General features: G+C 69.6%; 57 protein-coding genes and 1 pseudogene (1 of these 58 running past the window's edge). 47 read left to right on the top strand and 11 right to left on the bottom strand.

Annotated elements, in window-relative coordinates; all coding sequences use genetic code 11:
• The 13 genes from KBX00_RS00280 to KBX00_RS00225 all read left to right on the top strand — a co-directional run.
• Positions 1-90 carry the 3' end of a helicase HerA domain-containing protein gene (locus tag KBX00_RS00280; RefSeq protein ID WP_307867964.1) on the top strand. 2,451 nt of this gene lie to the left of the window's left edge, so only the last 90 of its 2,541 coding nucleotides appear in the window; its start codon lies off the left edge, out of view; the stop codon is at positions 88-90.
• Between the two features lie 110 nt (positions 91-200).
• Positions 201-1,139: a replication-relaxation family protein gene (locus tag KBX00_RS00275; RefSeq protein WP_210821987.1), complete on the top strand. Its 939-nt coding sequence runs from the start codon at positions 201-203 to the stop codon at positions 1,137-1,139.
• A gap of 408 nt (positions 1,140-1,547) precedes the next feature.
• Complete coding sequence (locus KBX00_RS00270; RefSeq protein ID WP_210821985.1) at positions 1,548-2,279, top strand: hypothetical protein; 732 nt, start codon at positions 1,548-1,550, stop codon at positions 2,277-2,279.
• A gap of 460 nt (positions 2,280-2,739) precedes the next feature.
• Complete coding sequence (locus tag KBX00_RS00265) at positions 2,740-3,234, top strand: hypothetical protein (protein WP_210821983.1); 495 nt, start codon at positions 2,740-2,742, stop codon at positions 3,232-3,234.
• 31 nt (positions 3,235-3,265) lie between these two features.
• Entirely contained in the window at positions 3,266-3,487 is a 222-nt protein-coding gene (locus tag KBX00_RS00260; protein WP_210821981.1) for a hypothetical protein, read from the top strand.
• A gap of 49 nt (positions 3,488-3,536) precedes the next feature.
• Positions 3,537-3,668, top strand: coding sequence for a hypothetical protein (locus KBX00_RS28995; RefSeq protein ID WP_301547103.1), 132 nt, complete (start codon positions 3,537-3,539; stop codon positions 3,666-3,668).
• Between the two features lie 148 nt (positions 3,669-3,816).
• Positions 3,817-4,659, top strand: a complete 843-nt coding sequence (locus tag KBX00_RS00255; protein WP_210821979.1) for a hypothetical protein — start codon at positions 3,817-3,819, stop codon at positions 4,657-4,659.
• A complete protein-coding gene (locus KBX00_RS00250; RefSeq protein ID WP_210821977.1) occupies positions 4,656-5,099 on the top strand; it encodes a hypothetical protein in 444 nt (147 codons plus the stop codon). The genes KBX00_RS00255 and KBX00_RS00250 overlap by 4 nt, the downstream gene beginning before the upstream one ends.
• A 140-nt stretch (positions 5,100-5,239) precedes the next feature.
• Positions 5,240-6,394 carry an FAD-dependent monooxygenase gene (locus tag KBX00_RS00245; protein WP_210821975.1) on the top strand — a complete coding sequence of 385 codons (1,155 nt, stop codon included), beginning with the start codon at positions 5,240-5,242 and terminating at the stop codon, positions 6,392-6,394.
• 32 nt (positions 6,395-6,426) lie between these two features.
• Positions 6,427-6,777: an Lsr2 family protein gene (locus KBX00_RS00240; RefSeq protein WP_210821973.1), complete on the top strand. Its 351-nt coding sequence runs from the start codon at positions 6,427-6,429 to the stop codon at positions 6,775-6,777.
• A gap of 14 nt (positions 6,778-6,791) precedes the next feature.
• Positions 6,792-7,928 carry a MarR family transcriptional regulator gene (locus KBX00_RS00235; RefSeq protein WP_307867905.1) on the top strand — a complete coding sequence of 379 codons (1,137 nt, stop codon included), beginning with the start codon at positions 6,792-6,794 and terminating at the stop codon, positions 7,926-7,928.
• Between the two features lie 95 nt (positions 7,929-8,023).
• Positions 8,024-8,671: a GGDEF domain-containing protein gene (locus KBX00_RS00230; protein WP_210821971.1), complete on the top strand. Its 648-nt coding sequence runs from the start codon at positions 8,024-8,026 to the stop codon at positions 8,669-8,671.
• Positions 8,672-9,571: 900 nt separating this feature from the next.
• The gene (locus KBX00_RS00225) at positions 9,572-11,530 is read left to right on the top strand and encodes a hypothetical protein (protein ID WP_210821969.1); all 1,959 of its coding nucleotides are present in this window, start codon (positions 9,572-9,574) and stop codon (positions 11,528-11,530) included.
• Between the two features lie 209 nt (positions 11,531-11,739).
• On the opposite strand, the gene KBX00_RS00220 is transcribed toward KBX00_RS00225, so the two are convergent.
• Positions 11,740-12,438, bottom strand: coding sequence for a GIY-YIG nuclease family protein (locus KBX00_RS00220; RefSeq protein ID WP_210821967.1), 699 nt, complete (start codon positions 12,436-12,438; stop codon positions 11,740-11,742).
• A gap of 69 nt (positions 12,439-12,507) precedes the next feature.
• On the opposite strand from KBX00_RS00220, the gene KBX00_RS29575 reads away from it, so the two are divergent.
• The 18 genes from KBX00_RS29575 (at position 12,508) to KBX00_RS00130 (ending at position 28,612) form a co-directional block, all read left to right on the top strand.
• Complete coding sequence (locus tag KBX00_RS29575; protein ID WP_210821965.1) at positions 12,508-12,744, top strand: hypothetical protein; 237 nt, start codon at positions 12,508-12,510, stop codon at positions 12,742-12,744.
• A gap of 131 nt (positions 12,745-12,875) precedes the next feature.
• Positions 12,876-13,658, top strand: a complete 783-nt coding sequence (locus KBX00_RS00210; protein WP_210821963.1) for a transposase family protein — start codon at positions 12,876-12,878, stop codon at positions 13,656-13,658.
• A gap of 454 nt (positions 13,659-14,112) precedes the next feature.
• Positions 14,113-14,667, top strand: coding sequence for a hypothetical protein (locus KBX00_RS00205; protein ID WP_307867903.1), 555 nt, complete (start codon positions 14,113-14,115; stop codon positions 14,665-14,667).
• 22 nt (positions 14,668-14,689) lie between these two features.
• A complete protein-coding gene (locus KBX00_RS00200; RefSeq protein WP_210821961.1) occupies positions 14,690-15,727 on the top strand; it encodes a hypothetical protein in 1,038 nt (345 codons plus the stop codon).
• 120 nt (positions 15,728-15,847) lie between these two features.
• A complete protein-coding gene (locus KBX00_RS00195) occupies positions 15,848-16,303 on the top strand; it encodes a DUF4262 domain-containing protein (protein WP_210821959.1) in 456 nt (151 codons plus the stop codon).
• A 2-nt stretch (positions 16,304-16,305) separates the two neighbouring features.
• Positions 16,306-16,665, top strand: coding sequence for a hypothetical protein (locus KBX00_RS00190; RefSeq protein WP_210821958.1), 360 nt, complete (start codon positions 16,306-16,308; stop codon positions 16,663-16,665).
• A gap of 402 nt (positions 16,666-17,067) precedes the next feature.
• Complete coding sequence (locus KBX00_RS00185) at positions 17,068-18,150, top strand: M23 family metallopeptidase (RefSeq protein WP_210821957.1); 1,083 nt, start codon at positions 17,068-17,070, stop codon at positions 18,148-18,150.
• A gap of 101 nt (positions 18,151-18,251) precedes the next feature.
• Complete coding sequence (locus KBX00_RS00180; RefSeq protein WP_210821956.1) at positions 18,252-18,923, top strand: hypothetical protein; 672 nt, start codon at positions 18,252-18,254, stop codon at positions 18,921-18,923.
• Positions 18,920-20,095 (top strand): DUF4314 domain-containing protein, encoded by a 1,176-nt coding sequence (locus KBX00_RS00175; protein ID WP_307867902.1) that lies wholly within the window; start codon positions 18,920-18,922, stop codon positions 20,093-20,095. The genes KBX00_RS00180 and KBX00_RS00175 overlap by 4 nt, the downstream gene beginning before the upstream one ends.
• Positions 20,096-20,312: 217 nt before the next feature.
• Complete coding sequence (locus tag KBX00_RS00170) at positions 20,313-20,627, top strand: hypothetical protein (RefSeq protein WP_301547102.1); 315 nt, start codon at positions 20,313-20,315, stop codon at positions 20,625-20,627.
• A 297-nt stretch (positions 20,628-20,924) separates the two neighbouring features.
• The gene (locus KBX00_RS00165; protein WP_210821955.1) at positions 20,925-22,088 is read left to right on the top strand and encodes an AAA family ATPase; all 1,164 of its coding nucleotides are present in this window, start codon (positions 20,925-20,927) and stop codon (positions 22,086-22,088) included.
• 37 nt (positions 22,089-22,125) lie between these two features.
• Positions 22,126-23,763 carry a VWA domain-containing protein gene (locus tag KBX00_RS00160; protein ID WP_210821954.1) on the top strand — a complete coding sequence of 546 codons (1,638 nt, stop codon included), beginning with the start codon at positions 22,126-22,128 and terminating at the stop codon, positions 23,761-23,763.
• A gap of 291 nt (positions 23,764-24,054) precedes the next feature.
• On the top strand, positions 24,055-24,666 hold the full coding sequence (locus KBX00_RS00155; protein ID WP_210821953.1) for a hypothetical protein: 612 nt from the start codon (positions 24,055-24,057) through the stop codon (positions 24,664-24,666).
• Positions 24,663-25,205 (top strand): hypothetical protein, encoded by a 543-nt coding sequence (locus tag KBX00_RS00150; RefSeq protein ID WP_210821951.1) that lies wholly within the window; start codon positions 24,663-24,665, stop codon positions 25,203-25,205. Before KBX00_RS00155 ends, KBX00_RS00150 begins: the two co-directional genes overlap by 4 nt.
• A gap of 97 nt (positions 25,206-25,302) precedes the next feature.
• Positions 25,303-25,695 carry a hypothetical protein gene (locus KBX00_RS00145; protein ID WP_210821949.1) on the top strand — a complete coding sequence of 131 codons (393 nt, stop codon included), beginning with the start codon at positions 25,303-25,305 and terminating at the stop codon, positions 25,693-25,695.
• Positions 25,688-26,149 carry a DUF4262 domain-containing protein gene (locus tag KBX00_RS00140; protein ID WP_210821947.1) on the top strand — a complete coding sequence of 154 codons (462 nt, stop codon included), beginning with the start codon at positions 25,688-25,690 and terminating at the stop codon, positions 26,147-26,149. The genes KBX00_RS00145 and KBX00_RS00140 overlap by 8 nt, the downstream gene beginning before the upstream one ends.
• A gap of 121 nt (positions 26,150-26,270) precedes the next feature.
• Positions 26,271-27,509 carry a hypothetical protein gene (locus KBX00_RS00135; protein WP_210821945.1) on the top strand — a complete coding sequence of 413 codons (1,239 nt, stop codon included), beginning with the start codon at positions 26,271-26,273 and terminating at the stop codon, positions 27,507-27,509.
• Positions 27,506-28,612, top strand: a complete 1,107-nt coding sequence (locus KBX00_RS00130; RefSeq protein ID WP_210821943.1) for a hypothetical protein — start codon at positions 27,506-27,508, stop codon at positions 28,610-28,612. The genes KBX00_RS00135 and KBX00_RS00130 overlap by 4 nt, the downstream gene beginning before the upstream one ends.
• A gap of 53 nt (positions 28,613-28,665) precedes the next feature.
• Here KBX00_RS00130 and KBX00_RS00125 read toward each other — a convergent pair whose 3' ends face one another.
• From KBX00_RS00125 to KBX00_RS00115, 3 genes are all read right to left on the bottom strand, one after another.
• Positions 28,666-29,952 carry an IS256 family transposase gene (locus KBX00_RS00125; protein ID WP_301547101.1) on the bottom strand — a complete coding sequence of 429 codons (1,287 nt, stop codon included), beginning with the start codon at positions 29,950-29,952 and terminating at the stop codon, positions 28,666-28,668.
• A 107-nt stretch (positions 29,953-30,059) separates the two neighbouring features.
• Entirely contained in the window at positions 30,060-31,037 is a 978-nt protein-coding gene (locus KBX00_RS00120) for a DUF2637 domain-containing protein (protein WP_210821941.1), read from the bottom strand.
• Positions 31,034-34,126 carry a BTAD domain-containing putative transcriptional regulator gene (locus tag KBX00_RS00115; RefSeq protein WP_210821939.1) on the bottom strand — a complete coding sequence of 1,031 codons (3,093 nt, stop codon included), beginning with the start codon at positions 34,124-34,126 and terminating at the stop codon, positions 31,034-31,036. Before KBX00_RS00115 ends, KBX00_RS00120 begins: the two co-directional genes overlap by 4 nt.
• A gap of 576 nt (positions 34,127-34,702) precedes the next feature.
• On the opposite strand from KBX00_RS00115, the gene KBX00_RS00110 reads away from it, so the two are divergent.
• On the top strand, positions 34,703-35,695 hold the full coding sequence (locus KBX00_RS00110; RefSeq protein ID WP_374225232.1) for a hypothetical protein: 993 nt from the start codon (positions 34,703-34,705) through the stop codon (positions 35,693-35,695).
• Positions 35,696-35,729: 34 nt separating this feature from the next.
• On the top strand, positions 35,730-36,410 hold the full coding sequence (locus KBX00_RS00105; protein WP_210821937.1) for a restriction endonuclease: 681 nt from the start codon (positions 35,730-35,732) through the stop codon (positions 36,408-36,410).
• A gap of 215 nt (positions 36,411-36,625) precedes the next feature.
• Here KBX00_RS00105 and KBX00_RS00100 read toward each other — a convergent pair whose 3' ends face one another.
• On the bottom strand, positions 36,626-38,119 hold the full coding sequence (locus KBX00_RS00100; RefSeq protein WP_210822775.1) for an IS1634 family transposase: 1,494 nt from the start codon (positions 38,117-38,119) through the stop codon (positions 36,626-36,628).
• 272 nt (positions 38,120-38,391) lie between these two features.
• Between KBX00_RS00100 and KBX00_RS00095 the strand changes: the two are divergent.
• Positions 38,392-39,170: pseudogene (locus tag KBX00_RS00095) on the top strand (transposase family protein).
• A gap of 100 nt (positions 39,171-39,270) precedes the next feature.
• Here KBX00_RS00095 and KBX00_RS00090 read toward each other — a convergent pair.
• Both KBX00_RS00090 and KBX00_RS00085 read right to left on the bottom strand, forming a co-directional pair.
• A complete protein-coding gene (locus tag KBX00_RS00090; protein ID WP_210821935.1) occupies positions 39,271-40,557 on the bottom strand; it encodes an IS256 family transposase in 1,287 nt (428 codons plus the stop codon).
• Positions 40,557-42,068, bottom strand: a complete 1,512-nt coding sequence (locus tag KBX00_RS00085) for a tyrosine-type recombinase/integrase (RefSeq protein ID WP_210822773.1) — start codon at positions 42,066-42,068, stop codon at positions 40,557-40,559. The genes KBX00_RS00090 and KBX00_RS00085 overlap by 1 nt, the downstream gene beginning before the upstream one ends.
• Before the next feature lie 575 nt (positions 42,069-42,643).
• On the opposite strand from KBX00_RS00085, the gene KBX00_RS29760 reads away from it, so the two are divergent.
• The 7 genes from KBX00_RS29760 (at position 42,644) to KBX00_RS00055 (ending at position 48,325) form a co-directional block, all read left to right on the top strand.
• On the top strand, positions 42,644-42,721 hold the full coding sequence (locus KBX00_RS29760; protein WP_349881247.1) for a putative leader peptide: 78 nt from the start codon (positions 42,644-42,646) through the stop codon (positions 42,719-42,721).
• A gap of 212 nt (positions 42,722-42,933) precedes the next feature.
• Positions 42,934-43,968 (top strand): ABC transporter substrate-binding protein, encoded by a 1,035-nt coding sequence (locus KBX00_RS00080; RefSeq protein ID WP_210821933.1) that lies wholly within the window; start codon positions 42,934-42,936, stop codon positions 43,966-43,968.
• Positions 43,965-44,948: an ABC transporter ATP-binding protein gene (locus tag KBX00_RS00075; protein WP_210821931.1), complete on the top strand. Its 984-nt coding sequence runs from the start codon at positions 43,965-43,967 to the stop codon at positions 44,946-44,948. The genes KBX00_RS00080 and KBX00_RS00075 overlap by 4 nt, the downstream gene beginning before the upstream one ends.
• Positions 44,941-45,798 carry an ABC transporter permease gene (locus KBX00_RS00070; protein WP_210821928.1) on the top strand — a complete coding sequence of 286 codons (858 nt, stop codon included), beginning with the start codon at positions 44,941-44,943 and terminating at the stop codon, positions 45,796-45,798. The genes KBX00_RS00075 and KBX00_RS00070 overlap by 8 nt, the downstream gene beginning before the upstream one ends.
• A gap of 15 nt (positions 45,799-45,813) precedes the next feature.
• Positions 45,814-47,148 carry an LLM class flavin-dependent oxidoreductase gene (locus KBX00_RS00065; RefSeq protein ID WP_210821926.1) on the top strand — a complete coding sequence of 445 codons (1,335 nt, stop codon included), beginning with the start codon at positions 45,814-45,816 and terminating at the stop codon, positions 47,146-47,148.
• Positions 47,145-47,720 carry a flavin reductase family protein gene (locus tag KBX00_RS00060; RefSeq protein WP_210821924.1) on the top strand — a complete coding sequence of 192 codons (576 nt, stop codon included), beginning with the start codon at positions 47,145-47,147 and terminating at the stop codon, positions 47,718-47,720. Before KBX00_RS00065 ends, KBX00_RS00060 begins: the two co-directional genes overlap by 4 nt.
• A complete protein-coding gene (locus KBX00_RS00055; RefSeq protein ID WP_210821922.1) occupies positions 47,717-48,325 on the top strand; it encodes a malonic semialdehyde reductase in 609 nt (202 codons plus the stop codon). Before KBX00_RS00060 ends, KBX00_RS00055 begins: the two co-directional genes overlap by 4 nt.
• Positions 48,326-48,384: 59 nt before the next feature.
• Here the strand turns inward: KBX00_RS00055 and KBX00_RS00050 are convergent, their stop codons facing one another.
• Entirely contained in the window at positions 48,385-49,539 is a 1,155-nt protein-coding gene (locus KBX00_RS00050; protein ID WP_210821920.1) for a glutamate-cysteine ligase family protein, read from the bottom strand.
• 168 nt (positions 49,540-49,707) lie between these two features.
• Here KBX00_RS00050 and KBX00_RS00045 point away from each other — a divergent pair, with 168 nt between their 5' ends.
• The 5 genes from KBX00_RS00045 to KBX00_RS00025 are packed head-to-tail and all read left to right on the top strand — an operon-like array spanning position 49,708 to position 53,851.
• Positions 49,708-50,151: an Rrf2 family transcriptional regulator gene (locus tag KBX00_RS00045; RefSeq protein ID WP_210822771.1), complete on the top strand. Its 444-nt coding sequence runs from the start codon at positions 49,708-49,710 to the stop codon at positions 50,149-50,151.
• On the top strand, positions 50,148-51,167 hold the full coding sequence (locus KBX00_RS00040; RefSeq protein WP_210821919.1) for a sulfate ABC transporter substrate-binding protein: 1,020 nt from the start codon (positions 50,148-50,150) through the stop codon (positions 51,165-51,167). Before KBX00_RS00045 ends, KBX00_RS00040 begins: the two co-directional genes overlap by 4 nt.
• Entirely contained in the window at positions 51,164-52,012 is an 849-nt protein-coding gene (gene cysT, locus KBX00_RS00035) for a sulfate ABC transporter permease subunit CysT (RefSeq protein WP_210821918.1), read from the top strand. The genes KBX00_RS00040 and cysT overlap by 4 nt, the downstream gene beginning before the upstream one ends.
• On the top strand, positions 52,005-52,844 hold the full coding sequence (locus KBX00_RS00030) for a sulfate ABC transporter permease (protein WP_210821917.1): 840 nt from the start codon (positions 52,005-52,007) through the stop codon (positions 52,842-52,844). The genes cysT and KBX00_RS00030 overlap by 8 nt, the downstream gene beginning before the upstream one ends.
• Entirely contained in the window at positions 52,841-53,851 is a 1,011-nt protein-coding gene (locus tag KBX00_RS00025) for a sulfate/molybdate ABC transporter ATP-binding protein (protein ID WP_210821916.1), read from the top strand. The genes KBX00_RS00030 and KBX00_RS00025 overlap by 4 nt, the downstream gene beginning before the upstream one ends.
• Positions 53,852-53,939: 88 nt before the next feature.
• On the opposite strand, the gene KBX00_RS00020 is transcribed toward KBX00_RS00025, so the two are convergent.
• From KBX00_RS00020 to KBX00_RS00010, 3 genes are read right to left on the bottom strand one after another with little or no spacing between them, the layout of a single operon-like run.
• A complete protein-coding gene (locus KBX00_RS00020; RefSeq protein ID WP_307867898.1) occupies positions 53,940-54,386 on the bottom strand; it encodes a rhodanese-like domain-containing protein in 447 nt (148 codons plus the stop codon).
• Positions 54,383-54,925, bottom strand: a complete 543-nt coding sequence (locus KBX00_RS00015) for a cysteine dioxygenase family protein (RefSeq protein ID WP_210821915.1) — start codon at positions 54,923-54,925, stop codon at positions 54,383-54,385. Before KBX00_RS00015 ends, KBX00_RS00020 begins: the two co-directional genes overlap by 4 nt.
• Complete coding sequence (locus KBX00_RS00010) at positions 54,922-55,512, bottom strand: winged helix-turn-helix domain-containing protein (protein WP_307867897.1); 591 nt, start codon at positions 55,510-55,512, stop codon at positions 54,922-54,924. The genes KBX00_RS00015 and KBX00_RS00010 overlap by 4 nt, the downstream gene beginning before the upstream one ends.
• 741 nt (positions 55,513-56,253) lie before the next feature.
• Here KBX00_RS00010 and KBX00_RS00005 point away from each other — a divergent pair.
• Positions 56,254-56,475 carry a hypothetical protein gene (locus tag KBX00_RS00005; protein WP_210821911.1) on the top strand — a complete coding sequence of 74 codons (222 nt, stop codon included), beginning with the start codon at positions 56,254-56,256 and terminating at the stop codon, positions 56,473-56,475.
• Positions 56,476-57,671: the final 1,196 nt, after the last annotated feature.

The raw sequence follows: 57,671 nt of genomic DNA, 5'->3' as shown, positions 1-57,671 counted from the left end.
GGTTCCGGCCGATCGCGGCCCGGGGCAGGCGACCCGTCGCGTGACCCGTCGCGTCGCCACCGCGCCCCAGGGTCTGACAGACAGCCCTGACCTGCTCTGTCAGTGCCGCACACGGCCCACTTCCGCCCTGCCGGGCACCCCTTCCCGTCTCAGACACCCTCCGACAGGAGGGCACCGTTCTCCGCCTAGGAGCATCACTGATGTACCGCCGTGTCCCACTCCCGTCGACCAAACCTGATCCGCTGTCGGTCTACCGACGTCTCACCCCCCGCGATCGGCTGCTGATGTCCTGGCTGGCCGAGCACTACCTGCTCTCCACCAACCAGATCGGCCGGGCCCTGTTCACCGCGCGGCGCACCGCACAGCAGCGGCTGACGATCCTGCACCGGCTGGGCGTGCTGCACCGCTTCGCCTGGGCCGCCGCCGACGGCACCCCGGAAACCTCCTACCTGTACACCCTCGGCCCCATCGGACTACGCCGACACCCCACCGCGTACGCCGACCCCGACAACCTCGGGCTCAAAGCACCCCGATCCAGCATCGACCGCGCCGAGCGGATCGTGCACAGCCGACGCCTTCACCACCTGCTCGGCGTCAACCAGTTCTTCGTCGACCTGCACGCCCACACCCGCACCCAGCCCGACAGCCGGCTGCTGCGCTGGTGGTCCGAGCAACACGCGACCGCCGCCTACAGCGGCACCAAACGAACCACCGAAGGGCAGCGCAGGATCGACGTGTACCCCGACGGGCACGGCATCTGGCACGCCGAAGGCCACACCGTCGGGTTCTTCCTCGAACACGACCGCGACACCGAGGACCTCGCCCGCGTGGTGGCCAAACTACGCGGCTACGAGCACCTCGCCCGCTACGCGGACACCCGCTTCCCGGTGCTGCTCTGGGTACCCCACCAGCGCCGGGAAACCAGCCTATTGCGGATCCTGCACGACGTGCCCACCCGAATGCCCGTCGCCGTCGCCGTGCACGGCGACAACCCCGCCGGACCGGTCTGGGCGCTCACCTCGGACCCGGTACGCCGCCGGCACCTGCACGAGCTGCCCAGCGACCCCGGACCCGACGGCTACCCCGACCCGCCCGGCGAGCACCGGCCCGACGACGTCGACGAGCTCACCGACACCTGACGCGACACACCGTCGGTGCCGCACCAGCACCGTCAGGCACCGTTGACAGAGTCCCCGAATCTGACAACACAACGACCATCACGCGTGAATGTCTGACAGTGCAGGTCAGAGCGCCGCGCGGCTGATCGCGCAGACGCGGCCCTGACAGATCAGGCCGCTACCGTTTCGGCACCACAGCACCCTCATATATCTCCACCCGGTTCGGTCCCACCTGACCGCCCACCGCCGCACCCCGCGGCGCGCTACGCCCACCCGCCCTCGGGCCGGTCGGCACCCGCGCCGCGCGGCGACCGGCAGGTCGCACCGACCACCAGCACCACCTCTCCCTTCCTGAACCGACCCATGCACCCAGTGGGCCGGTCATGCCCGCGTGCCTTCGCACGCCCCGAGATCCGAGGAGGACCGGTTATGGCCGCTATCCCCAACCCCAGCAACGGCAACGGCAACGCCGCCAACGGTGCCGCCACCGCGGTAGCCGCGACCATCCGCACGATGCTCGTCTGCGTTCCCGACGAACTGCCCGGCGAGGCCCTGTCGAGCCGCCAGCTCGACCGGCACCTCGGCGTGCGTGGCACCCTGCACGCCCGCTTCTGGGCCAAGGGCACCCTGCGCCTCTGGCAGCGCCGGTCGATGATCGACCTGCGCACGGGCCGCCCGGCCTACTGCGCCGGCGGACCCGCCCGGCTGCTCGACCTGACCGGCACGCACCGCGCCGCCGCGATGGGCGCGGGCATCCGCCACCAGTGGTGGCAGCGCGCCGTGCACGGCACCCGACCGGCCAAGCCGTGGTCAGAGTTCGAGGCCAAGAACCTCGAGCGTCCGGCCACGTACCCGATCCAGACCGCCACCGCCGACTTCTGGAACCAGCCCCGCGTCAACGCGATGCGGATGCACAACGCCCTGCACCCGAGCGCACCGCTGGCCCTGGAAGAACTGGAGATGTACCAGGCAGGCCAAATGGCCTACCAGCACTACAGCGCCAGCACCGCCATCGTCGGTGACGCACTGCTCACCCTCGACGGCGACCAGTTGGCGCCCGCGAGCGACAGCATGGCCCACCGGGTCACCTTCCTGGAACAGGCCAACCGCTACCTGGGCACCCTCGACGACGCCCAGCGGCTACTCGCGGTCACTCTCTGACACCCCCAATAGCCGCATCCGGAACCGGCCGGACCCAGCGCACCCAGACTCCCGGCACTCGAGGGAAGCACGTGTGCCTGGTCCGACCGGCTCCACCCTCTCAGCCACCGACCTTGGACCCGCCTCAATCCCGCGGGCGCAGGACAGGTCGCTGACTGACCGACGCCCGGCATCGGAGTGCCCTTCCCTGGCGCTGCCGTCGTCACCGGACGAGCAGCCCGGCTCCGAACACCTGCCCACGCCTCTCCCTCTCCCGGCTACCGAAGCCCGGACAGGCACCGGATCCCGGCTGCTGCCGGCCGCCTTCCGGCCGGACGGCGGACGAACACGCCCCGGGGCCCGGGCTGGGCGCCAATACCCACGCCGCGCGGCCAGCGAAACGGCCGCCCTTTCCCTCTTCCGGCAGCCCGCCCACCACGGGCCGCCGTCGTCTGCCGCCGCACAAAGGAGGAACCCGCTCATGTCCGATCGACTCTCGTTCGCCCTCGCCGGCGCGCTGCGCCTGGCCGAACACACCAGCGCCGCACCGGCCAACCCGCGCCGCCCCGGCAGCCCGCTCGTCAACACCCCGGCAATGCGGTTGATCGTCGAAACCGTGCCCGGCCAGCGGCCGGTCGTATACCTGCTCAGCTGCGGCGTGCCGCGCCTGAGCAAACCCGACGGCGCGCCCGTGGCCCTGTACGCCGAACGGACCCCGACCCCGCCCGACGGCTTGCCCACCGACCCACACGAGGTCATCGACCTCCACCAACTCGTCCCCGCCGGCACCATCACCGGCCGCCCCCTGCCCGTCGCCCGCAGCTGGTACCTGCCGCTGCACCGGCCCGGCCCGCGGTCACCGCTGCAGATGATGCGCGCCGCCGTCCACGCCGGCTACCGCCACCTGGCCATCGACACCGCCAGCCTCACCCTCGCCGTCACCAAACGCCGCCACCGACACGCTCAGCCACGCTGATCCCGGACGGACAGCCGCGATCGCCGCCGCAGTGCCCGGCCGCGCCCTCGTCGGCGCGATCAACCCGCCGACGCAGGTGGTCCTGGCCCGCCCGATCACGCAGCGCGCCGACCCCCGCCACGGCGTCGCCGCGCTGCGGCAGATCTGGCGGCACGCCTTCGGCGGCGACACCCACGCGATGCCCACCGCACTGATCGCCACCGACTGGCGACACCTTCAGCATCACCACAACACACCACTGCGCCGCCGGTGAGCACATCGTCCCCGGCGTCGGCATCGCCACCAGCGGCGGCCATCAGCCGGTGAGTTTCTGCCTCACCGACGCCGGCGACCTCCCCGTCGACTCGATCTACCTGATCGACCCGGCCACCGACATCGTCGCGGTACACACCGGCGACGGCTGGCCCGACGCCCCGCACCAGCTGGCCGGCTGACCCAGCCCTTTCTTCAGGGCCCGGCACCCTGCGCCGCTTCCCCCTGCCCGATCCGACCGATGCCCGGCCAATCCGCATCCCCACGCAGGTCAGGCCACGGCCGCGCGGCCGTGCCCTCACGTTGCCACCCGGAAGGGAGTCCTCTGCCATGTCCCGTCTCTGGTTCCGTATCACCGAGGTCCTGCCGATCGCCGAACACGCCGCCGCAACCCACGCGCACCGCCCGACCCGCCAGCAGTACCGGGCCGGCGCACCGGCCCAGCCCGCACTCATCTGGTCCCACGCCACCGACGGGGACTGGCTGTCCTCCAACGGCGTCCCCCGCTGGTACGACGCCGACGGCACCGACCACCGCGCCCTCGCCGAGACCTGGACACACACCGCCACCGGCGCCACCGGCAACCCGGTCCCCGCCGACGACGGGCACGGATTCCTGCCCCTGCACACCGAACACCTCGACGGCCGGCGGGACCTGCTCGACCTGCTCCGCTACGCCCGCCGCCATGGGATGCACTGGTTCGGGCTGCACCCGGACCCGGCGAGCGAGGCCACCAGCGGCCGCCACCGCATCTCCCGCAGCCGCGGCGACATCAGCCCGCCGCTGGCCACCTGGACCCCGGCGACCGTGACCTGCGACGTCGTCGTCGGCGGCGCCTACCGCGCCATGGTCGCCACCGGCTACACCACCCTCACCCGCACCGGGCTGCTGTGCCGCTTCCCCCGGTACGCGGTGCAGCGCATGGCCGCCCACCTCGACGCCCTCTACCCCGGTGACATGCCTGGTGAGCATCCCCGGTTGCGGTTCGACGGCGACGAGGTCGTCGTCGAGTGGGAGCACGACGACAGCCTGGGCAGCCGCTGGGTCGAGGACGACCGGGTCGTCCCGGACGTCAACCGCTGCTACGCCATCGGTGCCTACCAGTGGCCCTGGACCCTCGTCGCCTCCGAGCCAACCACCCGCGCAAACGAGCGAGGGGACCGGTCACGGTGATCGTCGACGAGGTGTTCCACCAGGGCGGCCACGGCACCTACGAGCTGACCCGGGTGCACCACACCGACGGGTACGTCCTCCGGGTGCGGGTCTACCGCGACAGCTACGCCACGCAGAGCACGGCGGTCGCCGAGATCCTTACCCCGGCTGTTCACCTGGACGATCATCGCGAGCAGCCCCGGTGGCGGCTGGCACCGCACCACCCCGACCACGTCACCGGACGCGGCACCGCTGACCCCGGTCGCCGACGACCTGCTGCGGCGGGCGCGGCGGATCCTCCCCGTGCCGCCGCCGTCCACCACGCCCGGCCGGTAACCCGCCAAGGCCACACCTTCCCGCGCCGCCCTACCCGTCCCGGTCGCACCTCACGCACCAGCGGACGCAGTCCGGTACCGCGCCTTGCCGAGCCTCCATCCGCCCGCCCCCACCACGGCGGCTGATCAGCGTGTCCGCGGCCCACCGCCGCTGACCCGCGCTCTCACTGGCACCACCTGGCCGATGCCCGGCCATCCGCGCACTCGCGCACACCCGGGCACGGCCGTGCCCGGGTTCCCGCCCGCCCTACCGAAGGGAACCCCTCATGACACCACCTGTCAGGCCGGCCTGCGACCTGCAGCCCACCATCGCCGTCGTCGGCGGCAGCCTCACCGGCCCGGTCACCGCGCTGCTGTTGCTTCAGGCCGGATTCGACGACGTCACCGTATTCGAGGCCGCGCCGGCGTCCGCGCCCCTGGGCGGCGGCCTCATCGGCCTGGAACATCCCGCCCTCGACGTGCTCGACCGCCTCGGCATCGGCCAGCGCGAGTTCGTCGCCCACGACTCCGAGGCCATCGTCGAGATGAGGATCCGCGACCGCCACCCGGCCGAGACCATCCGACGCACCTACCCGGGCCGCAACACCACCTGGACGCTGCTGCACCAGGCGCTGACCCGCCGCCTACCCGCCGGTGTGCTGCACACCGGCATGAAGGTCACCGCTCTGGCCGAGCGGGCCGGCCGGCCGGTGCTGCGGTTCAGTGACGGCCACACCGCGGCCGCCGACCTGGTCGTGTTCGCCGACGGCCGCTCCTCCACCGGACGCCGGCTGCTGGATCCACACCGGAAACTGCGGTACGCCGGCTACGTCGCCCACCGCGGCATCGCCGAGATCACCCCCCAGCCCGGCCTGCGGGACTTCCTGCGGCTGCAGCCCTGCCCCGGCGTGCAGTTCAACCTCGCCCCGGTACCCGGCGGCTGCGACTGGACCTTCTACCTCGACTGCACCAGCGGCGAGTACGCGCGGCGGTTCGGCGCCGACCCCACCCGCCGGGTCTTCGCCCTGCCCCGGCACGTCAGCCCCGCCGCCCGCGCCCACGTCGACACCCACGCCGAGCTGCTCCTCCCGGCCGAACACGCCGCGATCGTGCGGGCCACCAGCACCCGGATGGCGGTACCGGTCCTCGACATCACCGCACCGGAGCGCATGGTGTGGCCGGTCGGCGCCGGGCATGCCGTCCTGCTCGGCGACGCCCTCGCCCCGGTCCGCCCGCACACCGCCCGAGGCGCCAACAACGGCATCGAACAGGCCGCCGGCCTCGCCGCCGCCCTCACCCAGCACCGCAAGTACGCCGCCGACCTGCCCGCCGCCCTGCACGGGTGGCAACGCCGGCACCTGCCCGCCGCCGTCGCCGCCGTGCACCGCGGGCCCGTCATCGGTCACCGGCTCGGCCTCGGCACCCACCAACCCACCCAGTAAACCGCACCCCCTACACGAGAGGAGGTGGCCTCGTGGCCACCAAGACCACCGCGATCCTCGTCGACGACCTCGACGGCTCCACCGACGACGTCGGCACCTACCAGTTCGCCTTCAACGGCGTCACCTACGAGATCGACCTGTCCGCCAGCAACTTCGACCGGATGGCCGCGGCATTCGGCCCGTTCATCACCGCCGGACGCCGCCTGCCGAAACAGCCCCGGGCACCACGGCGGCCGCACGGCACCGCTACCGGCCGCACCCAGAGCCAGGAGATCCGCACCTGGTGGTGGACCGTCAACTGGCAGGAGCTGAACCTGCCCCGGCCACGAACTGGGGGCGTGATCCCCACCTCGGTGCGCGACGCCTATCACGCCGCGCACTGACCCCTGCCACCAACGTGCCGCCCGGCGATCGCCGGGCGGCACACCCGTGCGCGTCGCCGCCGTCCCGCACTCCGGGCAGACGACTTGATCAATACCTAAACCGAAGCGTGCATCAGTGCACACGCTCACTCACCAACCCCTGCCGACGGCAGGAGAAAGGGGGCCACGCGCCCATGACCAGCACCCCCACCAACACGACCACCGATACGGCCGCACCAACGCCGCCGGCACCCAGCGTCGCGAAGGTCCTCGCCGCGCTGCACCGCCTCGGCGAGGCCACCGCCGCCGCCATCGCCACCGAAGCCGGCCTCGGCTACTCCACCACCACCCCGAAACTGCGCACCCTGGAAACCGCAGGACTGGCCGAGCCCACCCGAAACGACACCGGACGCAGCCTGTGGCGGCTGACCGACACCGGCCGCCAGCACGCCGAACAGGGCGATCACGGCCAGCCCGCACCCGAGCCCGCCACCCGCGACACCGACACACCCGGCACCGCCGCGGAACACGGGCCGCGCGGCGACGACACACAGGAAACCGGAGAGACTGCCGGACAGGACCACGACCAGCGGCCAGCCGCCGACGGGCAGCCGGACGCCGCCCAGGAGTCGGCATCGCCGACTCCTGGCGATGTCGAGGCAGCACTCGATGAGGCCACCGAAGCCGAGGACACCGAAACCGACCACGGCGACAGCTTGACTGCCGAACCCGAGATGCCGGTCACGACCGACGACACCGACCCGGCCACCGGAACGCCGCCCGCAGCGAACCAAGCGGACCCCGAACCGGCCACACCGGACAATCTCCCTGCCGGCACGACCACCGACAGCACCACCGGCGACCCCGCCACGGAAGCACCCGCCGCACCGCCTCCCATACAGGCGGCGGGCGAGGCGGCACAGGACCGGACCCGGCGAGCGTCGGGCACACTTCGCGGCGCGATCCTCGACATCCTCGAGGCCAACCCCGGCCAGCAGTACAAGGTCAGCGAGCTGTGCAAGCTGATCGACCGGGCCAATGAAGGAACCGACGCGAGGAAGGCCAGCGCGGGCGCGGTCCACAACGCCGCCGTGAAGCTCGTCGCGACCGGACGGGCGATCCTGGCCGCCGAGAAGCCCGCCACGTTCGCCCTCGCCAACTCCACCGCCTGAACGACCCCGCCAGCCGGTAGCCCGGAGGCGGGCGTCGAACTTTCCCGGAACCACGCCCGCCCCCGGTGCTCCTTCACTGACAAGGAGCTCCCGAAGTGTCTCCCATCCTCACCTCAGTCGTCACCGCCGTCGGTGGAATCCTCGCGGGTCTCGCCCTCGCCGGCACGCTGCTGTGGCGCCAACAACAGGCGCTGACCCGCGCCCGCTACGCCGCCGACCACGACGACACCACCGGCCTGCCCAACCGGCGGGCCCTGCTCGCCGCCGCCGAGCGCGCCGCGCGGCGCGGCGCACCGTTCGGGCTCGTCCTGCTCGACCTCGACGGCTTCAAGGCCATCAACGACACCTTCGGCCACGAGGCCGGCAACGACATGCTCACCGAGGTCGGCCGACGGCTGGCCGCCTTGCCGGGGCCGGTGCGGCTCGCCGCGCGGCTGTCGGGCGACGAGTTCGCCCTGCTGGTCTCCGGCGGCCCCGACGACGTGGTCGCCGCCGCCCGCGCCGCGTGGCGGGCGGTCGGACGCCACCCCGTCGACCTCGGCGAGCACACGGTGGCCCTGGGGGCCAGCGTCGGGTACACCACCGCCGCCCTCGGTGTCGGCCCGCGCACCTTGCTGCACCAGGCCGACATCGCCATGTACCAGGCCAAACAAACCGGATCCGGGGTTCACGGAGCCACGGCCACCACCGGCCACACCCGGCCACTACCGGGTATCCGCCTGCGGGACCTGCGCCGCCGCTGACCGCTCACGGACACACCAAGAGGACCTCGCGCCCCTCGACCTGCGCGAGGTCCTCACCGTGCCCCGCTTCGCTTCCATCCGCCAGCCCGGCTTTTCCGGTCCACGGCTAGGGTCGCCGAGACCCCGCCAAGGAGCGCATCCACCAGGGGCAGTCCCACACACACCAGCGGCGGTCAATTGACCAATCGACCCGGCGGCGGCCCGCGCCAGCACCCGGGGCGACACCGACCGCCTCATCCGGCTGCTGCCAATCAACGTCGTCGTCGGATCCGTTGATGACGGCCGACCAGAAGTGCCAACCCACCCACCTGCGGCCCGCCACCGCGGACGCCAACACTGGCAGCGGTAGCAACGGCAGCGAGTGGACCGGGTCCACAAGGCGCCCCTGCGCCCGCGCACTGCCGTCACCGTCGCCAGCGCAGGTTGGAGCAGCCTCCTGGCGAACTGTCGGCTACGCGTTGCAGGGCAGAGCCGCGTACGCCACCGATCACAGCGGCCTTCGACATCCACAGCTCGACGATGAGCAGACCGCCCAGCCGCCGCCAGCACACAAATCATCGACCACATACGGTGACCTCTGCCGAGCCCGCGATGTCCGGATCTAGCCGAAATGAGAGCGACAGCCCGGGCGCCTGGACCGAAGCCTGGCCGGGCCACGGTCGCAGGTCAATGAAACAAGTAGCCGATGAGCGTGCGCCTAACTTGATCTCGTGCGGGATGGGCACGGAACCAGGTCGCCGAGCAAACCGGCACCGAGGCGGTGGGTGCAGCGTCGCCGCCCGGACTGGCGCCGGCTTGGTGTTCGCCCTGTCGCGGCACCGGCGACGATTGTTTCGGTCCGCCTAGAGTCGAGGGAACCCGAGACCCCTCGACCGGCGCTGAACGCTCGTAAGGATCTTCATGGATGCTGAGACCGCAGACGACCAGCTCACTCCTCGGCTCCGCTACTACGGCGCTGGCGACTTCGCGACGTACTGGCAAGTCCACCGAGCGGCCGAGGTAGTTGAGGGGTTTGATCCAGCCGCTCCGCCTGACGAAGTCAACGGCATCTTGGAACTGCACAACGCTCGCCTGTTCGTCGAGGCAGGTTTCATCCCAACGGACGTCGTTGAAGACGACCGGAAGGCCCTCGTTGTATCTGCCAAACGGATCGGGCGGACCGTCGCACAGTGGTTCGGCGCCCTAGAGGACGACAACCTCGCCGACTTATTGACGGAAGTCGACTGGCAGTACCGCGAGCACCTCCTCGACCTCCTGGCTGGCCTCGGAGTCTTCGGACGCTGCTCCACCACAGCGATGCTGAATGCGCTCGACGGGGCGAACGTCCACATCGGCGACATGCTCACGAGCAAGCGGCTCGTGGAGAACTACGGCGTGGCCATCCGGGAGCGACTTCTGGCCGAGCCGGATCGAGCCGAACTCGTGGTCAGGCATCACCTTGGGGGCGAGATGAAGAATGAGACCTTCCTCCCCGTCAGTTTCACTCCCGCCGACTCCCGGGCACTGATGGAGGCCTATATTGACAGCGCGGAGCCGAACCCGAACTACTTGAAATTGATCGCGGACGCCCCAATCGACAGCAAGAGCGGGGTGGATGCCAAGTTGGTCGTTAAGGCGAAGCGGCGTTACGACGCCATGATCGAGGATTTCTTTAAGACGACTCCCGGTATAAGAACCGGTTGCACCGTTGCCGTGTCATCGACCCAGGTCGAGCCGGTGAAGGTAACGTTGAATGATATGGTCGTCGAGTACACTTTCAGCCAGACCTGGCTGGAGGGCACGTTGGACTTCCCGTCCGTGCTGAACAACTTCCAGTTCCTGTTCGAGTTCGCACCACAGGACGGACTCCTGACGCTCCCCGCCTTTAACAGCGAACGCCGCGGGCTTGAACTCGCGATAGGCATGAACGGCGCCAAAGACTATCGGACCGGTCACATTTTCATCGCCAAGGATCGCGCAACACTACTCCAAACGGCGATGTACCAGCGCTACCTCGGGACGAAGGACATCGACCTTGAGGAGGTGCTCCGCTCGTACTTCGAGGAGCATCTTCTCACGGAATACGGCGTCGCGGGTTTCGCGTTCAGCCCGTCCAACCCGAAGGCGAATTATCTGGAACGCTGCCGGAACCTGTTCGCTGAGATGGAGTCCGTCGCGACGCAGTTCGGGCTGCTTGTCGAGGACAGCGAAATTGACCATGACGTAGCCACTGCAGGGGCCAATCTGGTCCGATACAGGACTATCCCTAGCGCACTGGAAGGCAAGTACGCCTACGCCACCGACCATACTGAAATCCGCACTATCCTGCACGTCCTGTTCTCGGATCAGTCGCCCCTGACTTACATTAACGAGGATATTCGCGGCGAAAACGCCGCCGACCTGCTGCGGCGAAGCAAGGTCTCGTACGAATCGCTGCACGAATACCAACAGCCCCTAGTCGAGAAACTCATCGAACACGGGGTCGTCGAGAACACAGGCAACCGCATCCGACTCAAGGATTCCGACTTGTTCCACGTTCTGCAGTCGCTCAACGAAAACGAGGCCGTTGCCTACCACCATCTGAACACGAGGTGTCGTGCGCACGTCGACAGGATGGTGGACGCTGAGTGGCTCGTCAGGCGCTCGTCGTTGCTCACCGACGCCGAGGCCGCCTACTTCAACTACAACCTAAACTCAGTCGACTTCAGTAACGGCCCGAAACTCCGCAATAAGTACCAGCACGGTATCCAATCCAAGGGCAACGGCGAAGCCCAGCATCAGCAGACCTACTACAGCGCACTGCGACTGATGGTCGCTCTGACCATCAAGATCAACGACGAGTTCTGGCTCCTTGACGTGGCGAAGAAGCGGCAGGCCTGAGGGTTGCTGGAACACGGCCATGAACGCTGCGATTGCTATGCAGCACCCCGGGGGGATCTGATTCCCAGCTATTCATGGATATGGAAGAACGGCGAGCCGCGGATCTACCCGCAGGGCGTTACCTGAGATCGACACCGAGCAGGCGATCGAGGACTACAGAAGCTGATCGCCGAGACCTTGAAGTGCTGACCGAACAGTGGGCTGCCACACTAGAGCGCAAATGGTATTTGCGCGTAGTCCTTGCGTTGTTCGGCCTGCCGGAATAAGAACTCCACCTCGTCATTTATCAAGTCAGTGCAGTACCACAAGGAGTATGTATCTAGCGCCAGGAAGCGGCGAGCATTCTCACTTGCGGACAGAGCTGCATCGAACATCAGTTCGTCGGGATCCTCATCGTCCCCGATAAAGCCCAGGTCGATATTCTTGATTTCGAAGTCATGGAGCGTTGGGTGAGGTTGGAAGATCTGCTCCAAGTAGACGATGTCTTGGACCACACTGATGTACAAGCCCACGAGATCTCTTCGCAGCCACCTCCGAAGGCGAGACTCCAACTGTGAGAGAATGTCGACCTTTTCCTCGCGAGTGGCGTCGATGGGATACATTGCGGCAGCTTGCTGAAGCGCCATTATCGCATCTTTGACTGGAATGCGAAAGAACTCCCGGCGGGCATTCAAACGCCACGTTTCGAAGCGCTTGTGCAGGAGTCTCTCAACAGCCGCGCAGTCACTCACAAGCTCCTCATAGGCAACCTCGAAGTCTTGTGGAACGCCGGTATGACGCGACAATTGGCGCGCTCGATTCAGCGAGTCACCGACCGTCAGGCCGATCTTTACCATCCCTGAAAGTGCCGGGTTGATCAGGATGTAGACGAATCCCGGCCTCGAAGCGGTCTCAGGTGTTCTAGCCACGTCAAAGGTATACCTCACTGTGTCGGCCGAAGCTGCACGGCGGCTGCTGCGGGGCTGCGGGGCCACTGCGTGAGGGCCACAGTCTGCGCAGGTGCCGACATCACGTTCTGGATAAGCGGCCCAGCCACCTCGCTCGCCAGCACTACCGTCCACCTGGACCTGATCGGCAGCCCATCTGTGGTGGCGACGTTGCCCACCGACGAGCCGATCGGCATGTCCAAGGTCGAGCACGTACGCTCGCAGTTCATCGTCGTACTGCCCGACCGCGGACCTCTCCAGATCACCCGTGCTGCGGCTGCCCAGTAGAGAACCCTTTTCATCGTGGTCAAGGATGGTTGGCCAGGCAGGCAGGGGCAGCGTGTCGATGCTCCAGATAGGACGAAGCTCCCGGTAGGACAGCAGTCGACCAAGACGCACTGCCCAGTACGGGAGCTTCGTTGCTGACCTATCCTGCCAGCATCCCGCTGTCCACGCGCAGCCTGACCCGGCTGACTGAGCTGATCCGCGACCGGCGCCGCGCGCTCGGTGGCCGCTGGCGCAGGTTGGCGGCGCGGCAGCAGGCGCTGATGGCCTTGGCTCACCTGCGCAACGGCGATACCCTCACCCGCCTCGCGGCCGGCTTCGCCGTGTCGGTCAGCACTGTGTGGCGGTACCTACGCGAGGCCGTCGACCTGCTCGCCGCCTGCGCCGACGACCTCGCCGCCGCGATGCGCCGGGCCGCCCGGCTGGCGTACGCCATCCTCGACGGCACGTTGATCCCGATCGACCGGGTCGCCGACCAACGCCCCTACTACTCGGGCAAACACAAGCGCCACGGGGTGAACGTGCAGGTCCTGGCCGATGCCGCCGGGCGGCTGGTCTGGACCTCGGCCGCCCTGCCCGGCGCGGTCCACGACCTCACCGCCGCCCGAACCCACGGCCTGATCGACGCGCTGACCAGCGCGAACGTGCTGACCGTCGCGGACAAGGGCTATCAGGGAGCCGGCGGGAGCGTGCGCACGCCGTTCAAACGCCACCGACACCGACCGAAACTGTCCCACCGTCAGCGGACCGTCAACCGTGGTCATGCCCGGCTCCGCGCCCGCGGCGAGCGAGCCATCGCCACGCTGAAGACCTGGAAGGTCCTGGCCAAGCTGCGTTGCTGTCCCCGCCGCGCCACGGCGATCGTGCAGGCCATCCTCGTCCTGCACCGCATCGAGACCAGCCGCCACTCAGGATGAAAACGGCTCAGAGAACCGCAAAACTAGAACGACGCGAAGATCACCTGCGCGGATCTGCCGCTTTCTGCTCGCCCACGTTGACCGATTACTCATTGTGAGTAGCGACCCTAGGTCGTCGCACCAGCCGCCGCCACAGAGTCCCGAAGCCTTCGCACCCCGACCGCAGCGCGTCCGGGGTACCAGCGTCTGCACCGGAGCCCGAACACCGACGCGAGCTGTACGTGGTACTGCGGGACGCCGACGCTGCTCGCATCTCCCTCGTCGCGCTCAGGTGTAACAACGGCCGCTACTGGCGTGGCGTCTCCCGCCACCCACTTACCACCGTCGACCCCACCCGGTACGCCTCGACCCCGAGCAGACCACCTGAGCAGCGACCCCACGCAGCCGTATCGGGCGGGTAACCCCCTGCCCGCCCGACATGACTTGACCTTTGTCGGGAGATGAGCGTCGATCGGTGCTGGTCGTCGTCCGTCGTTCGGACATCAGCATCCCCAAGGAGCCCGAAGCGAGTCGGGCGGCGACCGCGCATGCCCGCGATCCGCCGACCGAAGGGCCACCCACCATGGCACACCCCGCACATCCCGAGGACCGCAGCCGGCGTCCCAGCGACCGCACCGCGCTACCGGACGACGTCACCGACCGGCTTCTGTGGGCGCTCGCGGTCGACGTCGCCGCTGCCCACCAACCCGGATCCGACGGTGCCTGCACGAACCTGCAGTGCCGCGGGCAGCACGGCCCCTGCTGGGCGCTGCGCACCGCCCAGCGCGCCGAACAACACGCCCGCCGCACCACCACCGCCCTCGCCCCGCCGCCCACACCCCCTTTGCCGCGCCCGGCCGGAGTCGCACGCGGACGCGCCGCCGTTCCCGCCGCGCCGCGTCGCTTCACCGGCTGGTTCACCCCCGCCCGCCCGCCGGCACCCCTGATGCGGCCCGCGCCCGCACCGGCTGCGGTGCCGCCGGAATCCCGGCTGCACCGGCGTCCACCCGTGGCGGCGCTGGCCGCCTGAGCACGCACCTGGAGGCAAATCAGTGAACTTCCTACCGAACGACACGCTCGCTGGCTACGCCCGCACCGCCGTCGACCTGCGTGCCCGCATGGTCGACTACCACCGCGGCCCGCTCGCGGCGCGGTACCTGCAGGCGTTCTTCGGCAGCCGCCTCGCCGACCACCCCAGTCCCAGCCCAGCGGGCATGGCGAAGGTCCTCACCGCGGTGCGCGCCATCACCGCCAACCCGTGGCGATTCGGCGAGCCGTACGTCATCGCCCCCGCGATGACCGCGATCATCGCCGCCGCCGCGGCGGCCCTCGATCTGACCGGCGAGGTGCTGCCCGCCGACGTCGCCCCCGACGACGGCGGGGTGCTGTTCCTCCCCGAACCGATCTACCACCGCAGCCTCAGCGGCGAGGTGTCCTCGATCGGTGCGATCACCTGGGCCCGCACCGCCAACACCAGTAGCGGCCGGTCCTTCTGGGCCATCGCCGGCTGGGCCGACCACCGCGACCCGCACGACCCGGCGGCCGTCCGGCGTCGTGCGCAACTCGCTGACCGGCCCGACCTCGCCCGGCAGTTCGGCCCCTACGTGCTGACCGACTTCACCGAGATCCCCATCGGTCAGCCCGTCGACGCCCGCCCCGACCTGCCGGTCCTCGACGGGGACGACCGCGACTGGGAACCGGCGCCCGACGGCCGGTTCTGCATCGACGAGACCACCACCCCGATGCGGGCCTGCGCCGCTGTCGCCTATGCCTTCTGGCGCATCCGGGCCCAACCCCTCGCCACCGTCGCCGCCGCTCCGGTGGACCGCGCCGCCCGCCGCCGTGCCGTGCGCGCCAGCATCCGCCACGACACCCGCGTGGTCATGCTGCGCCGCACCAGCCCTCTCGCCGAACCGACCGACGGGGAACCCAAGTGGCACTACCGGGTGCGGTTCGTCGTCCGCGGCCACTGGCGGCGCCTCATCGACCGCGACGGCCACCCGTACCGCATCTGGATCAACGCCCACATCAAAGGCCCCGACGGGGCACCCCTGCTACACGGCGAGAAAGTCGCCGTCCTCGCCCGCTGATCCCCGCACCCACCCCGAAGTCCGCGCGACGCCCCTCCACGGGGCCGCAGGGCCTTCGCCGTCCTCGCGCTCCACCCGCCCGCTGCCCGCTTTGCCCGCTGACCACTAAGGAGAACGAACATGTCGTCGCCGGATGATTCCCTACGGCAGCAGCAGCGACACATGAACGATGTCAGCTGGTCGGTGACCGCCGTTTTGCCGAATCCCGACGAGCCCGACGTCCCCTTCGCCAACACCTTCGACCTGATCGGACGGGACCTGCCCGAGTTGGTCATCGCCGGACTGCATCCACTGGTCGCGCACCAACTGCTCAACGACATAGCCGACCGCGTCTACCACAGCGGCCAGCGACTCACCCACGGTCAACCCGTCGGTGATCTGATCATCGGCTACGACGCGGTGATCGTCGATGAGCCGGCCACCGGGGTGCTGTACCCCGGCGCGGCCTACGCCCGGTCCGGCGCACACCGCGTGCGGCTGCGGCAGATCGCGTGGCCCGACATCCGGCGTCGGTTCCCGTGGGATGACGGATACGAAGACCCCGCACACGTGCAGCCGCTGCTGGGACACCCGTAGCCGTGGACGGAGTCACGCAGGCCGTCAACGACCTTGCACAAGAACTCGGCGCCACCGTCGACTGGGATGCGCTGCACAGCAACTCGCGGTCCGCGCCCGTGGCCGCGCTGATCGCAGCCGCAGCGATCGCTTCCTTCGCCGATTCCTGGTTGCGGGAGCACCAACAAGACATCAACGCGATGCTTGACGGGGCTAGGGCCGACGGCGGCTTCGACGAAAGCCTGCAACCTGTCGCCACCGCACTGGCGGACATGTCGCTGACCCTCTTCGACCAGCGGCAGGCAGCCATCGAGCGGACACGGACGCTCATCATTCCGCTCACCGAACTCGGAGTGCTGCAGATGGGTGCCACCGACAGGTGAGGCGCCCACCAGCACCTCGCCAGCCGGCTCTCGCGTCTGCCCCGCCGGAGGCGAACCTCGCTGATACCACCGCCGGGTGACCCCCACGCGTCCACTGGTCTGGGCCTGCGGCCGGACACCCCCGTCGGCCGAGGGCGAGCCCGCCGCTGACGACTTGACCTTCATCGGGAGACGAGCAGCGATCAGCGCTGGTCGTCGGCCATCGCGCGGACATCAGTACTTACAGGGGCCTCCGGCGCGAGTTCGGTGACGACCCCGCAAGCCCGCGATCCGCGGAGGGTGGCCGTCTCCACCCGCTTTCCTCGCACCCGCTCGAAGGCCGCGCGACGTCTTCCACCGGCACGCGCGGCCTTCGCCGTCCCCGCCCACCACCCGCCCGCCGCCATGAAGGAGTGACCAGTCATGACCATCCGCGTGCTGTCCTGGATCGCCATCGTGGTCGCCGGCGTCCTGCTGCTGTGCTCCGGGCTGGCCACCACCCTGATCTCCAGCGGCGACGCCGGTGCCTGCGGTATGCCCGCCAGCGTCACGGCCACCGCGTCGACGGCGGCGCACGGCCCCGCTCCGGACGGGATCGCTGCGATCGGTGACTGGAACGCCGAGCAGGTGGGCAACGCCGCCACCATCACCGCCGTCGGCATGCGCCTCGGCGTCCCGCCCCGCGGCTGGGTCATCGCCGTGGCCACCGCGATGCAGGAATCCTCCCTGATCAACACCCCCGGTGGGGACCGCGACTCGGTCGGCCTGTTCCAACAGCGACCCTCCCAAGGCTGGGGCACCCCCGAACAGTTGCACGACCCGCAGTACGCGGCGACGACGTTCTACCAGAGGCTGCAGGCCGTCGACGGCTGGCAGGCGATGCCGCTGACCGAGGCCGCCCAGGCCGTGCAGGTCAGCGCCTTCCCCGACGCCTACGCGAGATGGGAGGGACCGGCCACCCAGCTGGTCACCGCGATCGCCGACACCGCCGGCATCCCTACCGACGGCCTGGCCGGGTGCGGGGCCGTCGGCCCGTGGACGCAGCCAGTCCTCGCCCCCGTCGGGTCAGGGTTCCGTACCAGTGACCGGCCGGGCCACGACGGCGTCGACCTGAGCGCCCCGCGCGGCACCGTCATCCGCGCGGCGTCCGCCGGGACCGTCCGCACCGTCCGCTGCGACGCCGTCCACGCCGACACCGGCGCCGAATGGGGCTGCGACCGCGACGGCGACCCCGTTCTCACGCGCGGCTGCGGCTGGTACGTCGACATCGACCATGCCGGTGGGCTGCTCACCCGCTACTGCCACATGGACCAGCCGCCGCTCGTGACGGTTGGTCAGCCGGTCGCCGCTGGCCAGCCCATCGGCGTCGTCGGCTCCACCGGCCACAGCTCCGGCCCGCACCTGCACTTCGAGGTGCACCACGACGGCGATGCCAGCCCGAACGGCGCGATCGACCCGGTGCCCTTCATGGCGGCTCAGAATGCCCCGCTCGGCTTAAGGCCCTAGAGGCGATGCCGGCGGATCCACGGTCACTCCAGCTCGGCTGCCGTCCCGTCCGGGACGACCGCCGCAACCTCCATCCACACACATCCTGAGGAGGAAGGCACGTGAGCACACCCACGCTGATCGGCGTTGCCGCGTTCCGCGGCGGCTACACCGCCCGCTTGATCCAGTTCGGCGAGGATCCGCAGGTTCTGGTGCCGCTGTTGCGCCGGATCTGGACCGACACGTTCGGCCGTGACACCGACGCCATGGCCGCCGCGCTGCTGGCCCGCGACTGGTGGTCCCTTGCCATCAACCCCAAGCCCCGCCCGTGGGACCGGCAGCCGCCCGTGCCCGGGCTGGGCTACCCGGTCGTCACCGAGGACGACACGAACCGGCGGGGCTCGCTGCGCGAGCCCGTTGACGGGTTTCTCGAGTGGCTGTATCTGCTGCACCTCGACCAGCGGCGGCTGGTGGTGTACGAGGCGACGGTCCACGGCCGCTGGCTGCGGCACAGCGCGCACCACCTCGACTCGGTCGAGGAGCTGTTCGTCACCGCACCCGCTCTCGAGGAGGGCGGGCCGGAGATGACGGTGTGCACCGTCTGCGGCGCGGTCGACGAGATCGACCACGTCGAGGTGCCGTCCATGGCCGGCTACGGCTACGACACCGCCACCAGCTGCACCCGCTGCGGCTCCTCGGTCGTCACCGACCCGATGTTCGGCGACCACGTCACCCGCAGGCCCTGGCCGCCGCAGCAGCCCGCCACCGGTGACGCGACGGGCAGCGCCAGGTGAACACCGACCACATGCCCGCGCCGGCCGCCGCTGACGGCGGTCCCTTCACCGACGCCGACGACCGATCGGAGACCACCATGACCAGCTACGAGGTCGGCCAGCGTGTCGCTCTGGTCCACACCAGCGACCCGCACACCCTGCTGCGCCCCGGAGACACCGGCACCGTCCGCCGCCACGACCAGCGGCACAACATCGTCGATGTCCTGTGGGATAGCGGCTCGACGCTGTCGATGTGCCTCGACGCCGGTGACCGCATCGCACCGGCCACCACCCCGTCGCCCACCGGCGATCTGGTCGGCGAGGCCACCGGATGGGCCGCCGCGCTGCGGCGGATGCGCGCCGCCGGTGCCGAGGCCGGACGCACCGCCGCCGAATGGTGGGCGCAGGACACCATCGGCGCCCGCGCTAGTGGCGACACCCGCCTGGCCGCGCGCCGGATTCTGGCCGGCGTCGAGGACGGGGATCCCGCCGTCTTCGACTCGCTGCCTCACTTCTCCTCGGTGGGAGAGTCGGTCGACATCGCCGGGTGGGAGCTGTTCGCCGACGCCACCGGCGACACCACGGGCTGGTTCGGGCTGCGCCTCCAGCGGCGCGACGAGGCGATGGCCGTCTACCGCGACGCCTACGACACCGCCGCCACCGACCGGGTCGCCGCACTGTGTCACCTCGCGGCCAGCCCCACCGGCCGCGACGTGTCCCACCTTCGCCCCGACCGGGTCCGTATCGGCGACGTCGGTGTGTTCGCAGGCGAGTGGGCGCGCACCACCGGCCCCGACGGCGACGACCGGATCGAGGTCGGGTTCGTCGGCACCCTGATCGATCACTGGAACGGGTGGGCGGTGTTTGCCTGCACCCGAGCCGTGGCCGAGGCGATCGTCGCCGACCAGCAGCGTCACCGCGATCAGTACCGCCACCGCCTGCGTGAGCAGGGCGTGCCGGCCGACGACCTGGACCGGCGGGTCGACGCCGCGCTGGCCGACCTGTCCTTCGATGGCGACGTCATCGTCGCCGACCAGCGCGCCCTGGCCGACGACCCGGACGCCATCGACCGCATCACCCCGGACGGTGACGGCCGGTACGTGGTGATGGGCCGTAGCTGGTGCTGGGAGGCCGTCGACCCGTACGCCTGCGACCGGATCGTCGGCGACCTGCCCGACCCCGACCAGGCATAGGCCGACACCCCAACCATGCCGCGTCTGCCGAGGCTGAGCCGAATTCGGCGGCGGCATCCGACACACCCCCACGACAGGTAAGACCACCAGGAAGGAAACCCAGTGACCATCCGTACCCAGGAGGAGATCGTCACCCGGACATGGGCTCTGCGGGCCGACCGCGGGGACATCTTCGGCTTCCGCGAGGAGGTGCTCGTGGAGGCACTCGACCTCGACCATGCCCACCAGGTCATCGCCCCCCGACACCCGGTCGGTGGACAAGCTCGGCGAACTCGCCTGGCTCCTCGGCCGCGACGACATCGTGGCGGCGATGGACCACGCCGGCTACCCGATGTACGGGGCGCCCAAGGTCAAGGCGTTCGCCGACGGGTTCGGCTGGCCGTTCCTCGACGACCTCGACGGCGACGAGGCTGGCCCTGGCCCGGATGGCCGAGGGACAGCAGTGCGACCCGCAGGGCTGCGAACAGGGCTGCGCCGACTGACCACGACCGCGCCGCCAGCATCGCTCCCGGCCCTAACCGTGCATACGTAGTCAGCCGGCGCTCCCGCAATCCCACACCCGCCAACCAATGCGACTTGATCAATTGGGGTGGCGGGGGTTCCATCGTCGGCGCCGACACCGCCCGCGCGGCCTCGACACCGACCAGCACGCACCAGCGGCGACCCGACGTGTCGCCGTAACCCTTCAGCACCACCAGGGGTGTGGTCGCCCACCTGCCGGCCCGATGGGCCGGCAGGGGTTGGCCCCACCCGTCTCCGCTGTGCGGTACCCACCGCCCGCGCACCCGGAGACGGGTGCGCGGGCCCGACCCCGAATCGAGGCAATCCCATGACCACACCACACTCGCCGGCCGGTTCACCGCAGAGCGACCCGGCCCCGGCCGGCGGCGCCGGCACTCCCGCCACCGAGGCGACCGGCCGGTCCGGCTACCTCTACCGCAAGATCGCCCTGCACCTGGCCGACCACCCCGACACCATCCTCAAGGTCGGCGAGATCACCCGGGCCATCGGCGCACCATCCTCCGGCGCGGTGTTCGACGCGCTGAAGAAGATGGCCGCCGCCGGGCACGCCACCCACCACCGCGATCCGCACCACCGCTTCCAGATCACCCAGGCCGGCATCGACGCCGCCGGCACCCTCCCATCCGCCGCACCCCGCACCCGCTCCAGCGGCGGTGCTGGTGGTGGCCGGCGGTCCCGGCCCGTTCCGGTGCGGCGACCGAACGGGACGCTGTACCACCCGCGGCGGCTCGGCAGGGGTTGGGACGTCGAGGAACTGCGGCGGCTGCGCACCCAGCGGGTGCCGGTGCTGCTGTACGGGCCGCCGGGCACTGGCAAGACCGCCATGGTCGAGGCGGCGTTCCCCGACCTGCTCACCGTCGCCGGCACCGGCGACACCGTCGTCGACGACTTCCTCGGCTCCTACACCCCGGTACCCGGCGGCGGCTACGAGTTCGTCCACGGACCCCTGGTCACCGCGATGCGCGACGGGCGGGTGCTGCTGGTCGACGACGCCACCCTCATCCCGCCCCGCGTCCTGGCCGTGCTGTACCCGGCCATGGACGGCCGCGGTGTACTCACCATCCCCGCCCACGGCAACGAGACCGTGCAGGCCGCCGACGGGTTCTACATCGTCGCCGGCCACAACCCGGGCGTACACGGCGCGGTCCTCACCGAGGCCCTGGCCTCCCGGTTCACCGTCCACCTGCACGTCACCACCGACTGGGACCTCGCCCGCCAACTCGGCGTTCCCAAGCAGGTCGTAGCCGCGGCGATCGACCTCAACGCCGACCTCGCCGCCGGCAAGACCGTGTGGGCGCCGCAGCTACGCGAACTGCTCGGCTTCGTCACCGTCCGCGACCACCTGGGCATGACCGCCGCCCTGGCCAACCTGGCCGGCATCGCCCCCGAGGACGCCCGCGACGACGTCACCGCCGCCCTGTCCCGACACACCGGCACGCCCATCACCGCGCTCGCCCTCGGCAAGCGCTAACCGCCGTTCACCTCAGATTTCTGGAAGGAGCCAATCCGTGTCACACCCCAGCACCCACCTCCAGCAGGGCGCACCGCCGACGCCGGCCGGCGCCAGCGACTGGCATGACTGGTCCGCGGCGTGGACCAAGCACGTTCCGCTGCTGACCGGCCGTACCGACCTCACCGTCCTCGTCGCCCCCGGCGCCGCCGGAGACGCACCCGAGTGCTTCTACCCCGACCTCAACCGGATCGAGGTCGACGCCACCTACATCGCCGAGCGCCCCGACGTCACCAACCCGGCCAAGGCCCGGCACAAGCGCCTCGTGCCCACCGGCTACGGGCTGCTCGTGCACGGCGCCGCGCACGCCGCGCACAGCCGCTGGACCACCCCGCCCGGCACCCCGCCGATCCTCGCCGCCGTCGCCGACATGCTGGAGGAATCCCGCGCCGAAGGACGCCAACGCGCCCGCCGCCGCGGCGACCGCCGCTGGCTGCGCCACGTCGTCAAAACCCTCCTCGACCCCGACGACGCAGCCGTCGACGACCCGTGGCACGCCGGACAACTCGCCGCGCTACTCCTCGCCCGCGTCGACGCCCGTATCGTCACCAGCAAGGACGTCCGCCCCGTCCGCGCCGCCGTCACCGGCGTCCTCGGACGCAAGCGCCTGCGGCAACTGCGGGACATCTGGCGGGAGGCCCACACCTGCGACGACGCCGATGCTGACACCATGATCTGCCTGGCTCGCCGGTGGTGTCAGGTCCTTGGCATCGACCCCGACCAGCAGTACGACACGCCCGTGCCGGACGCCGGCCTGTTCCCCGGTCGCCTCGCCGCGGCCCTCGTCGACTACCTCGCCGTCGCCGCTGGTGTCACCCCGGCCGAGTACGCCGCGGCGCTGCTGGCCCACCGGCACAGCCCACCAGCAGAGTGGGACCGCACCGACCCGACCGAGCAGGAACACCGCGCGGCCCGCGACCTCGCCCACCGGCTGCGGCAGGCCCGCACCCGCCACCCCGAACCCGGCCGGCGCCCCTCGGCGATCCCACCCGGCCGGCTGCGGACCCGGCAGGCCATCACTGCCGAAGCGCAAACCGCCGCCGGGCAAATGCCGACCGCTGCCCCGTGGCAGCAACGGGCGCAACTGCCTCCGGAGAAACCGCGCCTGCACCTGGCGATCCTGGTCGACCTGTCCGGGTCGATGGCCCGCTACACCGAGGCGATGTCCTCCGCCGCGTGGATCTTCGCCAACGCGGCACGCCGCGCCGAGGCGACGACCACCACCATCGGGTTCGGCGACCGCACCACCGTCCTGGTGCCCCCACGCACCTACCCCCGCCAGGTGATGCACATGCGCACCGGGCTGGCCACCGCCACCTTCCCGGAAGCGGTCAAGGTCGCCGACCAACTCCTCGACCTGCGCCACGGCCGCACCCTGCGGATGCTCGCCGTCGTCTCCGACGGCTACCTCGACGACATCCCCGCCGGACAACAACTCGTCACCACCCTGCACCGCGCCGGCTGCGCCGTGCTGTGGCTACACCCCGCCGACCCACCCACCGGCGGCGAGCCGACCGACCCGGACCAGATCTGGGGGCACACCTTCACCCACGCCACCACCCTGACCGTCACCGACCCGACCGAGGCCATCGCGGCGATCGCCGACGCCGCCGTCACCGCACTCACCCAGGCCTGAATCCCGGCCGAGCGGGCCCCGAGCCGGCAGCAAACCAGTCCCACTCCGCGCCGCGGCGCTGCACCGGCCGCGGCCCGCGCATCACCGTGCGCCGGGATCCACGACATACCAGGGCCTGGAAAGCGGGGCCGCCCAAGCGGCCCCACTCGCATCCCGCGCAGGGCCGATGCCGAACGCCTCGCTGCCGCTCCTGCGACTTGACCATCCCGCGCCATCGAAGCGTGCATGCATCGCGTCCTGACCGACCCCGGGTCCGGACGCGGTACGACGCTGCCCATCAAGGAGTTCCGTATGCGTTACGGCACCGACGACGAACACCCCTTCGACACCGACAACCGCGCCTGGCGGCGCCTGCGCGACGTCACCAGCGAACACTTCGACACGATCATCTGGAACCGGGACCCGGACGGACGGCCGGTCCTGCTCACCCTGCGCGACATGCGCACCGGAGACACGGTCACCCTCGCCGTCCTCGACTCCCTGGAGATCCGCGACCCGCACGCGCTGCTCGCGGTCCACACCAGCGGCGAACTCGGCGCCCACGGCCCCACCAGCGGCGCCGAAGCAGCCCACTCCCACGCCGCCACGCTCGCGCTCGACAGCACCACCATCGCCGTGACCAGGCCCGTACCGCTGCACGACCCCGCCGTCACGGACCTGCCCGCCGCCAGTTGGGTCGACCTACCACCCGACCTCGCCCCGATCCTGCGGCCGGCCCTCGACGACGCCCGCACCGCCGTCCTCGTGCTGCTCGACCGCACCGAAGGCTGGCTCGCCGCCATCGGCCCGTTCCCCAACCACGCCGCCGCCGACACGTGGCAACCCGCCGACGGACCCGGCCGCACCGCCGACCGGCTCACCGTGCCCCTGCACCCGATCACCATCGAGCAGGCCCAGCCATGACCAGCACCCGACCGCTGGCACACCCCGGCTCCTCACCCATCGTGGCCATCGACGTCGACGGCGTCCTCAACCCCGCCAACCCCGCCCACGCCGAGACACTCGGCTACCGGCCGCACCGCTACGACGGGCCCGGCCCGGACGGTCGGCGCGTCACCGGCACCGTCTGGCTGAACCCTGGCCACGGGTCGTGGCTGCGGGAACTGGCCAAGCGCGCCCAACCGGTGTGGTGCACCAGCTGGAACCAGCTGGCCGCCGCATGGATCGCGCCACGGCTCGGCCTACCGACCGCCTGGCCGCATGTCCCCGTCCACGCCGGCGGGGTCCGCTTCGGCCACCAGAGCAAACTCGCCGACCTGTATGCCTGGGCCGCGCGACGGCCAATCGCCGTCCTCGACGACGAGTTCGGCGGCAAGGACTCCACCATCGCCGACCAGCGCACCGCAGGCGGCGCACCCACCCTGCTCCACCGGGTCGACCCGTACGACGGGCTGCGCCGTGCCGACGTCGACACGGTGCTGACCTGGCTGCGCCGGCTCTGACCAGGCCTTACCGGTGCCGAGGCACTCCATTCACCCGGATTCGCGGGGCCCGCATCCACGGATGCGGGCCCCGCGCCGCAACGACAAGGAGTTGACTATGGACAGCATGTTCGATCCCGCCGACGATCCGGGTAGCGACCGGTCACCCCGACTCAGCGTCGGCGACCCGGAGCTACGCAAGACCCGACGGCTCGCCCGCGAGTGCGCCACCTGCATCTTCAAGCCCGGCAACCCGATGCACCTCGACCCCGGCCGACTCAAGCAGATGGTGACCGAGGCGTGCGGCGACGCGGGATACATCATCTGCCACTCGACGCTGCCCTACGCCGGCAGCCCGGTCCCGCCCGCGGTCTGTCGTGGCTTCGCCGACCGCTACCGCACCTGGCAACTCCAGGTCATGGAACGACTCTGGGGCTTCGTCGACATCGAGCCACCCGAACCGGACTCCGCCCGTACCCCCGAATGCCCAGGAGACACCCACCATGCGTGACATCGACGGCTTCCTCCGACGCCAAGACCAGATCATCGACACCACCGGCTGGGCCGTCACCCACGTCCTGCCCACCGACGACGACCCTGACACCACCGCCCCGTTCGCCTACACCGTCGGACTCACCGCCCACGACTACCCCGAGCTGATCACCGCCGGGCTGCCACCCGAGGTCGCCCACAGCCTCCTCAACGACCTGGCCCGCCGGGTCTACGACAAGGCCGAACGGTTCGCCCACGGCCAGCGCATCAGCGATCTCATCGCCGGCTACGACGCGATCATCATCGACGGGCCACCCACCGAAGAGCTGCTGCCCGCGATGGCGATCAACCGCTACGGCCGCGACCAGATCCGCCTCCAGCAGCTGGTGTGGCCCGACAAGCAGGGCCGGTTCCCCTGGGATAACGGATACAACTTCGACCCGCACGCACAGCCACTCATCGCCCAGCTGTAACAGAGCATGCCAACCGCCCTTCCGGGATCCGGGCGCCCCAACCGTCGCTGGGATTCCCGGCGGCGATCCGAGCCGGCCGTTCCGTCTATGGCACCGTGTCCCCACCGTTGCTGAGATCAACATGCCGTCACCCACTGCGGCGCGAGCCACCCGCGGCTTCCGGCGCTCGCCGGCACGAAGCGAGAAGACGGCGCTGGGCATAGGCGATCGCCTGGTCGAGCGGATGGTCAGCCGCGCCCGCGTGGACCGGCTGTATGACAATGATTCGGTGACCGTCAGTACGCTGCTCCTAGCCGGCGCCTCGGTGCTCCTGGGACTCGGGCTGTCGATCTTTGTCAACCCGATCCCACGACCGGCCTGGTTCAAGGGCAGCCACCTGACAGTCCTGGTCGTCGTGGCGCTGGGCGCCGGCGTCTTGGCGATGCTGCTAAACAAAGCCGCTGATGAACTACCTGCCGGAGCGCCCCCGCCGGATGGTGCCGTTACGGCCGTCGAGTTGGCACCGGACCTGCGAGATCGCATCGTACTGTCCACCGACGATAGCGCCGGCTCGTACCTGCTTTTCGCGTCGCGCCTCGACGGGACCAACCGGCGCCGAATCGCGGACTGGGGAGGACCGATCACCGCAATACCGAAGTCCACCAACATCGTAGTGTCCCGCTACGTTGAGCGGTCCGGGCATGGCCGGATCGAGATCCGCACCATCACCGGTGACCTGGTCAGGGCGCTGACGAAGCCTCCGGTCGGATACGGTGACGACTCGGCGTCTTACGCGGTCGATACTGGGTATGTCTACTTCATACGAACTAAGTGGAACAGAGCGGACGAGCAAACCTCGACCGCCGGGTCCAGCGTCGTCATGCGCGTCCGTATCGACGGTTCCGCGGCCGCTGAGGAGGTCCGGGTCGGGCAAGAGCTGCGGACCGTCTCCGTCGATGACTCCGGCCGGGTCATCGCGGGGACGTGCGACGACCCGAGCCACGTCGGTCAGGCATGCCTGGTGTCCGCCGACGGCGATGGGTTCGCGTACATTCCGGGGTCGGAAGGTACCACATTGTCAGACGTCCAGGTGTCACCGGATGGCCGGTACGTGGCCTACTCTTCCTTTGCCAAGAATCCGTTCGGCGAGTCTCAAATATTTCTGTACGACTTGCACAGCAAGAAGACGATCGACGCCTCCCGACTGGACGGCCTCAACAGCCAGCCCTCCTGGGTGCGCGGCTCGAACAACCCCTGCTTGCTGTTCACACACGACCTTTCCGGCAGCGATCCGTCCGTGCACCTCGCCTGCATGCGCGGCGACTGGCAGACCGCAAAAATCCTGCCCATCGGCCAGTATCCCGAATTGATCCAGCCGTGATCCGCGCGTTATTGATCGCCGGTTTCGGCACGCTCGCCACCGCCTTACTGGGGTTGGCTGGAAACTGGCTCTCGCAGATCCTGCGGTTACGCAAAGGGCAGGTCGTCGGAGGCGTCGTCATATGCGGCCTACTGCTCACCCTCGTGGGCGCCGTGGCGCTCTTTCCGAAAGACGATGCTGAGGAACGGCCCGAAGAGGCCGGCGCGGTCCCTGCTACCAGTCTCGCAGAACTGGCCCCGGAGCTTCTCGACGAGCGCCTCCTCACCATCGACGACAGCGCGGATCGCCCGTCGCTGTTCGCATCCCGGCCGGACGGAACCTCACGGACACTGGTCTGGGACATGCCGGACAGTTGGCCTGCCGCCATAATCCCCGGCAAGGACGACCTCATCGTCTCAGCCCCCTGGGAGGAACGCTCCACGGACCGCCTGGAGGTCTTCTCCAGCCAGGGGAGGTTCCAGCGAGCACTGACCTCCCCGGCCGCACTTGAATCAGATACCTCACCGACCTATGCGCCCGCAACGAAGCGGGTATATTTCATCCGGCAGTCCTGGCGGGACACCGGGAACGGCTCCCGGATAAGCGCGCAAAGCCGGCTGATGGAAACCTCTCCTGACGGATTCGGTGCACCACAGCCCATATCGACGCCTGGTTTTGAGATGCGCACCGCTTCCGTCTCCGTCGACGGCCGGACCATCGCCGGCCAATGCGTAGACAAAGAGGACGATTCAGCCCAGGTCTGCCTGATATCACTGGGCAAGTCCGGCGTGAAAAGGCTACCGCAGAACGAGCAGGCCGCACCGAACGAGGTTTCAATATCTACGGACGGCAGGTACGTCGCGTACTCGTCGCCAGCCACGAACCCGTACGGCGAAACCCAGGTGTACGTCTACGACAGCCGCACGGGAGCGACCACCATGGTCACCCGCTTGGCGGGCTTCAACGGGCACCCCGCCTGGGCCCCCAAGGCCAGGAAGCCATGCCTCGCGTTCAGTCATTTCGAGCGTCCACAGGGCTCGAGCATTCACGTCACCTGCTTGTCCCAGGAACCGGTCACCGTTGCGGCGGCACCCATCGGGTCGATCCCAGTCTGGCTGCCCTGAGCTGAAGGGCCTGTCCGAAAATTTGTGGGTGGATCTTGGTGTGATCGATGTTTTTAGTTGTCGTTGATCCGGTCGCTGTACTGCTCGGCGAGGGCGTTGAGGACTTGTCCCCAGGCGGGGATTCGGGCGGCGATGTTCTGGCCGGCTCGTCGTTTCTCGGTGACGACGAGGTAGAGGACTTTCATCGCGGCTTGCTCGGTGGTGAAGTGACCTCGCCGGCGGGTGGCTTGCCGGAATCGGCTGTTCAACGATTCGATCATGTTGGTGGTGTTGATCAGCTTGCGGATCTCCACGTCGAAGGCGAGGAACGGGGTGAACCGTTCCCAGTTGGTCTGCCAGAGGCGGATCACCGCTGGGTACTTGGTGCCCCAGGTATCGGTGAACTCCTCGAAGCGCATGCTGGCCGCGTCGAGCGTCGGGGCCGTGTAGATACCACGGAGCGCGGTGGTGATCGCTTGCCAGTCACGGCGGTTGCTGTAACGCAGGCTGTTGCGCACCAGGTGCACGACGCAGGTTTGGTGAGTGGCCAGGGGCCACGCGGACTCGATGGCTTCCGGGAGGCCTTTGAGCCCATCGGAACAGATGATGAGGACATCGGCGACACCGCGGTTGCGTAGCTCGGTCAGGTAGACCAGCCACTGCTTGGCGCCTTCCCCGCCGGTCCCGATCCACATCCCGAGGACATCACGGTGGCCGTCCAGGCCGATGCCGACCGCGACGTAGACCGGCCGGTTAGCGACCTGCCCATCGCGCACCTTAATGACGATCGCGTCGATGAACACGACCGCGTAGACCCGGTCCAGGGGCCGGTTACGCCAGTTGGTCAGGTCCTCGACAACCGCATCGGTGACCTTGCTGACCAACTCACGGGACACATCGGCGTCGTAGACCTCGGCCAGATGTGACTGAATTTCCCCGGTGGTCAAACCCTTGGCATACAACGACAGGATCATCTCGTTGAACCCGGCGACCCGCCGCGAGTGCTTCCGGATAACCTGCGGCTCGAACTCACCCTGACGGTCACGCGGGATCTTCAACCCGACCGGCCCCAGATCCGTGTGGACCGTCTTCGCTGAATGACCATTGCGGGCGTTACGGGCGCCACGGCCAGCCGGGTCGCCCTTGTCGTAGCCCAGATGCTCCGACATCTCCGCTTCCAGCGCCGTCTCCAGGATCCGACGAGTCACACCGGCCAGTAAACCGCCCGGCCCCACCAGCCTCACCCCGTCGACCCGCGCCTGCTCCAGCAACTGCTCAGCGATCCGCTGTTCCGCCACCGAGTCCACAGACGAACCCCGCTCGCCTTCCAGCTGCTGCTCAGCACCATGATTCGTAGACATGACGTGATCCCCTCTGGCCGGGCTTCCTACCCGACCTAACGGACCACACCAAGATCAACCACAGAGTTTCTGACAGGCCCGAGCTGAACAGACCCGGGGACTGGTTATCAGTTGTGTCTTTGCGGGCCAATGCCTCCTTGTGACAGTAACTGGCCGGGGCGGGCGCGAAGCTCGTCCAGGTAGCGGCGTACTGTCCGTTCCGAGGTGCCGATCGTCTTGGCGATGGTGGTCGGGTGCTGGGTCGGGTCTTCCCGGTAGGCGTCGATGACGGCCTTCCTGGTGGCGCCGCGGCGTCGCCGCTGCCGAGCCTGGTCGCCAGGGCTGTCGCCGTCGCTGTTACCGCGACGTGGTTCGTCGTCGTTGTCAGCCTCGGCGGGACGGTGTCCGCTGTCGGGGTTGTTGGGCACAGTCGTGCCGAGATTGCCTGAGGGCTTCGGCTGCTCGCTCGGCGTGCGGTCAGCCGGGTCAGCCGGTGGTGGGTGGTCGATCGCCGTGTTGTCGGTCAGCGCGCCGCTCGCGGGGGTGCCAGTCCGCTGGACGGACGACGTTGCTGCCTCGTGCTCGGTGCGCGGCGGCACCGCACGTACCGCGTGATGTGGTGCGGGCAGCGTCCCGGACGTGGGTTGGGTCAGTTGCAGCCGGGCGGATAGTTCTACCAGGCTGATGCTGGCGACGATGATGAGCCCGTCGACTGAGACAGGTAGCAGGTAGGCCGATAGGCCGGTCTCGCCGTAGCGTGCGGCGACGCCGACCATGTGCCAGTAGGAGACCCAGGCGGCGATGCCGGCGATGGCGGTGGTGGCGATCAGCCGCGCGGCGGCCAGGAGTTTGCGGTGGACCGGGACGCGGGAGATCAGTTCGACGGTGAGCAGCAGCGCCACCGGTGGCCAGGCGGCGATGGTCTGGCTGATCGGGTGTGGTGGGGCGTGCAGGATGTTCGCGGCCACGGAGGCGGCCACGCCGACGATCAGGGTGGCTCGGACCGCCCACCGGATGCGCTTGAGGCTGCGGACGGTGGCCGGTGTGTCGGCCGGGCGCTCGGCCCGCCCCGTCGCGGTGGGGGCGGGCAGGGTTTGGGCGCTCATGCGGCGGCGCCGGGGTTGCGGCGGGCGCGGCGACGTACGTCGTCGATGAGGGCGCTGGCAAGTTCGATGGTGCCGTCGGTGGGTTCGGTGTCGAGTTCTTCCAAGCGGCGGGTCAGTTCGGCGAGTCGGGCGGCGATCGCATCGGCGTCGTCGAGGTCGGCGTGGCGGCGCATCGCCGCCTGGTAGACCTGTTCGGCGTACGGGTCGTGCGCGATGGCCGCGTTCAGCACCGTGAGGGCCTCCTCCGGTTGCTCGCACAGCGCGTCGGCGAGGGCGAGGTGGGCGTCGAGTGCCTGTCGGCGTACGGCCTCCCGGTACGGTTCGGCCCACTCGTAGCGAGTGCCGTCGGCGAACGGGCCGTGGTAGGCGGCGACCGCTTGCCGCAGCGCCGCGACTCGGGCGTCGCCGGTGGCGGTTTCCGCAGCGGCCAACGCCTGGCGCATGCGCCACAGGTCCACGTCGAGGGCGTCGCGGTTGAGCTGGTAGCGGTGCCGTGGGTGGGTGATGTAGGTGGCTGCCCCACCGGTGCGCTTGAGGGCTTGGCGCAGGGCGTAGACATAGGTGTGGATGCGGTGGGGCGCCTTGGAGACGGTGGCATCCGGCACCAGGTCCTCTTTCATCGCGTCGACGGTGGCGCCGCCGTCGCGGACGATCAGGTACACCAGCAGTTCCATGGCCTTGGCGCGCAGCGGCTGGTCTGGGTCGGCGCCGACGATGCGCGGCTGGCCGAGGACCCGTACCGCGACGACTCCCGGCCCGTCGCCTCCGGCGGCACCGTCGTCACCGTCGTTGGGGTTCTGGCCGTCCTCACCGTCCGGCCGAGGGCCTGCCGTAGCCGCCGTGTTCGTGCTGGTCGTAGACGCTACGGCCGTCGGGGCCACGGTGGTGTCCGGGACCGACGTGGCGTCGGCGAGTTGGTCGGGGGTGGTGGCGTCGGGCTCCGGGGTGGGGGAGGTGCCGGCGGTGGGGTCGTCGTGGTCGTCTGTGGGTGTCGCGGGCGGGGTGGTGGCGACCCGGGTGGGAGGCCGCGGCTCGGTAGGTGCCGGCGGCTGGGGCAGGCCGGTGTGGGACTCGGCGAGGGTGGGTAGCAGCGCGGCGGCCTCGGCGGCGGTGATGACCGCGAGACGGCCGACTTCGGCGGGGTGGCTGCCGTGCCGCGAGCCTTCGCCGCCGGTGGGGGTGGTGGTGCCGTCGCCGGCCACGACGACGGTGTTGCCGTCGGGCCACGCTCCGAGCAGGACACCGTGGATGTCCAGACGCTGTCCCTGGGCGAGCAGGGCGGCGATGCGGGTCCGCTCGGGTGGCCCGGTGGCGTCGGCGAGCAGCAGGATCGGCGGCAACGGCTCCTCGGACGGGTCGGCGATGCGCAGGTGTGCGACGGTGTCGACCTCGTGCCCGTGCACCAGGCGGGTGCGGTGCAGCGTCTGCTCTTCGAGCAGTTCGAGGGCCTCGGTCAGGTCAGCGGTCACGGTGAGCCGGGGCGTGGCCGGCACGTTCACGACGGCGGCGCCGAGCAGGGTGGCCAGGGTGGCGGCGGGCAGCACCACGCTGCCGCGCCCGTGTGGGTCGTCGACGCCGCCGGCGGCGAGTGCGGCGGCGAGGAAGCCGCGCGCTGCCGCCGGGGCGCCGGGCCCGGTCAGGCCCAGCCCGGCGGGAGGCCATGCGGTGAGCATCGGGTTGCCGAGGGCGGGCAGGTTCGGCGGCGGCGCATCGGTGGGCTCCGGCTGGCCGGCGTGGTCGGGCAGGTCATCCTCGGGCAGGTCGGTGTCGGTGAACGCGTCGTCGTCGACCTCGTCGGTGTCGTCGAGCAGGTCGTGTAGGCGGTCGCCGGTGTCCGGGGTGGGGGTGCGTAGGCCACGCCGGATTCTGGTCACCACGTCGGGCAGCGGCGTCAGGTCCGGGTCGTCTACCCGGCTGTCGGCGCTGGGCGGGCGGGGTGTGTAGCGGCGGCGGCGTAGCCGCCACACCACAGTGGTGGCGGCGGCGATGGCGAGCGCGAGGCCGAGGTCCAGCCAACTCCCGGTCCCCAACGTGATACCCGGGCCGCACGACTCATCCGATGAGCTGTTCGTCGGCGCCGGCGTAGCGGTGGCGTGGTCACTCGGGAGGTTCCCCGCGGTAGGCGGTGCGGGTGTGGCGGTGGTGGGGTTCGGCGGCGTGTCGCTGCCCTCGCCGGGGGACGGCATGCCGGTCGGTTCGGCCGGAACAGGCGGTTCCTGGGTGTGAGGCGGGTCGGGCTGCGACGGAACCGCCGGGGTGGGGCCAGCCGCGCCTGGTGGGGCCGCGTCCGCGGGCAGGTCCAGGATCCAGCCGGGGTAGATCAGGTCGGGGTTGGTGAAGGTTCCCCCGACGGTGTCGAAGCGTGCGCCGCGGTTGAGCGCCCAGATCTCGGGCCAGCGGTCGGGGTCACCGAGCCACCGGTGGGCGATCGCCGAGAGGGTGTCGCCATCGCGTACCACGCAGGTGTGGGCAGGTCGGGGTGCCGCGCTGTCCCCGTGGCTGACCGTCAGCCGCGTCGCCGCCGATGCTCCGCTCGGCGCGCGGACAACGCTGGCGGAGATGGCCGTGCCGTGCCGAGCAGCATTCTCCTGACCACCGGCACCGTGACCCGTGTTCCGTGGTGATGGCCCACCCGCGCCGACACGATCCGACGCAGACCGGTCAGCGTCGGACCGCGCGGGGAGAGAGTCCTCGCCCGGCGGGCTGCCGGGCGTTGTGTCGGTCGTGGCGGTGGCCTGGTCTGCAGCGGGGAGAGCGGTGGAGGTGACGGCGGTGGCGCCGAGCAGCGCGGCCGTGAGGCCCTGCATCGGTCCTGGCATGCGCAGCGCGATGCGCCACCTGAGTCGAGCCGCCACGGCCCTGTAGACGTGGCGGACGATGGTGGCGGTGAACATGGCCCAGAGCAGCCAGGCGCTGGTCTGCAGCAGTGTGGTGAGGAAGCCGGTGGTCAGGGGCTGTTGCAGCCACGCGCGCAACTGGCTGCCAGACGGCATCGTGGGTGCCGGCCAGGCCGCCAGGTACAGCAGCACGAGTGGCGCCGCCGCGAGCACGACCACGGCCACAAGCGCTGCCGAGACCGGTGATTTCACTTGCCCTCCCGTCCCGGGCACCTCATTCGCGACGACCGGTGTGGCCGTGACATCGAACCTAGGAGAAGGGCGGGCAGTGGAGGCCGGATGCCGGTCTAACAGCACCTCACACCACCTCACACCACCTCACAACCGCAGGTCAGGCCCGGTGCCGCCATACGGACCTTGCCGACCCGGCTCCGGTCGTCGTTGCTTCCAACAGGCCAAAGCACCGTTGCGGCGACAATGCCGCAGCCGCGCGTCTGTCTCCCGGGGCTGCCAAGTGGTAGATCGGATGAGGCCCGCCGAGATGAACTTGGGACGACGATGTGGGTGCGGGGGATGAATCTGCCGTCGTACGAATTCCAGTGCCGAGCCACGTCCGTCCCAGCACGGGGCAGATGACGGCCATCGACGTCAGCAAGTGCAAACGGCTGGGTCGGCAGCGTCGGCGACAAGTCCGCCCCTGAAGTTCGCCAACTACGCGACGTTAGGGCGAGGGCAAACCGGCCGCTCCCGGATTTCGATCCGATGAGTGGATGAGGCGAGGGCGGCGGACGCGGAACGACGGTGCGGTCCTCACCGGGGCTGTGGATGATGTTTAGCGTGACTGAGAAGGGCAGTGGGTCCGGGGAGCAGCGCCTGTACGACGCCGTGGCGCGATGGAACGCCGACACCGGGTACGGCCTGGCGGACATGATCCATGCCGCCTGCCAGGCGCTGATCGACGGGCTGGACTCGCCGACGTTGCGCGAACTCGCTGGCGCCTCGGTGAGAGACCCATCCTGGGATATCCGCGAACTCGTGGCCAAGTCGCTGGAGGAACTCAGAATCCCCTACCCGGGCACTGTCCCCCCAGGCTTCGCCCTCGCAACAGGTGGAGGAGTCGCCCGTCGGCCAGGAGTCGACTCTCTACGTTTGGAAGTAGCGCCGGCGCCCGGCGACGTAGGCGGCGGATTCCAGGTGCAGGTCTACGTCAACGGTACGGAGATGACCTCTGCCGCGGCCGGACTCGGGATGGACCCGTACGACATCCTTGTCCCCACCAATCGTCTGGTGGCCGGCTCCCAGCCGCACACCGTTCCGATCGCCCGCTGCGAATGCGGCGTGTATGGCTGTGGATCCACAGACGTCACCATCACGCGGGACGGTGAACTGGTGCACTGGGACTGGTTGATCGAGGTGCCCATGAACCGCGGCGTCTCCTTCTCGGCCGCCGAGTACGACGTGGAAGTCGCACGGGTGGCCGCGGATCATTCGTGGGAGACGGCAGAGCGCACAGCTGGACGACGTGTCCTGACGGACATGGACCGCGAACGGTTGCGCTCTTACGGCCTCAAAACCAGTTGGGTCGCCAACGACTACCGCGATCACGAACTGTTCCGGGTCGCCCTTCACATCGACGGTGACTACCAGGTCTTCGTCGACACCCTGTGGCGTGGCCGTGGCCCCGAGGAGGTGGCGCACGACCTGACCGCCACCTTGGCACTTCCTCCCCGTGAGTGGCGCGCCACCTGGCACGCCATCAAGCCCACGCTGACCAAGCCGCCGAAGATCGCCGGGCCGTCCTGGCGACCCGCACGGTTCTAACAGTGGCCAGCCGGCAGCGGGTCCACATGGCCAAATGACGACCTTCCCGAACCTCGCTCGGCAGGTTGACGCCGCTGAACGGATCGCCGTCGCCCGCAGCGCGGTGAGCGTACTGGCTGATTTGACGAGTCAGTACCGCCGCGACCTTCATCAGGAAGAGCGCCTCCGACTTGCTCGCGAGGCACAGAGCCGTGCCGCCGAGGCTGCTCGACTACACGCCCGAGAAATGTCTGCCATAAAAATCGACTTCGTCGGCCTCCATCGGGCGACTGATCCTCACACGCGGGGCCGGCAGTTCGAAGGGGTCCTGAACCGCCTATTCGAACTCCACGATATGGAGCCGAGACTCAGCTACACGCTGAACAACGAGCAGATCGACGGGTCGGTTCATTTCGAGACCGACGACTACCTCGTCGAAGCTAAGTGGTGGAAGCATCACGTCGACCGAGCCGAGGCGGACGTCTTCGCCGCCAAGATTTGCCGCAAGGGCCGCAACACGCTCGGAATATTCATTGCCGTCAACGGCTTCACTGAAGGTTTTTTCCAGGCAACGCACGCAGGAGGAACGCCCTACATCACCCTCGATGGTGACGATCTCTTCCACGTCCTCGACGGCCGCGTTGACCTGCCAGAACTACTTCGCACCAAGCGCCGTCACCTAAACGACACCGGCAGCTGCTGGTGTCCCGCACGGCGGCTCGTCGCCTCAGCCTAACCTCGGCCTTTCGCGGTGGTCGTGTTCTTGGATGGGTCTGTCAAACGAACGGCTCTCTCACATTGAGGCCTTTTCATCGTGACGGGCCTGGTCACGTTGGATGCGGGCAAGGGTCTGTCGCCATAGGAGGAGGCTCCCGGTAAGACAGCAGTCGACCAAGATCCGATGCCCCAACCGGGAGCCTCGCTGTGCTGTCTTACCCGACTTGGCTCAAGTTAGTGCGCACGTCGGTTGGACTGGGTGATGGCTTCGAGGGCGTGGTGGAGGTCGTGGGGTAGGGGGTCGGCGGCGGTGATGGTGTGTTCGCCGGCTTGGATTTCGATGGTGCGGTAGCGGCGGGCGGTGCGGACGAATTTCTTGGTCGACCAGTTGGTGTGGTCTTCGATCCAGCGGCTGACGGCCAGGGCGGCGAAGACGATGGTGAGGTGGGCGTCGATCGAGTCGCGGGTGTGGTGGTAGATCGGTCTGGCTTGCAGGTCGTGTTTGGACATCCGGAACGACTTCTCGATGTGGAACAGCCGGTGGTAGGCGTCGATCACGAACTCGGCGGTTATCGGGGTGCCGTCGGGGCAGGCGGTGAGGTTGGTGACGTACCCCTTCAGGCCGGCGACGGCCCGGGCTTTGGCCTCCAGAGCCCGGTTCACTGTCCGGGTGCCGCCGGAGAGTCGGACGAACCTGTTGCGTTTGACGGTGGTCTGGCCGGCGACGGCTTTCTCGGCTTTGGCGACCTGCTCGTCGATCCCGCGTAGGGTGCGTCGGGCTCGATCGGTCTTGTACTGGTAGTAGATGACCTGGTCGCGGCGTCGGTCGGCCGACCCGGCGGGCCAGGGCTGGTTGAACACCTGCCCGTCGTCGATGTCCTGGTCCGGGTGGGCCTGGCGCCATGCCGCGACGACGTAGGGGACATCGGGGATGCGGGCCCCGAGGATGAACGACAGGCCTGCGGCTTCGATCGCCTTCTGGTTGGCCGCCGACACCATGCCCGCGTCGGCCACGATCGTCACGTCGGGCAACTGGTGGGCGTGCATGAACGCCTGGATCGTCGGCACCATCGTGAGGGTTTCGGCCTTGTTGCCCTCGAACGCCTCGACCATCAACGGGAACCCGGCAGCGTCGGTCAGCAGCCCGATAGTGATCTGCGGCTCCAGCCGACGTTCCTTGGAGAACCCGGGCTCGCGGAACCCATCGCCGGTGTCGGTCTCGAAGTACAACGTCGACACGTCGTAGAGCACCAGACTGGCCGGGCCCAACCCCGCGTGCGCGGCGCACGCCGCCGCCAACCTCTGCCGCCACGACTGGTCCGCGAACACGGGCAGACGACGCTTGACCGTCGCGTACGACGCCGGCACGACGCCCGTCTCCTCCAGCACCCGCAAGCTGTCCAGCTTGCTCGTCGGCTCGATGATCCTGGCCAACACCAACTGCCGGAACACCTCGTCGCCGCCGGTAGCCTGCGTGAACCCGAGCGCCTCATAGGCGCGGGTGAGGGCGTCCCACAGGTGACCCATCCGCGATGACGTGATCGGCAACGGACCCGCACCCCGCCCAGCAGTCGCGGCACCCTCCACACCCAAATCAAGTTCGCCCTGCCCAGCGGCCATGCGCTGCCGGGCGACCGCCCTCAACACCTCCAGCTCGGCATCGTCGTGCGCCGACCCGATGTGCTCGATATCCCGCGACCCCCGACGCGAGGAGTAGACGATCTGCACCGCCCGCGCACCCGACGCGGTCTTCACCGTCCGTACGTAGGGAGACACCAGCCCACCCTACGGCCGGAATTAGTGCACAGATCCGCTCAACACGAGCGGAGAAACCCCTGGTCAACGCCACGAGCCCGCGCACGCCCCATGATCGTGAGCCAAGTCAGGATCGTGACGGGCCTGGTCACGTTGGATGCGGGCAAGGGTCTGTCGCCATAGGAGGAGGCTCCCGGTAAGACAGCAGTCGACCAAGATCCGATGCCCCAACCGGGAGCCTCGCTGTGCTGTCTTACCCGTCCGCGGTCGCGCTGTCCATCCGTACCCTGAACCACCTGGCCGACCTCATCCGCGCCGAACGCATCCGGCGCCAAGGCCGGTGGCGGCGCCTCGACGCCGGCCAGCAGGCCCTACTCTCCCTGGCCCATCTGCGCAATGGGGACACCAGCGCCCGCCTGGCCTGCGGCTTCGCGGTCAGCGTCACGACGGCTTGGCGCTACGTCCGGAAAGCCATCCACCTGCTCGCCGCGCATGCCGAGGACCTGAACGCGGCCATACAGCGCATCGCCCGGCTCGCGTACGCGATCCTCGACGGCACCCTGATCCCGATCGACCGAGTCGCGGACCAGAGGCCGTACTACTCCGGAAAGCACAAGCGGCACGGAGTCAACGTACAGGTCATCGCCGACTGCAAGGGACACCTCATCTGGGCCTCGTCCACCCTGCCCGGCGCCGCACGACCTGACCGCCACCCGCCCCACGGCCTAATCGACGCGCTGACCAGCGCGAACGGGATGACCTTTGCCGACAAGGCGTACCAAGGCGCCGGCGGCAGCATCCGCACGCCCTTCAAGCGCCGTCGGCACCGGCCGCGACTGTCCCACCGGCAGAAGACCGTCAACCGGTACCACGCCAAGATCCGCGCCGTCGGCGGGCGTCCCGTCCCCACCCTCAAGGGCTGGAAGATCTTGGTCAAGTTCCGCTGCTGCCCCGGCCCGCCACCGCGATAGTCCAGGCCATCCTCGCTCTACATCACGGCCCGACCAGCCAAAACTCACGATGAAAAGCGCTCCTACTAACCAAGATCGCCGGAAACACCCTTAGCGAGACAGGCCCTGCGCGGCGGGGGCCTGTCTCGCTAAGGGTGTTTCCGGCGATCTTGGTTAGTAGGTTTCAGCGGTTGGGAAGCGGTCGCTGAAGGTGATGGCGAAGGCGTTCAACGCGGGTTTCCAGCGCATCGTCCATCGGGTTCTGCCTGCCCCGGTGGGGTCCAGGGACCGGGTCACCAGGTACAGACACTTCAACGCGGCCTGCTCGTTGGGGAAGTGGCCGCGGGCCTTGACCGCCCGCCGGTAGCGGGCGTTGAGGGACTCGATCGCGTTGGTGGAGCAGATGACGGTGCGAATCTCCAGGTCGTAGTCGAGGAACGGGATGAACTCCGCCCAGGCGTTGTCCCACAAGCGGATCACCGCCGGATACCGCCCGCCCCACTTCTCCGCCAGGTCATCGAACGCCGCCCTGGCCGCTTGAGCGTTGACGGCGGTGTAGATCGGCTTGATCTCCCGCTTCAACTCATCCCAGTACCGGCGGGACGTCAGCCGGAACGTGTTGCGGATCAGATGGATGATGCAGGTCTGCACGATCGTGCGGGGCCACACGTTCGTGACGACCTCCGGCAGGCCTTTCAGCCCGTCGCAGACGAGGAAGAAGACGTCCTTGACGCCCCGGTTACGCAGGTCGGTCAGCACGCTCATCCAGAACTTCGCGCCCTCACCACCGGTGCCGGCCCACAGCCCGAGGATGTCCTTCTCCCCGTCGAGGGTGACCCCGATCGCGGCGTAGAAGGGTCGGTTCGCGACCTGCCCATCTCGCACCTTGACCACGATGGCGTCGATGAACACCGCCGCGTAGATCTCATCGAGGGGTCGGTGGGACCAGTCGGTCATCTCCTCGATCACCTTGTCGGTGATCCGCGAGATCGTCTCCTTGCTGACCGAGGCGCCATAGATCTCCGCGAAGTGAGCGCTGATCTCCCCGGTCGTCAACCCTTTGGCATACAGCGACAACACGACCTCGTCGACGCCCGACAGGCGACGCTGCCGCTTGCGGACAATCTGCGGGCTAAAGGTGCCGGCCCGGTCCCGCGGCACGTCGATCTGCACCGGCCCCGACGCGTCGGTCAGCACTGTCTTCGGCCGGCTGCCGTTGCGGATGTTGCCCGAGCCGGCGCCGGTCTGGTCGTGTTTCTCGTAGCCGAGGTGCTCGGTCATTTCCTCGTTCAACGCGGTCTCTAGGACCGTTTTGGTCAACTGCTTCAGCAGCCCGTCCGGGCCGGTCAGCGACAGGCCCTGCTCCTTCGCCGCCCGGACCAGCTCGGCCGCGGCTTTCGCCTCGGCCGACGGCTCAGGCCGCTTCTTCCGTCCGGTCTGGTCGTTCAGGGTCGCGGTCATCACGGCACCCTCCTCACCAGGCACAACGCCCGGCAGGTCAGGCCGGAAACACCTTCAGATCCACAGACCCGGCGCGCAAGATCATAAGTGGTCCGAGCTGCGGAAACGCGGATCGGGCCCTTCTTGCTATCCGGCCTGTTCGGACGGTGGGTGTCACGTGGGTGCCACTCGGGTGTCATCACATTCCGTGACTGTGTGGCCAGTCGCGGGTTCTTGACCTGCGGCTTCTTCCGCTTCGCGGATGCCTTGCTGGCCGGAGTATGTGCCGCAGGTCGGGGCTGGGGTCGGTTGCGGCGGCCCCTCTTGCGGATCTTCGCGCGGGTGCGGTGGGCGGCGGCGAGGACGAGGTGGGCGGTCGCGTCGGCGCAGCGGCGCTGCACCTGGGGGAGGACACTGGTGTAGGTGTCGGCGGTGACCAGGATGCTGGAGTGCCCGAGCATGTCTTGCAGGGTTTTGAGGTCAGCTCCGGCTTCATGCGCGAGGGACGCGGCGCCGTGGCGTAGGTCGTGCAGTCGGACCGGCGGGATGCCGGCGCGTTTGACCAGGAGCCGGAATCGGCCGCTGGCGTAGCCGGGGTGGATGGGGCTGCCATCCTTGCGGACGAAGACATAGCCGGAGTCGGTCCAGGTCTTCCCGGTTGCCTCTCGGCGAGATTGTTGATCTCTTTGGCGGCGTCGGTGGTCGCGCAGAACCTGGACGGTGCGTTTGTCCAGGGCGACTGGGCGGCGTCCGGCGGCGGTTTTGGGGTCGCCTTCGATGACCTGGTAGCCGGCGGTGGTGCGGTTGCGTTCGACGTAGAGGACGCCGCGGTTGAGGTCGATTTCGGTCCACCGCAGTCCGCACATCTCGCCGCGGCGTAGGCCGCGTAGGGCGGTTAGCCACCAGAACGCGAACAGTGGGTCGTCGGTGACGGTGTCGAGGAACGCGCCGAGCTGCGGGGCGGTCCACACCGCGACGGTGGGGTGCTCCCCGGTGGTGTGCCAGGCGTGGACGCGGTCGTCGGTCCAGACTTGGGCGTGGGGTTTGCGGTAGCCGGCGACGGTGATGTGCCGGGCGGGGTTGCCGTCGATCAGGCCCTGTTTGACGGCGAGGTTGAGCGCGGCGCGCAGGGTGGTGCGTAGGTGCTGCATCGCCGACGCCGATTGGGGCAGTCCTTTGGTGTTGGTGGTCTGGGCGATCTGGTCGAAGACGGTGCGCAGCAGTCGGGCGTCGAGGTCGGCGAACCGGTAGGGGCCGAGGTGGGGGATCAGGACGCGTTCGACATCGCGGGTGTAGTGCAGGCGGGTGGTCGGCCGGATCCGGGTGTGCTGCTCCAGCCAGTGCCGCAGCCACCGCTGCACGGTCCAGCCGCTGGCGGTGCGCTGCGCCTGGGTCGTGGCCAGCCACTCATCCCGCGCCCGGCGGGCCGCCGCCTGCGACGGGAAGCCGCCTCGGCGGACGCGTTCGGATCGGCCGAGCACGTTGCGGGCCGAGCAGTGGAAGTACCAGGTGCCGTGAGCACGGTCGCCCAGATTCGGGCAGTGCTGTTCCAGCCGCCGGCCGCTGTCGTTGCGGCATCCGCACCGTTTGAAGATCATACCTGACGTCCCCATGACGGCACCCTTCTCGTAGAGGTCATCCTCTCCATCGACGTCGGTCGGCCTGCTGGTACGGGGCTGTCCGCCGATACTCGCTAGCTGTGCCTTCCGACCATCGGTGCGTGCTGTCTGGGGGTGAGCCGTCGCTCGGGCGGCAGGGCGGCGGATCTAGCCTTCTCTGGCGGTGCCGCCTTCTGTCGCTACGTAGCGTTGCGTAGCAGCGGTCATCAGTGAGGACCGGGGCGTCCTACTCCTCGCTGGCCATGACATCGGCAGCACACGTCCAGACGGCCACCCGACCCTCCGGGTCCACCCAGCGAACGACGTGAACCGATTTCCGGTCGCGCCGCGGGTCCGAATGGCGAGGCCGGCAGCGGTGTTCCCGGACTGCCCTCACACCGACCGAGACCGCTTCCCACAAACCCTACTTTTCAGGTAGGTGTTTCGGGACAGTGAACGCTTCCGGCAGACTGTTGACCGGCTGCAGGATCCGCGGTCAACATGGGTGCATGTCGCAGCGGGATGAGCTTCTCCTCACCGCTCGTGTGCACGTCGACCTGGTCCGGCACGCGAGCGCGCTCTGTTGAGCTGACGCCGACCTCACCACCACCACCACCGCAGCCGGCCGGCCGCCGCAACTGACCGGCGACACGTAGCCGCTGCTTCCAGCGCCGGCACCGGGAGCACGTCCGGTGCCAGTGCCATCACTCACGGCTTGTCCGCTCACCGCGGAGCGGCCTGCCCACACACCTGCCCGGGTGCCTCGCCACCCACCGTGGACAGACCCAGGAGATCCGCCATGTCCTCATCCCGTCGTGCCGTCCTGCGTACGCTCACCGCCGCCGCGAGTGCGCTCGCCCTCGCCGCCGTCACCGGCTGCGGTGGGGGCGCCGAGGCCAGTTCCGACCAGGCCAGAAAGCTGCGCTACCAGGGGTCCGTCGGGCAGGTCACGCTGCCCGAGCTCGCCGCCGACCTCGGCTATCTCGGCGATGTCGAACTCGATTGGATCGGCAACGTCACCGGCGGCCCCGCTGACATCCAGGCGACCGCGACCGGCCAGAGCGACTTCGGTGGGGCTTTCAACGGCGCGATCGTCAAGCTCGCCGCTGCGAACGCTCCGATCACTGCGGTGGTCAGCTACTACGGCTCCGACGCCCAGACCTTCCAGGGCTACTACGTGCTCGACGACAGTCCGGTCCGCAGCCCGCGCGACCTGATCGGCCGGAAGGTCGGCATGAACACCCTCGGCGCGCACGCCGAGGCGGTACTCAAGACATGGCTCGCGCGCGGCGGGCTCACCCCGGCCGAGATCAAACAGGTCGAGCTGGTCGCGCTGCCACCGGTCAGCACCGAGCAGTCGCTGCGGCAGAAGCAGATCGACGTGGCCGTGCTCGGCGGTGTGATCCGGGACAAGGCCGTCGCCAGCGGCGGCATCCGCACCATCTTCACCGACTACGAGCTGCTCGGCGCGTTCAGCGGCGGCACGTACGTCTTCCGCGACGACTTCATCCGCAAGAACCCGGACACCGTCCGGGCGTTCGTCTCGGGTGTTGCCAAGGCCATCGAATGGGCGCGCAACCAGCCCCGGGAGACGGTGGTCGCCCGGATGGAGTCGATCATCGCCAAGCGGGGCCGCAACGAGGACACGTCGCTGGTGAGGTATTGGAAGAGCAGCGGCGTCGCCGGCACCGGCGGCGTGATCAGTGACCAGGAGTTCGGCACCTGGATCGACTGGCTCGCCGCCGAGGGTGAGCTCGAGGGCGACAAGCCGAAGCCCGGCGACATTTACACCAACCGGTTCAACCCGTTCGCCAACGGGGGTGGTGCCGGGTGAGCACCAACAAGATCCTCTTTGATCGGGTGTCGAAGACCTTCCCGGTCCGCGCCAGCCGGCGTTCGCAGGCCGGCGCGGTCACCGCGCTGGACCGGGTGACCCTGGGTGTACGTGACGGCGAGTTCCTGGTCGTCGTCGGCCCCAGCGGCTGCGGCAAGTCCACTCTGCTCGACCTGCTCGGCGGGCTGTCGAAGCCCAGCGGTGGGCAGGTGCTCGTCGACGGTGAGGCGGTCGTCGGGCCCGGTCTGGACCGGGGCATCGTCTTCCAGCAGTACGCGCTGCTGCCCTGGCGCACCGCCGCCGGGAACGTCGCGTTCGGGCTGGAGGCCAAGGGCGTGCCCCGTGCCGAGCGCGCCGACCTGGTCGCGTACCACCTGGAGCTGGTGGGGCTCTCCGGCTTCGCCGACCGCCACCCGCACGAGCTGTCCGGCGGGATGAAGCAGCGGGTGGCGATCGCCCGCAGCCTCGCGTACGACCCGGACATCCTGCTCATGGACGAGCCGTTCGCCGCCCTGGACGCGCAGACCCGCGACTCGCTGCAGGACGAGTTGGTGCGGATCTGGCAGGCCACCGGCAAGACCATCGTGTTCATCACCCACGGTATCGACGAGGCCGTCCACCTCGGCCAGCGGGTCGCCGTGATGACCTCCCGTCCGGGCCGGATCAAGCAGGTCATCGACATCGACCTCGGCGACCGGGCGGTGGAGGACGTCCGCTCCACCGACGCGTTCCGCCATCACCGGCACCAGATCTGGACGCTGCTGCGCGACGAGGTGCGCGCCGCCCAGTCCGCCGAGCGACCAGCCGCTCCCGCTCCCGCGCCCGGCCGTTCCCGCCGGTGGGCGCGGTACGGCACCTCGACAGTCGGCCGCACCGCCGGCACCGGACCCGACGGTGGTCGTATCCCTGCTGTGCCGGGCGCCGACGCGGACCGCGCAGCGCCGGCGGTGGCCCGTCACGAGGAGGCCCGCGTTGGTTGACATCGCCGAACGACCCCGACTGGCGGCCACAGCCGCCGCGACGGCGGCCACTGACGCCGCGCCCCGGCTACCCCGGCGGCTGCTCGGCCTCGGCGGGCGGGTGCTGCACCGCACCGCCGCGCTGCTCACGCTGGCTCTGGTCTGGGAGACCGCACCCCGGCTGGGCCTGGTCGACCGGGTCTTCCTGCCGCCGCTGTCGGAGGTGCTGCTCGGGTGGACGGCGCTGCTGCGCAGCGGGCAACTCGCCGAGCACGTGGGCGCCAGCCTCACCCGATCGCTGACCGGGCTGGGCCTGGCGGTGCTCACCGCGATCCCGCTCGGGCTGCTGATCGGCTGGTACCGGCCCCTCGCCGAGTTGCTCAGCCCGCTGCTGGAGGTGTTCCGCAACACCGCCGCCCTGGCCCTGCTGCCCGTCTTCGTTCTCATCCTCGGCCTGGGCGAGACCTCCAAGATCGCCCTGGTGCTGTACGCCTGCTCCTGGCCCATCCTGCTCAACACCATCGCCGGCGTGAAGGGCGTCGACCCGCTGCTGATCCGCTCGGCTCGCTCGATGGGCCTGAACCACCTCCGGTTGTTCCAGAAGGTGATCCTGCCGGCCGCGGTGCCGACGATCTTCACCGGCGTGCGGCTGGCCGGGGCGTACTCGATCCTCGTGCTCGTCGCGGCCGAGATGGTTGGCGCGAAGGCCGGCCTCGGCTACCTCATCAACTATGCGCAGTACAACTTCGCGATCCCCGACATGTACGCCGGGATCATCACGATCTCCGCGATCGGCCTGGTGGTCAACCAGCTCCTCGTCGCCGTCGAACGCCGCTTCTCCACCTGGCGCGTCGACGTCTCCGCCTCCTGAAAGGAAGGACCTGTCGTGTCCCGTACCCTGCACCTGAACGCGTTCCTGATGGGCGTCGGCCACCACGAGGCCGCCTGGCGGCACCCGCGCACCGACCCGCACCGGGTCGCCGACGTGCGGCACTTCGTCGAGCTGGCCCGCACCGCCGAACGCGGCACCCTCGACTCGGTGTTCCTCGCCGACGGCCTCGCCGTCGGGCCGGCCGTGCGGCACAACATCCAGGCAGTCTTCGAACCGTTGACCCTGCTCGCCGCGCTGGCCACGGCCACCGAGCACATCGGTCTGATCGCCACCGCGTCCACCACCTACAACGAACCGTTCAACCTGGCCCGCAAGTTCGCCTCGCTGGACCACCTCAGCGGCGGCCGGGCGGGATGGAACATCGTCACCTCGGCCCAGGCCCGCGAGGCCCGCAACTTCAGCCTCGACGACCATCCCGCGCACGCCGAGCGGTACCGCCGGGCCGCCGAGTTCGTCGACGTGGCGATCAAGCTGTGGGACAGCTGGGAGGACGACGCCCTGGTCCTGGACACCGCCGCCGGGATCTTCGCCGACTCCGACCGGGTGCACGAGATCAACCACACCGGCGAGCGGTTCCGGGTGCACGGCCCACTGAACACCCCGCGCCCGCCGCAGGGCCGGCCGCTGCTGGTGCAGGCCGGCTCGTCGGCCGACGGCACCGCCTTCGCCGCCCGGTACGCCGAGGCCGTCTTCACCGCCCAGCAGACCCTCGCCGACGGGCAGCGGTTCTACGCCGCGCTCAAGCAGGCCACCGCCGCCGCCGGCCGCGACCCGGACTTGGTGAAGGTGCTACCCGGCATCGCCCCGGTGCTCGGTGGCACGGAGGCCGAGGCGCGGGCCCTCGCCGACGAGCTGGAGGCACTGATCGTCCCGGAGCACGCCCTCGCCCAGCTCTCCGGCATGACCGGCCTCGACCTCACCGGCCTGCCACTGGACGGCCCCCTGCCCGATCTGCCCGACGTCACCGCCGTGCAGTCCCACCAGAGCCGCTACCAGCTCGTCGTCGACCTGGCACGCCGGGAGCGGCTCACCATCCGGCAGCTCATCGGCCGGCTCGGCGGCGGCCGGGGTCACCGGGTGGTGGCCGGCGCCCCCGAGCAGGTCGCCGACCAGATCGAGCTGTGGTTCACCTCGGGCGCCGCCGACGGCTTCAACGTCATGCCGCCGCTGCTGCCCTCCGGGCTGGCGGACTTCGTCGACCACGTGGTGCCGCTGCTGCGGGCGCGGGGGCTGTTCCGGCACGAGTACACCGGCCGGACGCTGCGCGAGCACTACGGGCTGCCGCGCCCGGCCAGCGCGTACGCCACGCCGGCCCTGGTGCCGGCGTGACCACCGTCGACCGACCCCGGGCGCACGCGCCCACCGACCTGCTGCCGGTGGACCGGGACCTGTTCCGCGCGGTGCTGCGCCGGCAGGCCGCCACGGTGGTCGTGGTCACCGCCGTGGCGCCGGGCACCAACGATCGGACCTGCCTGGGCGGGCTGGGGGACCCGGTCCGCGCCGGCTTCACCGCGACCTCGTTCACGTCGGTGTCGCTGGACCCGCCGCTGGTCTCGTTCTGCCTCGGCGTCACCTCGTCCAGCTGGCCGGTGCTGGCCCGTGCCGAACACGTCGCCGTGCACCTGCTCAACGAAGGTCAACGGGACGCGGCCCGGATCTTCGCCACCAGCGGCATCGACCGGTTCGCCGCGTACCCGGACTGGTCGCCGGGGCCGTTCGGGGTGCCGCTGCTGCACGGGGTGCTGGCCCTGATGCTCTGCCGCGTCGTGCATCGCGTGCCGGCCGGCGACCACACCGTCGTGATCGCCGAACCCCTCGCGCTCGGCCCGGGCGAGGACGGGGACCCGCTGGTCTACCACCGGGGCGCGTACACGACGGCCGAGCCGACGGTGCCCGCGTGAGCGTCGCCTCCGCCGACCTGCTCGCGCTCGACCGGGCCGCCCAGGACCTGCTGTTCCGGGCGGCCCGCACCGCGAACACGTTCACCAACGAACCGGTCACCGACGCTCAGGTCGCCGCGATCCACGACCTCGTCCGGTACGGGCCGACCGCGCTCAACGGCCAACCCCTGCGGGTGTTGCTGCTGCGCTCGGCGCAGGCACGCGCCCGGCTGCTGCCGCACCTGGCCGGCGGCAACCGGGCCAAGACCCAGAGCGCCCCGCTGACCGCGGTGCTCGCCGCCGACATCGACTTCCACGAGCGGCTACCCGAGCTGTTCCCGCACCGGCCCCAGGCCAAGGACTGGCTCGCCGAACGCGACCAGCGGGCGGCGCAGGCCCGGTTCAACGCCGCCCTGCAGATCGGCTACCTGATCGTCGGCGTCCGGGCGGCGGGGCTGGCCGCCGGCCCGATGGCCGGCTTCGACGCCGCAGCAGTCGGGCAGGAGTTCTTCCCGGACGGCCGTCACGAGGTGCTGCTGCTGCTCAACATCGGCCGGCCCGGCCCGGACGCCTGGCGTGACCGGCTGCCGCGCCTGCCTACTGATCAAGTGGTTTGGGCCCTCTAGGCTCCACCTCGCGGACCGTCGTTGTCCGGGGAACCCGTCCTGACCGGATCTGCTGGTGGTCAGGTCCGCGCCGTGGTGCCGTCGCCGATCAGCGCGGCGATGGTGTCGTCGGCGGGGCAGCGGCGGCGAGCGACGTAGCGTTCGATGAAATCGGCGACCGCGCCGCGTACCGCCGGCGGGGCGCCGGTACGGGCCAGGGCCGCGTACGCGATGTGGAAGCACTCCCGCGCTGCGGCGGCGAGGTGGGGGTCTCGCAGGCCGTGCCTGGCGGCACGCGTCCACGGACCGCGCCGGTAGGGCTCACGGAGGGCGTGCAGCCGCTCGGTGGCGGCCAGCGCCTCGTCGCCGGCCTGGGCGTCGGCGAAGAGCGCGGCGGCGACGGCGAGCGGCATGGGCCAGCCGTCGACCGGCTGTCCGTCGATCATCGCGAGTTCCAGGTGTCCACGTGGGCGCACCGGGGGCAGCAGCGTATCCAGGTGGCGATCGAGGTCGTCGAGAGTTGGCCGACGCGGGTGACCGGCACGGAGCCATTGCCGGAAGGTCAACCCGACCGGAGCCGTGCCGGGACCGGCGGGAGAGGCCACCGGGGCATCCAGCGCGTAGCGGGACCAGGACTCGCGGGGATCGCCGCCGGGCGGTGGCGCGGTACGGCGGGGGTCGAGTCGTAGCAGCGTGGCCTGCCGGCTGGAGCGCCACCCGCCGCCCGCGGTCGTAGGCGAGTTGGCGAACGCGGCCAGCAACACCGGACCGACGGCGTGGGCGAGGGCCCACCGGCGGCGGAACCCGAGCGGGCCGGACGCGGCGTGGCCGGCGTCGAGGCGTACCCGCACCGCCGCGGCGGCCGTCGTCGCGCGGCGCGGATCGACCGCGCGGGGCAGGGCGGCCAGGCCGCCGCCGGCGAGTCCCGCGCGTATCGCGGCAAGGTCCTCGGCGGTACGGCGGACACACTCGCCCAGGTCGCGGTATGGCGGGCTGATCACCGTGATCGCACCGGAAGGGGCGACCTCGTGCCGCCCGTGGGGAGGTGCGCCGTGCGCGGCGAGCGCCGACTTCACCCGTGGCGCCGGCACGGCGCGCCCTGGGTCGGTCGAGTCACGCAGCAGCCACTCGACGCGCAGTCCGACGAGCCGGGGAGTGCCGGTGTGGAAGGCGTGCCGGGCCAGGTACGCCTCCGCGTCCTGTTCGGCCAGCGGCGGTCCGGCGGTGGCGTGCATTCGAGCCTCCTGGGTGGGGAGCACCAGCCTCAAGCCACTTGTCCGGTGGGGAATCGCCCACACGGCGGGGCGTTGCCCGGTGAGTGGCGGGACGGGTCTTGACGAGACCAGCTTAGTCCACTATTCCTATATCTCAAGTAGGAAACATCGGAGAGTGGGGAGTGGGTTCTGTACGTCTCGGCGCGCACCGACTACGCCCTGCGGGCGATGCTCGTGCTGGCGTCGAGCCAGGACATTCCGCATCCGTTCCTGAGCGGCATCCTGCTCGACCTGCGTCGGGCCGACATGGTGGACAGCCTCCGCGGCACCGACGGCGGCTACCGGCTGACCCGTTCGCCTGAGGAGATCAGGGTCGGCGACGTGCTGCGGGCCACGGTCGGGGCGATCACCGCGGTCCGTGGGTTGCCCGTCGCCGCAACGTCGTACCAGGGCGTCGCCAGCGGGCTCAGCGAGGTGTGGCGGTCGGTCCACCGGGCCGTCGAGGAGGTCGTCGACCGGGCCAGCCTCGCCGACCTGCTGCGCGGAGGGTTTGCGGACGACGCAGAACAGCAGGTGTCACCTGCCACGACGCACCGCGCTCCCGCGCGGCGAAGGAGGATGGAAACCCCGTGAGGAACAGACATAAGTTCACCGCTGTGGTCGCGTTGGTTGCCGGTCTGGCGCTGACCGCGTGTGGAGGTGGGCAGGCGGCCGGAGACGGCACGACACTCAACGTCGTCGGGTTCGCGGTGCCCGAGGCGGCGAACAAGGCGATCGCGGCCGAGTGGATCAAGACCGACGCGGGCGAAGGCGTGGGATTCAAGACCTCCTACGGTGCTTCGGGTGACCAGAGCCGTGCGGTGGTGGCCGGCTTGAAGGCCGACTATGTCCACTTCTCGGTGGCCAGCGACGTGACCCGGCTGGTCGATGCGGGGCTGGTCGACCAGAGTTGGGACGACGGCCCGAACAAGGGCATCGTGTCCTCGTCGGTGGTCGTGCTGGCGGTCCGCAAGGGCAACCCGAAGAACATCCAGGGCTGGGACGACCTGGTCAAGCCGGGTATCGGGATCGTGACGCCGAACCCGGCCTCCTCGGGCTCCGCCCGGTGGAACGCCCTCGCCGCCTGGGGGCACATCACCGCCAACGGCGGAACCGAAGCCCAGGCCGAGGAGTACCTCACCAAGCTCTTCGCGAACGTGGTGGCACTGCCCAACAGCGGCCGGGACGCCACCACGGCGTTCCTCGGCGGCACCGGCGACGTCCTGCTCGCCTACGAGAACGAGACCATCCTCGCCCGTCAGAACGGCGAGGAACTCGACTGGGTGCTGCCGGCGACCACCATCCGGATCGAGAACCCCGGCGCGGTCCTCAAGGACGCGGACCCGAAGGCGAAGGAATGGCTGGACTTCGTCCTCGGCACGCAGGGCCAGCGCCAGTTCGCGCTCAAGGGTTTCCGGCCGATCATCGACGGGGTCGACACCAGCGGCGTCGAGGGCGCACTCGACCCGAACAACCCCTTCCCGACGCCGCAGAAGCTTCTCACCGTCGACAAGGACTTCGAGAGCTGGTCCGCGCTGTCCACCAAGTTTTTTGACGAGAACAACGGCATCGTCACCAAGATCATCGCGGACTCCGGGAAGGCTCAGTGACCTCGGCCGTACTCGCCCCGGACGGACCGGCGGCCAACCGCCGGTCCGCCCGGGGCGGCCTTCCGCTGACCCCGGTCTCCGGCCTGGGCCTGGGCGTGGCGATGCTCTGGTTCAGCCTGCTCGTGCTCATCCCGCTGGCCGCCGTGGTGGTGACCGCGTCCCAGGGTGGCTGGGGTGGCCTCTGGCAGACGGTGACCAACGAGCAGACCGCCGCCGCGATCCGCCTCACCGTGGGCACCGCGGCACTCGTCACCCTGGTCAACATCGTCATGGGCACCCTGATCGCCTGGGTGCTGGTGCGGGACCGGTTCGCCGGCAAGCGGGCGCTGGAGATCCTCATCGACGTCCCGTTCGCGCTGCCGACCATCGTCGCCGGGCTGGTACTCCTGTCGCTGTACGGGCCGGACAGCCCTTTGGGGGTCAACGTCGCCAACACCCGGGCCGCGGTGTTCCTCGCCTTCCTGTTCGTCACGCTGCCGTTCATCGTGCGTACCGTGCAACCGGTCCTCGCCGAACTCGACCCGGAGATCGAGGAGGCGGCGGCATCACTGGGCGCCAGCCGCCTCACCACGTTCCGGCGGATCATCCTGCCGAGCCTCACCCCGGCCATCGCGGCCGGCGCCGCGCTGTCGTTCGCTCGGGGGATCAGCGAGTACGGCTCGCTGGTCCTGCTCTCCGGCAACCTGCCGATGCGCACCGAGGTGGCGTCGGTCCGCATCCTCAGCAGCATCGAGAACGACAACCCCGACAGCGCGGCGGCGGTCGCGGTCGTACTACTGACCATCTCGTTCGCCGTCATCGTCGTGCTCGACCTCGTCCAACGCCGGGTGGTGCGCCGTGGCTGACCACTCCCGAACGACCGGCACCAGGGTCGGCGGCCCCGGACCTGTCCGCCACCTGCTGCGACTCGTGGTCACGACCTACCTGTTCCTGCTCGTGGCGTGGCCGCTGTACCTGGTCGGCCGTAACGCGTTCGCCGACGGGTTCGTGGACCTCACCGCGATCCTCACCGACCCCGACGTGACCCACGCGCTGCGGCTCACCGTCGTTATCGCGGTAGCCGCCGTCATGATCAACACGGTGTTCGGCGTCGGCATCTCGATTCTGCTCGTCCGCTACAACTTCCCCGGAACGCGGCTGCTCAACGCCCTGCTCGACGTGCCGCTGTCGGTCTCGCCCATCGTCGTCGGGCTCGCCCTGGTGCTCGTCTACGGCGGCCGGGAAGGCTGGTTCGGGCCGACCCTCGAAGCAGCCGGACTGCAGATCATCTTCGCGGTACCCGGCATGGTGCTGGCCACCGTCTTCGTGGCACTGCCCCTGGTCATCCGGGAAGTCGTGCCGGTGCTCGAAGAACTCGGCGACGACCAGGAGCAGGCGGCCCGAAGCCTGGGCGCCAACGCGCTGCAGACGTTCCGCCGGATCACCCTGCCCTCGATCAAATGGGGTGTGATCTACGGGGTCGTGTTGAGCCTCGCCCGGTCGCTGGGCGAGTTCGGCGCGGTCAAGGTCGTCTCCGGCAACGTGCTCGGCCAGACCCGCACCGCCACCCTCGTGGTCGAGGAGAAGTACCTGAACTTCGACAAGGGCGGCGCGTACGCCACCGCCTTCCTCCTCGCACTCGTCGCCGTGGCCAGCATCATCGTCGTATCCGCCCTCAGGCCGAAGGAAGACCGTTGAGTATCGAGATCGCCAATGTCGGCAAGCGTTTCGGAGGGTTCGTCGCGCTCGACGACGTGTCGGTGAGCATCCCGGCCGGCCAGCTCACGGCCCTGCTCGGCCCCTCCGGCGGCGGGAAGTCCACACTGCTGCGCATCATCGCCGGTCTGGAACGCGCCGACACCGGCCGGGTCGAGATCGACGGGGTGGACGCGACCAGCCTCCCACCCCAGAAACGCAACGTCGGCTTCGTGTTCCAGCACTACGCGGCCTTCAAACACCTGTCGGTACGGCGCAACGTGGCCTTCGGCCTGGAGATCCGCAAGCGCCCCAAGGCCGATATCCGCAACCGCGTCGACGAACTGCTCGCCCTGGTCCACCTGGAACAGTTCGCCGACCGGCTCCCGTCACAGCTGTCCGGCGGCCAACGCCAACGCATGGCCCTGGCCCGCGCGCTCGCCGTCGAACCGACCGTGCTGCTGCTCGACGAACCCTTCGGCGCCCTCGACGCCAAGGTCCGCAAGGAGCTGCGCGACTGGCTGCGCCGCCTGCACGACGAGGTGCACGTCACCACCGTCTTCGTCACTCACGACCAGGAAGAAGCACTCGAGGTCGCCGACGAGATCGTCGTCATCAACGAGGGCCGGGTGGAACAGATCGGGCCGCCGGACGAGCTGTACGACCGCCCGGCCAACGACTTCGTCATGCGTTTCCTCGGCCCCGTCACCCAGCTCGGCGGCCTCCTCGTCCGGCCGCACGACCTGCAGATCCACGCCGGCGACGGGAAGCCAGCAGCGGTGCCCGGGCGGATAACCCGGATCACCCGCGTCGGCTTCGAGATCCGCATCGAGGTCACCACCAACGCCGGCCAGGTCGTCGCCGTGACCCTGACCCGCAACGAGTTCCTCGCCCTCGGCCTCCACGACAGGGCGTCGGTCCACCTGACGGTCGCGCCGGACAGTCCCACGGTCGCCACCACGTCCCGGCCCCGCGCGTCGGCGTCGGCGAGCCTCGCCGCCTCGCGCTGAATCACCCTGGCCGGGCCGGACGATCGTCCTGGCCAGGGACGGGGCGCCGTACATTGGCTCGCCCGCCCCGGCCGGGACACCGCCGTCGTCACCCGGGATCTCCCCGCCGGCCGACCGGCCCCTGGTGGAGGTGTTCCACTGGCAGACCGTCTGCCTGCCACGCGGCGAAGCCGCCGACGACGTCGGTCGCCCGCCACAGGCCAAGATCCTGCAGCGCCGCAGCGGCCAGCGACGAGGTGTAGCCCTCCTGGCAGACGACCACCACCGCGAGGTCGTACCCGTCGGCGAGGTCGAGGCGGGCGTCGCTGCGCGGATCCAAACGCCATTCGAGCACGTTGCGTTCGATCACCACAGCCCCCGGAATCTCTCCGCACGCGGACCGCTGTGCCATGGGCCGGATGTCGACGAGGACGGCTCCAGCCCGCTGCGCCGCGTGGGCGTCGACGGGGGCCAGCCGGCGCAACCGACCACGCGCCGCGGCGAGGATCTCGTCGATGCCTCGGGAGCCGGCCGGCGGATTATCCCCGCGCCTCACCAGTCCACCCCGGCACTGTCCACGGCGGTAACGACGAGGCGGTCGTCCGTTATCTCGTAGCGGGTCATCTCCTGCAGCGCGGGACGGTACACGTGCACGCTCACCGCGGGCTCCCCTCCCGCGTTGCGGATCCGGTGGATGTGCCGGGCACCGAACACCCGGCCCTGCCCTTCGCCCCACCGGCTCTGCCGCAACCGCCAGCCGCCGTCGTCACGGCGACGTGGACCGGCCGACCCGAAGACATCGCCGTCACGGTTGCCGCCGGTCGGCGTGTGTTCGGTCAGCGTGCCGGCGACCACCAGGAACGCACCCGCCGCACCACCGTGGTCGTGCAGATCGGTGCCCTGCCCTGGCAGCCAGCTCAACAGCCACACCTCGGCCTCCGGACCCACGGCGAGGCGCTGGTACCAGCGCCGCCGCCGGTCGAACCGCACCTGCGGCCAGTTGGCGCGACGAGCGGCGTACCGGCGGGCAATGGCCAGCGGGTCGCCACCCGCACCACGCGGAGCGAACCCCGTGCGAGATACCGCCGTGCTCATGCCGCCCTCCGCCGCGGGTGACCCGAGAGCGGACCGGTGGGCGCGACGGAGACCTCGCGCCCATCGGAAGCATGGCGCGGGGCGCGCACCACGACGACGGAAGCATCGGCCGCAAGCCGGTAACCCACACCATGCACTGTGCTGATCAAGGGCGTTCGAACACCCAGCTTGTGCCGCAGCCGCCGAATATGGACGTCGACGGTCCTAGGCCCCGTGAACGGCTGGTTCCACACCCCGTCCAGGAGCTGAGCGCGGGTGAGCACGCGGCCGGGGTGCTCGGCGAAAAACAGCAACAGGTCGTACTCCCGCCGGCACAACTCGACCGGCACGCCACCTCGGGCGACGGTCCGGGCATCAGGATCGATGCGGATCACATCCGGACCATCCGGGACGTCGGGACGGACATGCCCGAGCCAGTCCGGCAGGCCGGTAGCGCTCATCGCCGACAGCCGTGCCACCAACTGCCGCAACAGGTCCTTTTCGTCAGGGACGGCAGCATCAAGCCTGAGGTGAACCGTGATCGTCAGATGGAGCTCGCGCTCGGGTAGATTCGCCCGCTGACCCGGCAGGCGCAGAACGTCAGGCACAACTGTCATCGTGGACTCCAGCATGGGCGGAAGAAGCGGATGATGATCAACCGTTTACGTGCCCTGCTCCGATGCGTGCCGCCCCGGAGTGGGCCTCGCCTAGCGACAGAGAGCGCTGCGGGTGCGCTGGAAGTCGACATACCGCCGAACGACGAGCATCCCAGCAGCTGCAGCGCCGGCCGGGCCAGTCATTCGAGCGGTCATGCCAGCAGAATAACATACTGATCCTATAGGAGAAGAGTATAAATTCGCTGACATCGGAGCGGCTCACAGGGTTTCATCGAGTAGGTCCTGCCGCGTTCTACATCCCTCTGCGGGTTCCGAGCGCTGGCTCACGTCAGGACGCCGGACGCAGGGCCGGCCGACGGATCAGAAGGTTAGGGGTTCGAGTCCCTTCGACGCGCAAGATCATAAGGGGCCTGAACTGTGTGAACGCAGTGCGGACTTTCTGTTGTTCGGCCTGTTCGGACGGTGGGTATCACGTGGGTGCCATTCGGGTGTCATCGCGTTCCGTGACGGTGGGTTCGGGCGGGGATTGGTGACCTGCGGCTCCTTTCCCTCGGCGGATGCCCTGCGGGCTGGAGTATCTGCTGCGGGTCGAGGTTGGGGGCGGTTGCGGCGGCCGCTCTTGCGGATCTTCGCGCGGGTGTGGTGGGCGGCGGCGAGGACGAGGTGGGCGGTGGCGTCGGCGCAGCGGCGTTGGTCGTGGGGTAGGACGCTGGTGTAGGTGTCGCGACGCCGGTGGGCGTGAGCACGGCTGCGGGGTCGGTGGCGCTCGTCGGAGCGGCCCTGGCTGCGGCGGCGGTGTTCGAGGTGGGAGAGTTGCCAGCGCGGGTGATGGTCATCGCCGCGGTGGTGGGGATGTTCGCGGCCCGGGTGGCGGACCTGCGCGCGGTCGCGGTGGTGACGGTTCTGGCGGCGGCGATCTTCGTGGGATTCTCGGGAACCGTTACGGCGTTCTGATCGGCGGGCAAGCGTCGTACACACCGATGGTCGTCTTCGCTGGGGTGCTCGGCGCCGGCTACCGGCGGATCTCGGTGGTTCCCTGCTCCGATGGTGCTCGGATGTTCAGCACCGATCGAGCACCATCGGAACTCGTCCAGCACGCCGACCGACACGCGCGACGGGTGGGGATGGTTGCTCCGTGGCTGCTCGTACGCCGGGGAACTGGCACGAGCCCACGGTCACCTGCCGTGATGGTGCTCCGTTGGTGCTCGGATGTCCGGTACTTGGTCGGCACGAACTGATCGGAATCGGCAACGGACGCCTCGCTCGCCCGACCTTTTCACGCCTGATCTTGACCCTTCATTCGCTGTAGCGCCCGGACCAGCAGATACTCAGCCGCTTGTTTCGGCACGCAGCACCACTCAGCGGCACGTGTGAAGCGGCGGTTACGCAGCGTAGAGAGCATCTGACGGGTCCGGACTACGGATCAGAAGGTTAGGGGTTCGAGTCCCTTCGGGCGCGCCACACAATCAAGGCCGTGACCAGCTAAAACGTTGGTTGCGGCCTTGACCGTTTCCCAGTATGTGCACCAAGCTCCCACGATGTGGGAGCTTGGTGCTCCGTTGGTGCTCCAAGGTTCGCGTGCCGTCTGAGTGGCGGTTTGTGCTCGTGCGTGCTGACCAGTGCGTGTGCGTGTCGCCTCGTTTGGATCATGGTGGACGTGCACGTCGGCAGGTCGTCGGTTTCTGTCCACTGTGGCCAGTGGTGGCGGTGGTGGTGTGGACATCTGATTTCCGCCCGGTTGTCCTGTCCCGGGCGCCGGGTAGTGGAGGGCACTTGACACGGTGCGGTTGAAGACCGTGCGGGTTGGGTTTGGGCCGGCACGAGCCGGGCTCCCGGCTCGTCGCCGGGGTGTCCATCGGGTCTGGACCAGGTCGGTGCCGGCTACGCGATGAACCGCAGCGGCCGATGTAGCAGCCGCCGGTGACCGGCACGGGAGGGTGTTGGTCGAGCGGCTTCGCCCACGAACCGTTCACGTGCGGTGCCTGCACGACGCGGTTCGGGACTGCCAACACCGGCGCACGCTCATGCCGATGAGCGGATGTTCATGCTTGCTTCTCGGTTGCGGCGGTGAACTGGATGGTCCGGTTGCTGACCAGTTCGGGGCAGCGGACAGGAAGGTCGTGGCCGGCTTCTGGGATGGTTTCGGCGTG

Source organism: Micromonospora sp. C95, assembly GCF_018070465.1.
Classification (GTDB): Bacteria; Actinomycetota; Actinomycetes; order Mycobacteriales; family Micromonosporaceae; genus Micromonospora.
The sequence above is the reverse complement of the archived record's forward strand: the minus strand, read 5'-3'. Positions and strand labels throughout refer to the sequence as shown.

Coding starts and splice junctions, on each gene's coding strand:
- KBX00_RS29760 (WP_349881247.1), top strand. CDS start 42,644: ATGTCGCAGCGGGATGAGCTTCTCCTCACCGCTCGTGTGCACGTCGAC.
- KBX00_RS00225 (WP_210821969.1), top strand. CDS start 9,572: ATGGATGCTGAGACCGCAGACGACCAGCTCACTCCTCGGCTCCGCTAC.
- KBX00_RS00120 (WP_210821941.1), bottom strand. CDS start 31,037: ATGAGCGCCCAAACCCTGCCCGCCCCCACCGCGACGGGGCGGGCCGAG.
- KBX00_RS00110 (WP_374225232.1), top strand. CDS start 34,703: ATGTTTAGCGTGACTGAGAAGGGCAGTGGGTCCGGGGAGCAGCGCCTG.
- KBX00_RS00150 (WP_210821951.1), top strand. CDS start 24,663: ATGACCAGCACCCGACCGCTGGCACACCCCGGCTCCTCACCCATCGTG.
- KBX00_RS00165 (WP_210821955.1), top strand. CDS start 20,925: ATGACCACACCACACTCGCCGGCCGGTTCACCGCAGAGCGACCCGGCC.
- KBX00_RS00195 (WP_210821959.1), top strand. CDS start 15,848: ATGTCGTCGCCGGATGATTCCCTACGGCAGCAGCAGCGACACATGAAC.
- KBX00_RS00125 (WP_301547101.1), bottom strand. CDS start 29,952: ATGTCTACGAATCATGGTGCTGAGCAGCAGCTGGAAGGCGAGCGGGGT.
- KBX00_RS00265 (WP_210821983.1), top strand. CDS start 2,740: ATGTCCGATCGACTCTCGTTCGCCCTCGCCGGCGCGCTGCGCCTGGCC.
- KBX00_RS00185 (WP_210821957.1), top strand. CDS start 17,068: ATGACCATCCGCGTGCTGTCCTGGATCGCCATCGTGGTCGCCGGCGTC.
- KBX00_RS00015 (WP_210821915.1), bottom strand. CDS start 54,925: ATGAGCACGGCGGTATCTCGCACGGGGTTCGCTCCGCGTGGTGCGGGT.
- KBX00_RS00275 (WP_210821987.1), top strand. CDS start 201: ATGTACCGCCGTGTCCCACTCCCGTCGACCAAACCTGATCCGCTGTCG.
- KBX00_RS00090 (WP_210821935.1), bottom strand. CDS start 40,557: ATGACCGCGACCCTGAACGACCAGACCGGACGGAAGAAGCGGCCTGAG.
- KBX00_RS00140 (WP_210821947.1), top strand. CDS start 25,688: ATGCGTGACATCGACGGCTTCCTCCGACGCCAAGACCAGATCATCGAC.
- KBX00_RS00050 (WP_210821920.1), bottom strand. CDS start 49,539: ATGCACGCCACCGCCGGACCGCCGCTGGCCGAACAGGACGCGGAGGCG.
- KBX00_RS00170 (WP_301547102.1), top strand. CDS start 20,313: ATGCCCACCAGGTCATCGCCCCCCGACACCCGGTCGGTGGACAAGCTC.
- KBX00_RS00255 (WP_210821979.1), top strand. CDS start 3,817: ATGTCCCGTCTCTGGTTCCGTATCACCGAGGTCCTGCCGATCGCCGAA.
- KBX00_RS00145 (WP_210821949.1), top strand. CDS start 25,303: ATGGACAGCATGTTCGATCCCGCCGACGATCCGGGTAGCGACCGGTCA.
- KBX00_RS00080 (WP_210821933.1), top strand. CDS start 42,934: ATGTCCTCATCCCGTCGTGCCGTCCTGCGTACGCTCACCGCCGCCGCG.
- KBX00_RS00245 (WP_210821975.1), top strand. CDS start 5,240: ATGACACCACCTGTCAGGCCGGCCTGCGACCTGCAGCCCACCATCGCC.
- KBX00_RS00135 (WP_210821945.1), top strand. CDS start 26,271: ATGCCGTCACCCACTGCGGCGCGAGCCACCCGCGGCTTCCGGCGCTCG.
- KBX00_RS00270 (WP_210821985.1), top strand. CDS start 1,548: ATGGCCGCTATCCCCAACCCCAGCAACGGCAACGGCAACGCCGCCAAC.
- KBX00_RS00105 (WP_210821937.1), top strand. CDS start 35,730: ATGACGACCTTCCCGAACCTCGCTCGGCAGGTTGACGCCGCTGAACGG.
- KBX00_RS00155 (WP_210821953.1), top strand. CDS start 24,055: ATGCGTTACGGCACCGACGACGAACACCCCTTCGACACCGACAACCGC.